The sequence below is a fragment of the Mesorhizobium oxytropidicola genome, assembly GCF_056174625.1.
The window spans coordinates 173,015-230,685 of the sequence record NZ_JBWBWK010000003.1; the positions used below are offsets into that span (position 1 = coordinate 173,015).

43 protein-coding genes and 15 pseudogenes are annotated in these 57,671 nt (G+C 59.8%); 33 read left to right on the plus strand and 25 right to left on the minus strand.

The window, feature by feature from the left end; all coding sequences use genetic code 11:
* Positions 1-36: 36 nt before the first annotated feature.
* From AC0V8S_RS40230 to AC0V8S_RS40260, 7 genes and pseudogenes are all read left to right on the plus strand, one after another.
* A pseudogene (locus AC0V8S_RS40230) lies at positions 37-564 on the plus strand (type 1 periplasmic-binding domain-containing protein); the annotation flags it as partial.
* A gap of 83 nt (positions 565-647) precedes the next feature.
* Positions 648-1,386, plus strand: a pseudogene (locus AC0V8S_RS40235) (ABC transporter ATP-binding protein).
* Between the two features lie 23 nt (positions 1,387-1,409).
* Positions 1,410-2,117: pseudogene (locus tag AC0V8S_RS40240) on the plus strand (acyl-CoA dehydrogenase family protein); the annotation flags it as partial.
* A gap of 166 nt (positions 2,118-2,283) precedes the next feature.
* Positions 2,284-3,891, plus strand: a complete 1,608-nt coding sequence (locus tag AC0V8S_RS40245) for a transposase (RefSeq protein WP_475439474.1) — start codon at positions 2,284-2,286, stop codon at positions 3,889-3,891.
* Between the two features lie 6 nt (positions 3,892-3,897).
* Positions 3,898-4,515: a TniB family NTP-binding protein gene (locus tag AC0V8S_RS40250; RefSeq protein WP_475439475.1), complete on the plus strand. Its 618-nt coding sequence runs from the start codon at positions 3,898-3,900 to the stop codon at positions 4,513-4,515.
* A 2-nt stretch (positions 4,516-4,517) separates the two neighbouring features.
* Positions 4,518-4,775: a hypothetical protein gene (locus AC0V8S_RS40255; protein ID WP_475439476.1), complete on the plus strand. Its 258-nt coding sequence runs from the start codon at positions 4,518-4,520 to the stop codon at positions 4,773-4,775.
* The gene (locus AC0V8S_RS40260) at positions 4,772-5,653 is read left to right on the plus strand and encodes a TniQ family protein (protein ID WP_475439477.1); all 882 of its coding nucleotides are present in this window, start codon (positions 4,772-4,774) and stop codon (positions 5,651-5,653) included. Before AC0V8S_RS40255 ends, AC0V8S_RS40260 begins: the two co-directional genes overlap by 4 nt.
* A 112-nt stretch (positions 5,654-5,765) precedes the next feature.
* Here AC0V8S_RS40260 and alr read toward each other — a convergent pair whose 3' ends face one another.
* Entirely contained in the window at positions 5,766-6,905 is a 1,140-nt protein-coding gene (gene alr / locus AC0V8S_RS40265) for an alanine racemase (protein WP_475439478.1), read from the minus strand.
* Between the two features lie 927 nt (positions 6,906-7,832).
* Between alr and AC0V8S_RS40270 the strand changes: the two genes are divergently transcribed.
* From AC0V8S_RS40270 to AC0V8S_RS40305, 8 genes and pseudogenes are all read left to right on the plus strand, one after another.
* The gene (locus tag AC0V8S_RS40270) at positions 7,833-7,976 is read left to right on the plus strand and encodes a hypothetical protein (RefSeq protein WP_192384581.1); all 144 of its coding nucleotides are present in this window, start codon (positions 7,833-7,835) and stop codon (positions 7,974-7,976) included.
* A 796-nt stretch (positions 7,977-8,772) separates the two neighbouring features.
* Entirely contained in the window at positions 8,773-9,975 is a 1,203-nt protein-coding gene (locus tag AC0V8S_RS40275) for an ATP-grasp domain-containing protein (RefSeq protein ID WP_475439479.1), read from the plus strand.
* A 31-nt stretch (positions 9,976-10,006) separates the two neighbouring features.
* Positions 10,007-10,573: pseudogene (locus AC0V8S_RS40280) on the plus strand (SDR family NAD(P)-dependent oxidoreductase); the annotation flags it as partial.
* Positions 10,574-10,692: 119 nt separating this feature from the next.
* Positions 10,693-10,812 carry an SDR family oxidoreductase gene (locus AC0V8S_RS40285; protein ID WP_475439480.1) on the plus strand — a complete coding sequence of 40 codons (120 nt, stop codon included), beginning with the start codon at positions 10,693-10,695 and terminating at the stop codon, positions 10,810-10,812.
* A 46-nt stretch (positions 10,813-10,858) separates the two neighbouring features.
* Positions 10,859-11,881, plus strand: a complete 1,023-nt coding sequence (locus AC0V8S_RS40290; protein WP_475439481.1) for a beta/alpha barrel domain-containing protein — start codon at positions 10,859-10,861, stop codon at positions 11,879-11,881.
* Positions 11,882-12,182: 301 nt separating this feature from the next.
* Positions 12,183-14,159, plus strand: coding sequence for an HAD-IA family hydrolase (locus tag AC0V8S_RS40295; RefSeq protein ID WP_475439482.1), 1,977 nt, complete (start codon positions 12,183-12,185; stop codon positions 14,157-14,159).
* 284 nt (positions 14,160-14,443) lie between these two features.
* Positions 14,444-15,096: pseudogene (locus AC0V8S_RS40300) on the plus strand (FCD domain-containing protein).
* A 3-nt stretch (positions 15,097-15,099) separates the two neighbouring features.
* On the plus strand, positions 15,100-15,906 hold the full coding sequence (locus AC0V8S_RS40305) for a pyrroline-5-carboxylate reductase (protein ID WP_192384585.1): 807 nt from the start codon (positions 15,100-15,102) through the stop codon (positions 15,904-15,906).
* A 165-nt stretch (positions 15,907-16,071) separates the two neighbouring features.
* On the opposite strand, the pseudogene AC0V8S_RS40310 reads toward AC0V8S_RS40305, so the two are convergent.
* Positions 16,072-16,288 (minus strand): annotated as a pseudogene (locus AC0V8S_RS40310) (IS110 family transposase); the annotation flags it as partial.
* Between the two features lie 935 nt (positions 16,289-17,223).
* On the opposite strand from AC0V8S_RS40310, the pseudogene AC0V8S_RS40315 reads away from it, so the two are divergent.
* Positions 17,224-18,282: pseudogene (locus AC0V8S_RS40315) on the plus strand (IS110 family RNA-guided transposase).
* A 731-nt stretch (positions 18,283-19,013) separates the two neighbouring features.
* Positions 19,014-19,751 (plus strand): class I SAM-dependent DNA methyltransferase, encoded by a 738-nt coding sequence (locus AC0V8S_RS40320; RefSeq protein ID WP_475439483.1) that lies wholly within the window; start codon positions 19,014-19,016, stop codon positions 19,749-19,751.
* 240 nt (positions 19,752-19,991) lie between these two features.
* Here AC0V8S_RS40320 and AC0V8S_RS40325 read toward each other — a convergent pair.
* Positions 19,992-20,205 (minus strand): annotated as a pseudogene (locus AC0V8S_RS40325) (IS3 family transposase); the annotation flags it as partial.
* 52 nt (positions 20,206-20,257) lie between these two features.
* Between AC0V8S_RS40325 and AC0V8S_RS40330 the strand changes: the two are divergent.
* The 3 genes and pseudogenes from AC0V8S_RS40330 to AC0V8S_RS40340 form a co-directional block, all read left to right on the plus strand.
* A pseudogene (locus tag AC0V8S_RS40330) lies at positions 20,258-20,395 on the plus strand (IS3 family transposase); the annotation flags it as partial.
* Between the two features lie 63 nt (positions 20,396-20,458).
* The gene (locus AC0V8S_RS40335; protein ID WP_475439484.1) at positions 20,459-20,689 is read left to right on the plus strand and encodes a tyrosine-type recombinase/integrase; all 231 of its coding nucleotides are present in this window, start codon (positions 20,459-20,461) and stop codon (positions 20,687-20,689) included.
* A gap of 306 nt (positions 20,690-20,995) precedes the next feature.
* Entirely contained in the window at positions 20,996-21,409 is a 414-nt protein-coding gene (locus AC0V8S_RS40340) for a tyrosine-type recombinase/integrase (RefSeq protein WP_475439485.1), read from the plus strand.
* Between the two features lie 930 nt (positions 21,410-22,339).
* Here AC0V8S_RS40340 and AC0V8S_RS40345 read toward each other — a convergent pair.
* Positions 22,340-23,095 (minus strand): class I SAM-dependent methyltransferase, encoded by a 756-nt coding sequence (locus AC0V8S_RS40345; RefSeq protein WP_475439486.1) that lies wholly within the window; start codon positions 23,093-23,095, stop codon positions 22,340-22,342.
* 902 nt (positions 23,096-23,997) lie between these two features.
* Between AC0V8S_RS40345 and AC0V8S_RS40350 the strand changes: the two genes are divergently transcribed.
* The 3 genes and pseudogenes from AC0V8S_RS40350 to AC0V8S_RS40360 all read left to right on the plus strand — a co-directional run.
* Positions 23,998-24,999: a 4-hydroxyproline epimerase gene (locus AC0V8S_RS40350; RefSeq protein WP_192384292.1), complete on the plus strand. Its 1,002-nt coding sequence runs from the start codon at positions 23,998-24,000 to the stop codon at positions 24,997-24,999.
* Between the two features lie 797 nt (positions 25,000-25,796).
* Positions 25,797-25,955 carry a hypothetical protein gene (locus AC0V8S_RS40355; RefSeq protein ID WP_475439487.1) on the plus strand — a complete coding sequence of 53 codons (159 nt, stop codon included), beginning with the start codon at positions 25,797-25,799 and terminating at the stop codon, positions 25,953-25,955.
* Positions 25,909-26,553: pseudogene (locus AC0V8S_RS40360) on the plus strand (DEAD/DEAH box helicase); the annotation flags it as partial. The gene AC0V8S_RS40355 and the pseudogene AC0V8S_RS40360, both read left to right, overlap by 47 nt.
* A 902-nt stretch (positions 26,554-27,455) precedes the next feature.
* Here the strand turns inward: AC0V8S_RS40360 and AC0V8S_RS40365 are convergent.
* Genes AC0V8S_RS40365 through AC0V8S_RS40380 form a run of 4 tightly spaced genes read right to left on the minus strand, consistent with a single transcriptional unit; the run spans position 27,456 to position 30,523 of the window.
* Positions 27,456-28,307 carry an alanine racemase gene (locus AC0V8S_RS40365; RefSeq protein ID WP_475439505.1) on the minus strand — a complete coding sequence of 284 codons (852 nt, stop codon included), beginning with the start codon at positions 28,305-28,307 and terminating at the stop codon, positions 27,456-27,458.
* Positions 28,304-29,032: an ABC transporter permease gene (locus AC0V8S_RS40370; RefSeq protein ID WP_475439488.1), complete on the minus strand. Its 729-nt coding sequence runs from the start codon at positions 29,030-29,032 to the stop codon at positions 28,304-28,306. The genes AC0V8S_RS40365 and AC0V8S_RS40370 overlap by 4 nt, the downstream gene beginning before the upstream one ends.
* Before the next feature lie 11 nt (positions 29,033-29,043).
* Positions 29,044-29,709, minus strand: a complete 666-nt coding sequence (locus tag AC0V8S_RS40375; protein ID WP_475439489.1) for an ABC transporter permease — start codon at positions 29,707-29,709, stop codon at positions 29,044-29,046.
* Positions 29,710-29,725: 16 nt separating this feature from the next.
* Positions 29,726-30,523, minus strand: a complete 798-nt coding sequence (locus tag AC0V8S_RS40380; protein ID WP_475439506.1) for an ABC transporter ATP-binding protein — start codon at positions 30,521-30,523, stop codon at positions 29,726-29,728.
* Positions 30,524-30,933: 410 nt separating this feature from the next.
* Between AC0V8S_RS40380 and AC0V8S_RS40385 the strand changes: the two genes are divergently transcribed.
* Complete coding sequence (locus AC0V8S_RS40385) at positions 30,934-31,845, plus strand: LysR family transcriptional regulator (RefSeq protein WP_475439490.1); 912 nt, start codon at positions 30,934-30,936, stop codon at positions 31,843-31,845.
* Between the two features lie 332 nt (positions 31,846-32,177).
* Here AC0V8S_RS40385 and AC0V8S_RS40390 read toward each other — a convergent pair whose 3' ends face one another.
* A complete protein-coding gene (locus AC0V8S_RS40390) occupies positions 32,178-32,618 on the minus strand; it encodes a pseudoazurin (protein WP_183465481.1) in 441 nt (146 codons plus the stop codon).
* Between the two features lie 335 nt (positions 32,619-32,953).
* Between AC0V8S_RS40390 and AC0V8S_RS40395 the strand changes: the two genes are divergently transcribed.
* On the plus strand, positions 32,954-33,163 hold the full coding sequence (locus AC0V8S_RS40395; protein ID WP_475439491.1) for a hypothetical protein: 210 nt from the start codon (positions 32,954-32,956) through the stop codon (positions 33,161-33,163).
* 353 nt (positions 33,164-33,516) lie between these two features.
* Here AC0V8S_RS40395 and AC0V8S_RS40400 read toward each other — a convergent pair whose 3' ends face one another.
* The 5 genes and pseudogenes from AC0V8S_RS40400 to AC0V8S_RS40420 all read right to left on the minus strand — a co-directional run bounded on the left by AC0V8S_RS40400 (position 33,517) and on the right by AC0V8S_RS40420 (position 39,249).
* Positions 33,517-33,780: a LysR substrate-binding domain-containing protein gene (locus AC0V8S_RS40400; RefSeq protein WP_475439492.1), complete on the minus strand. Its 264-nt coding sequence runs from the start codon at positions 33,778-33,780 to the stop codon at positions 33,517-33,519.
* Between the two features lie 203 nt (positions 33,781-33,983).
* A complete protein-coding gene (locus AC0V8S_RS40405) occupies positions 33,984-35,840 on the minus strand; it encodes an efflux RND transporter permease subunit (RefSeq protein ID WP_475439493.1) in 1,857 nt (618 codons plus the stop codon).
* Positions 35,841-35,952: 112 nt separating this feature from the next.
* Positions 35,953-37,089, minus strand: a pseudogene (locus AC0V8S_RS40410) (efflux RND transporter permease subunit); the annotation flags it as partial.
* On the minus strand, positions 37,086-38,327 hold the full coding sequence (locus AC0V8S_RS40415; protein ID WP_258597734.1) for an efflux RND transporter periplasmic adaptor subunit: 1,242 nt from the start codon (positions 38,325-38,327) through the stop codon (positions 37,086-37,088). The pseudogene AC0V8S_RS40410 and the gene AC0V8S_RS40415, both read right to left, overlap by 4 nt.
* Positions 38,328-38,568: 241 nt before the next feature.
* Positions 38,569-39,249 carry a response regulator transcription factor gene (locus tag AC0V8S_RS40420; protein WP_258597725.1) on the minus strand — a complete coding sequence of 227 codons (681 nt, stop codon included), beginning with the start codon at positions 39,247-39,249 and terminating at the stop codon, positions 38,569-38,571.
* A gap of 350 nt (positions 39,250-39,599) precedes the next feature.
* On the opposite strand from AC0V8S_RS40420, the gene AC0V8S_RS40425 reads away from it, so the two are divergent.
* The 4 genes from AC0V8S_RS40425 (at position 39,600) to AC0V8S_RS40440 (ending at position 43,704) form a co-directional block, all read left to right on the plus strand.
* Positions 39,600-40,283 (plus strand): response regulator transcription factor, encoded by a 684-nt coding sequence (locus tag AC0V8S_RS40425; protein WP_475439494.1) that lies wholly within the window; start codon positions 39,600-39,602, stop codon positions 40,281-40,283.
* Entirely contained in the window at positions 40,270-41,646 is a 1,377-nt protein-coding gene (locus AC0V8S_RS40430) for a sensor histidine kinase (RefSeq protein WP_475439495.1), read from the plus strand. Before AC0V8S_RS40425 ends, AC0V8S_RS40430 begins: the two co-directional genes overlap by 14 nt.
* A 230-nt stretch (positions 41,647-41,876) precedes the next feature.
* Complete coding sequence (locus AC0V8S_RS40435) at positions 41,877-42,413, plus strand: recombinase family protein (protein ID WP_475439496.1); 537 nt, start codon at positions 41,877-41,879, stop codon at positions 42,411-42,413.
* The gene (locus AC0V8S_RS40440; protein ID WP_475439497.1) at positions 42,361-43,704 is read left to right on the plus strand and encodes a DUF7986 domain-containing protein; all 1,344 of its coding nucleotides are present in this window, start codon (positions 42,361-42,363) and stop codon (positions 43,702-43,704) included. The genes AC0V8S_RS40435 and AC0V8S_RS40440 overlap by 53 nt, the downstream gene beginning before the upstream one ends.
* Before the next feature lie 8 nt (positions 43,705-43,712).
* Here AC0V8S_RS40440 and AC0V8S_RS40445 read toward each other — a convergent pair whose 3' ends face one another.
* The 10 genes and pseudogenes from AC0V8S_RS40445 to msuE form a co-directional block, all read right to left on the minus strand.
* Positions 43,713-43,949, minus strand: coding sequence for a hypothetical protein (locus tag AC0V8S_RS40445; protein ID WP_475439498.1), 237 nt, complete (start codon positions 43,947-43,949; stop codon positions 43,713-43,715).
* A gap of 182 nt (positions 43,950-44,131) precedes the next feature.
* Positions 44,132-44,583, minus strand: a pseudogene (locus AC0V8S_RS40450) (phasin family protein).
* A 549-nt stretch (positions 44,584-45,132) separates the two neighbouring features.
* Complete coding sequence (locus AC0V8S_RS40455; protein WP_475439197.1) at positions 45,133-46,581, minus strand: CYTH and CHAD domain-containing protein; 1,449 nt, start codon at positions 46,579-46,581, stop codon at positions 45,133-45,135.
* Positions 46,582-46,854: 273 nt separating this feature from the next.
* The gene (locus AC0V8S_RS40460) at positions 46,855-47,685 is read right to left on the minus strand and encodes an ABC transporter ATP-binding protein (RefSeq protein ID WP_475439198.1); all 831 of its coding nucleotides are present in this window, start codon (positions 47,683-47,685) and stop codon (positions 46,855-46,857) included.
* The gene (locus tag AC0V8S_RS40465) at positions 47,682-48,506 is read right to left on the minus strand and encodes an ABC transporter permease (protein WP_475439199.1); all 825 of its coding nucleotides are present in this window, start codon (positions 48,504-48,506) and stop codon (positions 47,682-47,684) included. The genes AC0V8S_RS40460 and AC0V8S_RS40465 overlap by 4 nt, the downstream gene beginning before the upstream one ends.
* Entirely contained in the window at positions 48,503-49,345 is an 843-nt protein-coding gene (locus AC0V8S_RS40470) for an ABC transporter permease (RefSeq protein ID WP_475439200.1), read from the minus strand. The genes AC0V8S_RS40465 and AC0V8S_RS40470 overlap by 4 nt, the downstream gene beginning before the upstream one ends.
* A gap of 1 nt (position 49,346) precedes the next feature.
* Positions 49,347-50,438, minus strand: a complete 1,092-nt coding sequence (locus AC0V8S_RS40475; RefSeq protein WP_475439201.1) for an ABC transporter substrate-binding protein — start codon at positions 50,436-50,438, stop codon at positions 49,347-49,349.
* 28 nt (positions 50,439-50,466) lie between these two features.
* Positions 50,467-51,396: a TauD/TfdA dioxygenase family protein gene (locus tag AC0V8S_RS40480; RefSeq protein WP_475439202.1), complete on the minus strand. Its 930-nt coding sequence runs from the start codon at positions 51,394-51,396 to the stop codon at positions 50,467-50,469.
* Positions 51,397-51,466: 70 nt separating this feature from the next.
* Positions 51,467-52,792: an LLM class flavin-dependent oxidoreductase gene (locus AC0V8S_RS40485; protein WP_475439507.1), complete on the minus strand. Its 1,326-nt coding sequence runs from the start codon at positions 52,790-52,792 to the stop codon at positions 51,467-51,469.
* Positions 52,793-52,967: 175 nt separating this feature from the next.
* Positions 52,968-53,525 (minus strand): FMN reductase, encoded by a 558-nt coding sequence (gene msuE / locus AC0V8S_RS40490; RefSeq protein WP_475439508.1) that lies wholly within the window; start codon positions 53,523-53,525, stop codon positions 52,968-52,970.
* A 132-nt stretch (positions 53,526-53,657) separates the two neighbouring features.
* Here msuE and AC0V8S_RS40495 point away from each other — a divergent pair, with 132 nt between their 5' ends.
* The 4 genes and pseudogenes from AC0V8S_RS40495 to AC0V8S_RS40510 form a co-directional block, all read left to right on the plus strand.
* A complete protein-coding gene (locus AC0V8S_RS40495; protein WP_475439203.1) occupies positions 53,658-53,972 on the plus strand; it encodes a hypothetical protein in 315 nt (104 codons plus the stop codon).
* Positions 53,973-54,707: 735 nt separating this feature from the next.
* Positions 54,708-55,079, plus strand: coding sequence for a helix-turn-helix domain-containing protein (locus tag AC0V8S_RS40500; protein ID WP_475439204.1), 372 nt, complete (start codon positions 54,708-54,710; stop codon positions 55,077-55,079).
* A 201-nt stretch (positions 55,080-55,280) separates the two neighbouring features.
* Positions 55,281-55,376: pseudogene (locus AC0V8S_RS40505) on the plus strand (IS6 family transposase); the annotation flags it as partial.
* A gap of 15 nt (positions 55,377-55,391) precedes the next feature.
* Positions 55,392-55,549 (plus strand): annotated as a pseudogene (locus AC0V8S_RS40510) (integrase core domain-containing protein); the annotation flags it as partial.
* 97 nt (positions 55,550-55,646) lie between these two features.
* On the opposite strand, the pseudogene AC0V8S_RS40515 reads toward AC0V8S_RS40510, so the two are convergent.
* Positions 55,647-57,307: pseudogene (locus tag AC0V8S_RS40515) on the minus strand (MFS transporter).
* Positions 57,308-57,671: the final 364 nt, after the last annotated feature.

The following is a 57,671-nucleotide window of genomic DNA, read 5'->3' on the forward strand; positions in this document are numbered from 1 at the left end:
ATCGGTCGTTGCGGCATCCGTCTGTCGCGCTGCACCTCGGAAGAGGACGTGATCCCGGCCGGCGATGCCGCCAAGGGCTACACCGCCATCACCACGCAGGCCTCCGGCAACAGCTACCCGGTGGTGCAGGAGATCGTGAAGACGGTCTACGGCGACGGCAAGGGCAATCTGGAAGACAAGTCGCGCATCGGCTCGGTCTACCACAACCTCGGCATCGTCAACGGCATCTTGAATGTCGAGGCCATCCGCATCGCGCAGGAGAAGTTCGGTCACCGCACGCTGACGGGTGACGAAGTGCGCTGGGGCTTCGACGCCAAGGTCGAAGCGCTCGGCGCCAAGGACCTGTTCCACTCCATCAATGTCAGCTGGGATAATCACGAAGGCGAAGGCTACGTGACCTTCCAGCAGTGGGACGGCAAGAAGTGGAACGTCGTTTCCGACTGGATCGCGCCGGACTGGGCGCTGCTGCGGCCAATCATCGAGAAGTCGGCCGAGGCTTATGCCGCCGAAAAGGGCATCAAGCTGCGCACAGCCGATGACGCCGATGCCGTGACCACCAACTGACCAATCCAAGCAGGGCGTCACGGCCAGTTTCCCCGCGACGCCCGGCCTTTTTTCGGTTTTCGAACCACGGGAAGTAAGAGCTCATGCCGAACGATGACGTCATTCTTGCCGTGGACGCAGTTCATGCGACCTACAACCACGCCATCACCGCGCTGCACGGCGTCAGCTTCGAGATCAGGCGCGGCCAGATCCTGGCGCTGCTCGGCGCCAACGGCGCCGGCAAGAGCACGACGCTGAAAGCGGTCTCCAACCTGCTTCCCGCCGAGCGCGGCCAGATCACTGGCGGTGCGGGCCGGGCTTGTCCAGGTGCTGGAGGGCCGCCACTGCTTCAAGAGCCTGACCGTCGAGGAGAACCTGGTTTCGGGCGGCATCGGCCGCAGCGGCCGGCGCGCCGAGATCAACCAGGACCTGGAACGGATCTACGGCTTCTTCCCCCGCCTCAAGGAGAAGCGTCGGACGCTTTCCGGCCTGACCTCGGGCGGAGAGCAGCAGATGACCGCGATCGGCCGTGCGCTGATGTCGCGGCCCCGCCTGCTGGTCCTCGACGAACCGTCGATGGGGCTCGCGCCGCTGGTCGTCCAGGACATTTTCCTGGCGCTGAAGAAGCTCAACCAGGAGTCGGGCCTGTCGATCCTGGTCGCCGAGCAGAACTCGGCTGTCGCCCTCGGATATGCCGACCACGCCACCGTGCTCGAGAACGGGGTTTCCGTCCTGTCGGGACCGGCGGCGGAACTGCGCCGGCGCGAGGATGTGCGTGCCTTCTATCTCGGCCAGCAGCCTTCGCCCGCTGCGCCATCTGTCCATCTTTATGCCGTCGCCTGAACCTAAATACGAAGGAGAATGAAATGACTGTGTCCAACGTCAAGACCGACAGGGCCGCGGCCGCCCTGCCACCCGTTGCGCGGCCTGCCGAGCCCGCGCACATCATCAAGGACGACGCCGAGGCGATCGCAGTTGCCCAGAGGCTCGCCGCCGAATTCGTCAAGGACTCAGCCCGGCGCGACCGCGACCGGGTCTGGCCCGTGGCCGAACTCGATCAATTCTCCCAGAGCGGCCTGTGGTCGATCAACGTGCCGAAGGCCTTCGGTGGCCCGGAAGTATCCTACGCGACGCTCGCCAAGGTGATCGAGATCATCTCGGCGGCCGATTCCTCGATCGGCCAGATCGCGCAGAACCATCTCGGCGTCGTCGCGGCCATCCGCACCGTCTCAGACAAGGGCCAGCAGGCGCTGCTCTTCGCCGAGGTGCTGAAAGGCATCCGCTTCGGCAACGCCTTTTCCGAATTCGGCTCCAGGCGCGCGGCTGATTTCGAGACCCGCTTCACCGACGCCGGCGACCATGTCATCGTCAAGGGCCAGAAATTCTATTCGTCAGGCGCGCTGCTGGCGCATCTGGTGCCGATCGTGGCGCTCGATGACGAGGGCCGCGCCTGGTATGCGATCGCCGATCGTGGGGCGCCTGGCCTGACTGTCATCGACGACTGGTCGAGCTTCGGGCAGCGGACGACGCTGTCCGGCACGGTGATCATCGACAACGTCAAGGTGCCGAAGACGCTGTCGCGCTGCATTTAAAGGTGAGACTTCTCGCCTAATGATATCAAGCCCTTAGCCTTGTATTTAAATTGAGAATTTGCATTTAATTTGAGATTCGCGCTTGGCGCGCTGCAGTTAATGTGAGATTTAGACGGTCTAACGTTAGCTTGAATTGTTCGCAGGCGGCATGGGCGACGACACCAATGATGATTACGGAGAGCGAGCGCGTTGGAACGAGGCGTGCCGGCGCGAAGAGGCAATCCGCAAGCTGGTGGAGCGCTATCCAAAAGGCCTGAGCGGGCAGGCTGTAGCGGATCTGGCGTGGGAACTGGACCTCAGCCGGGCCACTCTCTACAGGATGATAAAGCTGTTTCGAGCAGGTGGCACTGTAAGTTCATTGATGGACCGCAAGCGCGGTCGGCGCGAAGGACATCGCGCCCTCGACAAAGATCGAGAAGCCCTCGTGCGACGAACGATTGAAGGCTTTTATCTCAAGCCGACGCGCCCGTCCTTCGCGCAGCTGGTTCGCCAGGTCCAAATCGCCTGCGCAGCGGCCGGCCTTGCTCCACCAAACTGGCGCACTATCAAATCCCGGGTTGAAGAGGTCGATCTACGGGTGAGGGGGCGTAAGCGCGGCGAGAGCGAGGTCGTCAAAGCTACAACGGCCACGCCAGGTGCCCTTTCGGCGTCGCGGCCGCTTGAGCTTGTTCAAATCGATCATACCAAAGTTGACGTATTCGTTGTCGACGAAGACACGCGTCAGCCGCTCGGACGGCCTTGGCTGACACTAGCGTTGGACATCTTTTCTCGGATGGTGACGGGCCTCTATCTGACCATGGAGGCGCCCTCGCGACTATCAACAAGCCTCTGCATACTGCACTCAGTATTCGACAAGACGCCATGGTTGCAGGAGAGGGGTATCCATGAAGCGTGGCCAGTGGCCGGTTTGCCGGGAACGATACATGTCGACAACGGCGCGGATTTTCGTAGTCATGCATTCGAGCGTGCTTGCCGGGACAACGGCATACAGATCGATTGGCGTCCGCCGGGGACGCCCCATTTCGGCGGCCACATCGAACGGTTGATTGGCACGCAGATGGGCGCGGTTCACCTGCTGCCGGGATCGACCTCGAGCAACATCGAGGAACGGCGCGAGTACGATGCCAAACGCCATGCGACACTGACGCTTCGAGAGCTTGAGCGCTACATCGCACTCGAGATCGTTGGGCAATACCATCATGCTATCCATGGCGCACTCCGTCGGCCACCGATTGCGGTCTGGCGGCAGCAGGAGAGCGAGTTGGTATTGCGCCTGCCGAACGATCGTATGCAATTCTGGATCTCCTTCCTACCGGAGGCAGAGAGAACGTTGCGTCCGACCGGCATCCATCTTTTCAACATTCGCTACTGGTCTCCCGCCCTGGCCGCCGATATCGGACGGGCCAAGACCCGCCTGATTGTGAAATACGACCCCCGCGATTTGTCGCGCGTTTTTGTTAGGCGTCACTCCGGCAGCTTTGTTGAGGCTCGCTATGCCGATGTGACGCTCGCGCCCATTACGCTGTGGGAGGCGCAGGCTGCCCGGCGCAAACTCAACGCCCAGGGCAAACGCGAAATTGACATGCACGTCCTTGTTCGTACTGCGCTTTCGCAGCGCGAACTGATCGAGGAGGCGAAACACAAGACACAAGGGCGTCTGCGGCTTGCGAAAACGAATGTGGATGACGATGAAGTGGGCTCGCTTCGGGGCGTCGATTCAAGCAAACCTGTTCCCTCCGTTGAAGATCTGGATTGAGCCCCTTTGAGCACGGATACCGTCCATCTGACGCAGGCGGCCAAAGACCTCCTGGGCGAGCCTGATATCGTGCGAGTTCGCGCAATTCAGGCTCGCCGCTGGATTTTTTATCCGCGCGCCAAGCAGGCGCTCGATCGTCTCAACCTGCTGGTCGACCATCCTCGCGGCACGCGCATGCCCTCGGTGGCCATCTACGGCGACAGTGGTATGGGCAAGACGATGATCCTGGAAAAATTCTGCGACAACAACCCTTCCCGTTTTGATCCGACCACCGGCGTACAGGCTATACCGGTCCTGGCAATCGAGATGACCGGGAAGCCAGGTGAGCGCCGTTTATATGCCGGCATCCTGGCTGCACTTGGCGCGCCACAGGCACCCCGCGCCGACATCGTGCAGATGGAGCAAGCGGCGTTGCGGCTTCTGAAAACGGTCGGCGTCCACGTTCTTGTGATCGATGAAGTACATAACATTCTCGCTGGCTCGTACCGCGAACAGCGGGTCGTGCTGAACACGCTGCGATTTCTCAGCAATCGGCTTCAGATCTCCCTCGTTTGCTTCGGTGTTATCGAAGCGCGCGAAGCGATAAGTGGCGACGTACAGCTCGCCCGCCGATCGGCGAGCTGACCTTGAATAGGTGGGCGGCCAACGAACAGTTCGAAGCACTAGTTTCGTCCATTTTGCGGAATATGCCGCTTCGCCGAGCGACGGTGCTAACGCCGAAATCTTTACGCCGAATTCTGCAGATCAGCGGCGGCATCACTGCAAATATTTTCCAGGCGATCACGAGCCTGGCAGCCGAGTCGATCGAGAGCGGCTTAGAGCATATCACCGATGAAGCTGTGGAAAGTTGGCGGCCGCCAGTTACCGAAACCGCGTACGCATGATCCGAGAGCTCAACGGCACACGGCCGCTTTCAGTCATTCTCAAACCCGTCCCAGATGAGCTCCTGTCGTCATGGATCACGCGCCATGCCGATTTCTATGGCGTCCCGCCGCTCACGATGCTTCGCCATGCCATTCCGGAGGCAACATCTTTGCGGCAAACCGATACAAACCTGGGGCCAACCGCCGCCGTTCAAATTGCAAGGCTGTTTCGATCCCAATCTTCGACAATCTTGGCAATGACCACGTCTGGGTTCCCACAATCGGCAGCGCGGCTCGTCGCGCCACGCGTCATTCAATGCTGCGTCGCCTGCTCCGAGCAAAACAGATTGCGAGGAGCTGCAACTGCGGTACAGCGAAGCTGGATCGAGGGTTGGCGGATAACCTGTCCCGTTTGCAGACAACGGCAGCAAGAGACGAGGGAGGGGGCATTTGCCGTCGCAAGCACGTCATCGCCGTTCGAGGATCTTTGGGTAAATGCCGTCCATGGCGAGGAGCTCATCGATCAGTCGCTGCGGGCAGCATCTGTCGGTGGGGTATCGCCAATCGATATCGCCCGATTACTGCTCATCAGACGATGCCCAAAGCCCTCCCGTCATCAGGCATCGATACGTCACTCCACCATCCTTGGCGCCGTCGTTCATGGTTTCGATGAGCTTGTAGCCGAACAGGGTCTCCCAAGACCTACGATTGCAAGACCAATCTTGCCTATCGGACTTCGCACGGCGCTGCTCGCTGGTATCTCAATCGTCTATCAGGCAGGGCCCACGTTAGTCTCCGAACTCAAGCGCCAAACGCTTGGTCCCCATTACACGCGATTCGTTGCAATCGGCGCCGGCATGTCAGCTTCGAGAAACTCTCAGCCACTGCAGGTGAATTGAGACTCAGGGGCATTGAATCTCATGATTAGGTACAGTGGTCGCGAGAGGTCGGCGCAATCTTACATTTAAGTGCAGTGCGACAACTGATTCCAACGCGCGTTGCTCTCGGCTGCTAGTCTTCGCCTGCGTCGGGCGGGTTTGCTGTGAACGCCGCAGTCGGAGAGGATAAATTAAGATATTTCCGCGTGCAACCGGCACCAAGCCGCGTCAGTGCCTCCTGTGGATTGATGCCAGCGGCCGCTGCAAGGTCATTAACGGTGAAGTCGTCGCATAGCAATTCCACAAAGGTACCCGGGTTGCACCATCCGGGAACGTCCGTTACATCAATAGTCATATATTCCATGGATATTCTTCCTATTAACGGCGCTGAATGTTCGCCCAACTTAACGACTATCTTATTCGCGCAGGACCATGGAAGGCCATGCTTATATCCGATCCCGACGATTGCTATGCGGCTGGTCCGGATCGTACGAAACGTTGCACCATAGCCAACAGCCTCCCCCGCCTGGACGGTCCGCACATCAAGTATTCGTGCTCTGAGCTTGGCCACAGTTTGCAGGGGATTTACCTGGACGGTAGCGGTATTGATTCCGTACAGTGCCGATCCCACACGCACCATGTCAAAGTGGTAGGACTTGCCGAGCCATACCCCGGCGGAGGCAGCGAGACTGCCGCATGTGGGTTTAAGAAGATCATAGACTATCTGAAAACGATCCCTTTGCAATACGTTCGTCTCGTCCCAAATGCGTTCGCCACATGCGAGGTGGCTGAGCACTATCGAAGGAGGACACCTTTCGAAGGTGCGCAGCAGATACTCGCGCCGGACATCGCCGATGCTTAGCCCAAACCTAGAAAATCCAGTTTCCACATTGAGAAAGTACGTTTGCGCCTCTCCGGCTTTGCTTACAGCACTCAATTCGTTGCAGTTATTCACCACAGGTATCAGTCCATGCGAACGATAGAATGTTCCAAACCTGTCGAACTCGTCGCGAAAAACCGCAATCGCAATCGTGCTAAAAGCAGATCTTAGAAGAATGGCTTCGTCCAAATTAGCGACAAACAGTAGATTGCACCCACTATCTATCAGCGCCCTTGCAATGTTTACAAGACCAAGTCCGTACGCGTCACTTTTGACGACTGCGGCAACCCTTACCTGATTCCCAACATACGTCGAGATGTTTTGGAAGTTAGTTCGAACGGCTGCCAGATCTATTTCCAATACAACGTCGGGAGGTCGCACCAGAGACAACATCGTCTACTCTCGCATAGTGTGTATAATTCGACATTGATTGGAGCCGCGGCGATTATAATCGTTATTTATGCAAGTCTCCAAATATTGCAGTTTTTTGTTCGCTTCGGGTTTGACGAGCAGGTTTGGGGAGATAGCATTGAAATCACCGGATGAATGTGATTTATTGTTAGAACAATATTGCAGCATCGCGACATTAAGGTGCCAAGGTTGAAGTCGGAACACTGGAACTTGGACTGTCTGCCCGGCGCGGAACTAGGCTCGCCGCGACGGCCGGAAAATGGACGACACCAAGGGGCAAAACTTTCGTAGTTGTCAGAGCGCGGGGAAGCCGTGCACGGGGGGAAAGCAGGAAGACGGTCGACTTGGGTAGAGGAGTGATCCGTGGACATGGATCACCGGGCCGACCAGGCTTGGGTACTTGGCGTTCAGCGCAAACTCTACCAGTGGAGCAAGGCAAATCCCGAAGACGCTTGTCGGGATATGTGGGGTTGGGTAATCGACCTGCGCATGCTGCGTCACGCCCTGCGACGTAGCCTCGAACCAAAGGCCGACGCACAGCCCGGATCGACGGGGTGACCGTGGGCCGCATCCGGAACAGGATCGGTGAGCAAGGCTTCCTCGAAGGGCTTCAGGCCGAGTTGCGCTCCGACACATAATGACCAGGTCCCGCGCCGCGCAAGCTCATCTCCAAGGCCGGCAAACCAGGGCTATTCCGACCCCTGTGCATTCCCTCAAGGATCGCGTCGTCCAAGGCGCGGCGACGATACTTCTGAGGCCAATCTTCAAGGCGCAGTTCTGGCATGTCTCCTATGAGTGCAGGCCCGGACGGAGCACGCATCGTGCCTTGGAATATATCCGACGGGACGCCTTTCGGCGACGTAACAGTAATTTCGGACGGTGCTGAAATTCTCAAGCGGCTGCCCCGCCATGCCGAAGCCGACGGCCCACATCATCGACTGGTTCGACATCGCCATGAAGATCAAGCCCATGCAACTCGCCGATTACATGGTTCGATCCCAGGCTGAAGGCGTCGGCGCGGCCCTGAAGATTGACCATGACACAGAGCGGTGAAGTGGCGACTGCGGCACGGATGCTTGGATCGAGCTATCCGAGACCTCCAGGTTTCCAGGTTTTTGTTAAGCGATTGCTTCCGTTGCAAGTTCGATCGCGCGTCTTCGCGTGCTGACATCGCAACTGGTCACCTTGTCCGTTCGAACCGCGGTGCGACCGACTGCGGCAAACGCTGCCGAGCCGTCCTTCGGGTCGCTACCACCCTTGCCGAGTCGGCGGTCAACTCGCTGGTCGCCAAACGTATGGTGAAAAGCAACAAATGCGGTGGTTTCAGCATGGAGCCCACATTGCTAATGGGGTGCGAACCGCCGGAAAGAATGGGAACTTCGCGACCGACTTCGCGCGAGTTTTCGACAGTCAGAGACGCAGATGCATTCATTGTTCAAGCCCAAACCGCCTCTACTTCGCGCCGCGTGACCCCGGAGAAATGACCGGTCTCGTCCTGATGCATTCACTTGACTTAATCCCGCCTTATATGAGGTTCTGGCAAGGCTTCAATCACCCGCCTCGATGCCCCGCTCTCCTCAATCCGTCACGACCGAGTTCCCGTCACAACTCTGTCCGGTTTTTGGAAAGACGCACTCAAAAGTTTGAACGGCAGCCGTTGCAACAAAACTCGAACTAAAGGTTCGCAGACTCTTAACGCCGCAAAATCGTTGACGATGGTAGCCTCGGGGCAAGGTCTAAGGTCCAGCGAGGCTAGAAAGATGCCGACAATCTTCAGACCGCCGCACGGCACGAACAGAAGAGGTCCCTAGCAATGGCAAGAGCGTTGATCTTAGTTGGAGGCACAAGAATGGGCTCGGGTCTGCTCTACGTCCAGGCCGCTAAGCGTCTTGGCCTCCAGCCAATTACCCTTTCGGATGATCCAACTCGGTATGACCATTTTGGGGTGAAAGAGGCTGAGACAATCCGTGTTGATACAGACGATCTCGATGCGCTGATCCGCGAATGTTCCCGGCTCCGAGCGACCTATGAAATCGCTGGCATTACGGGCCTTCTGGACTCAGTGTATGCGACAGTTGGCAAGCTCTGCCGTCATTTCGATCTTCCGGGGCCGAACCCGGGAGCTATTGAACAATGCTGCGATAAGTACACCCAGCGCCAACTTCTCGCGGCCGCAGGCGTTCCGATGCCTGCTTATCGCTTGGCGGCCAATGCAGCGGAGGTAGAGTGTTCTGCCGCGGAAATCGGACTGCCGGTGATAGTTAAGCCTGCGGTGGGCAGCAGCAGCGTCGGTGTCCGATTGTGCCGCACTGCCGATGAGGTGACCGAACATACGAAACATCTGTTGGGCGGGCAGCACACATGGCGGTCTGCGCCGAGGATACTGGTCGAAGAATTCGCACAAGGCCCTTATTATTGGGCCGACATAATGGGGAATGAGGTCTTTGGGATTGGCACCGGTGACTTCGGCCCTCCACCGCATTTCGTTTATCATTGGCAAACCTACCCGGCACCGCTGAGTGATGACGAGCATGAACGTATCGCAGATGTTTCGCTGAGCTGTTTGCGAGCTCTCGGTCTTGGCTGGGGGCCAACGGGCATTGAATTCCGGTGGACGAAGCGTGGTCCGGTCGTCATTGAAGTCAATCCGCGGCTTCATGGCTCGCCCACTCCGCAAATGGTTCATCTGGCTTACGGTGTCGATCTCATCACCGAGCACATCAAGCTTGTTATAGGCGACAAATGCGATTTGCGCAGAAGGCATTCGCACTTTGCGGCCGCGCGGTTCCTAATTGCTGATTGCGATGGCACCCTTGATTGGATCGCCGGGAACGATCAAGCGGCCGCAGTATCAGGTGTTGCTGAGGTCAAGTTTTATGTTGAACCCAAGATGCCCATTGTCAGAAAAGGCGACTATCGAGATTGCTTGGGGCATGTCATCGCCGCTTCATCCACTCTTCCGCGCACAGAGGCGATACTTCGGCGTGCCGTCGACTTGATCGATTGGTCGATCACACCATTTCCGACTATCGACGACGTCACCTTGACCTGAACTAAATCAAAATAATAGCGGGTAATCTATAATGTCTGATACAAATCGCAACGCTGCAATTGGTGCAGAAGGATACCAGGAGCTCTTCGGAGTTGATGGCAAGGTGGTCTGCATTTCGGGCTCGAGCCGCGGGCTAGGGAAGGCGCTCGCTACCTGTTTTGGACGGTTGGGCGCCAAGATAGTCCTTTCGTCGCACAATGTTGAAGAGCTGACCGAAGCAGAGGCCGAACTTGCGGGCCAAGGAATCGACGTGACGGCTATCAGCGCTGATGTGCGGTCGCACGAGCATTGCAAGGCACTGATCAGTGGCACGGTCGACCGGTTTGGGCAGATCGATGTGATGGTCTGCAATGCAGGTACCGACATCATTAAGCCAGCGCAGTCATATGAAGAGCGGGAATGGGACGAAATCGTCGATACCAATCTGCGTGGCTACTACTATTGCGCCAAGTTTGCCGGCCAAGCAATGCTGGATCAAGGCGGCGGCAGCATCATCATGACTTCTTCGGTCGCCAGTTCGCTCGGCATACCGGGCTTGGCTGTCTATGCTGCGAGCAAGGGGGGCGTCAATCAACTGACGCGCACCATGGCGGTAGAATGGGCCGATAAGGGTATTCGTGTAAACGCCGTCGCACCTGGATTCATCAACAACTTCATGCATGGGTGCATCCTGATCTCGATACCCCTTATCAGCGCCGCGCAATGGAATTCACTCCAATGCGACGCCGCGCCAATTTATCCGAGTATTTCGGGCCGTACATTTTCCTCGCGAGCCCAGCTGCATCGTTCGTAACAGGCGAGATTCTCTATGTCGATGGGGGCTATGCCGCGAGCTGATGGAAGATGCTTCGATGTTGCGGCGGTATTTCGAGGAAGCTGGGCAATGTTAAAAACAATACCAGATGACGTGAACTTTCTTGACTGCACCTTGCGCGACGGTGGCTACTACACAAATTGGGATTTCGCGCCGGAACTGGTGTCGAACTATGTCGCTACTATCAACACTCTCCCGGTGCGCATGATCGAGCTGGGGCTCGTCGGAAAGCCTGAGAGCCACGGATATTTCGCCAGTGTGACGAGTTCTAAGGCCGAACAGGTGGCTGCCGGTCTCCTGGTCAAGGCTTGCGTGATGATCGATGCCAAGGATGTGCTTGCGAGCGAACTGCCTATAGCCCCTGCCGTGACCCGTCTGACAGAAGGACTAGAGCCAGGGCATATCACCACCGTCCGAGTGGCGGCGCACTACAGCAACTTGGCTGCCTGCCGGAACATTTTCGCTGAGTTGTCTCGCAGGGGCTTCCGTGTGTTTTTGAATCTTATGCAGCTCGATGCGGCAAATGCTGCAGAAGTTGAAATGTGCCTGAAGGAGGTAACGCAGATCGACACCATCGATGTGCTTTATATTGCCGATTCCTTTGGCTCTATGAAGCCGACCCGCGTTCAGGAATTAATCAGCCGGTTTGCGGACCGAATTGAGCCTGACATTGGATTCCATGGCCATGACAACCGCGGATATGCTCTGGTCAATTCAGTGGCCGCCGCGACGGCGGGAGCGACCTGGATAGACTGCACCATGGGCGGCATGGGCCGGGGCGCTGGAAATACGGCTAGTGAGCAGCTCCTACCGCTTCTCACTCACCTCGAAACATCCACGGAACGGGCACTCATCGAGCACGTCTTGCGTCACTTCGATCCGCTTCGCAAACGGTATGGCTGGGGCAGCAGCGCGGCATATCAATTCGCGGGCTCAAACTTCATCCATCCGTCCTATGTTCAAAAGCTTTGTGAAGGCGGGGCTTTGTCTGAGGCCGCGATCATCAGCCGCCTCTCGGAACTTCGCGCCGATGAACGGATGAGTTTTGCCGATGAAAAGCTGTCGGCTCTAATGGCGCAGGACATCGCCTGATCGCAGATATCTCTGTCGAGGTGCCTCATTTCCCAACTTGGAGGAAGCCATGACCCTGCCAAACGCGGTAGTGAAACCATCGGTCCTCCCGTCCGATCCACGGTTTTCATCAGGCCCTTGCCGTAAACATCCCGGTTGGAACGTGCACCCAACTATGCTGCGCTATATTGGACGGAGTCACCGGAGCCCCGAGGGAGCAGAAAGGCTTGGAGAAGTAATCAGGCGCATGGCCTCTTTGCTAGAACTGCCTGATAGCTGGCTCTGCGGAATCGTGCCCGGTTCAGGCACTGGAGCCTGCAGCATGGCCTTACAAAATCTGCTTGGCCCGTCTCCAGTCGAGACATTCTTGTCAGACAACTTCTCGCAGTATTGGGCAAATGAGATCGATACGTTAGCGCTTGCCCCGCAAAGCCGGCACATTTGTGCTTTCGGAGATTTTCCGAGCACGAGCGGGATCGACGCCACTCACGACATCGTTCTAGTGCTAAACGGCACCAACAGCGGCGTCTGTCCACCGGATCTTGACTGGATCCTTCCTGACCGTGCCGGGCTTGTGATCGCAGATGCCGTCTCGGCAGCTTTTACGAGTCCCATCGACTACGATCGGATCGATGTTCTGTGCTGGTCATGGCAGAAGGCGCTTGGGGGCGAAGGCGGCCATGGCATGATCGCACTCTCGCCTCGGGCCCAGGCACGGTTGAAAGCCAGCGGACGTAAGCCCGTAGCCAGGCTCATGAGACTGCACAACGCCGACGGATCTGTAAACAAGGCGTTCTTTGGCGGCCGCACGATCTCAACCCCCAGCATGTTCGCCGTCGAGGATATCCATTCCGCGCTCGACTGGGCCGAAGCGTGCGGTGGACTACCAGCACTTCTGAAAAGGGTTGCCAATAATTATGCTGTGATGGACGACTGGGTGAACTCTACTCCCTGGATCGATTGGACTTGCACCAATCCGGCAGCACGCTCCACCTGTTCAATTACTCTTCGGCTTGTGCGAGAGCACCACGCTGCCGGCGAGAAAGAGGACGACGGCAAAATCGTTGCGGAGATGATCCGTCTACTCGAAGCCGAAGGCGCGGCTTTTGACATCTGGAGCTACGGTGACGCGCCCCCGGGATTCCGGATATGGGCGGGGCCCACGGTCGAGGCAGAAGACTTGGCGATCTTATGCGAGTGGCTGGCTTGGGCGTATAGCGAGACGTGCGAGGCCAGCATACCACCCGAAGTGGTCGTGCGTCACGGCTATTTTCCGCCCTCTAAGGCGCGCGCGGTTCAGCCAAGGGCGGAATCAGCTTGTCCTCAAACCGCGGCCCTCGAAAGCCCACCTCCCCAGACACTGGCAGATTGCTATGACGCGATACTTTTCGACGCGACCGGGGTCCTGATCAGCGAAAATGAAGCCCTGCCTGGCGCTGCTGATATCTTGGCCCGACTTAATACGTCCGGTCAGCCATACTACATCGTGACGAATATCAGCAGTGGATCGGGTGAAACGATATTAGCGCGTCTCCGCGGCGCGGGACTTCCGATTCCGGCGGTCGACCGTATCGTGTCAGCGGGAGGTGTTGCGCGGCATCGCGTACTCGAAGAGCTGGCGGCCGGGCGGTTAGTTTCGTATGTGGGCAGTGCACAGGCCGCGCATGACATCTTCGGCAAGCATCCAAATCTTCATTGCGCTGACACGGTCGAGACATTCGACACGCTCGTAGTGCTCGATGACGAAGGTTTCGATTTTAAACGAGGGGCCGATCACATCCTGTCCACTTTTCGACGCAGACTGATCGAGACGGGCGAAATGCCCCGTATTATAGCGGCAAACGCGGACATCATTTATCCTGGCAAAAACGGTACGCTCGTCTTTGGACCAGGCATAATTGGGCCAATGCTTCAAGCTGGACTAGCGCCCTTCGGAGCTCCTCCAATCTCAGTAGAGATTATGGGCAAGCCAGGAAGAGCGATTTTCGAAGAGTGCATCGCTCGGGCCGGTACCGACCGTCTTTTGATGGTCGGCGATCAGGTTGATACTGATATCAAGGGCGCAAAAGCTGCCGGGCTCGACGCACTTCTCGTAACCACTGGCCTCAACAACAGCGACGAGTTGCGTCAAGACGAGAACGGCGCTCCCGATTTTGTCGCAAAGAACCTCGGTCAGATTTTCGACGGCAGTTTGCTTCCACATCTTCAATCGGCGAAGCATTGCGGCATAAAGAATCAGGTTCGGGCAAGGCGCGACAATTGCGGAGTGGACAAGGCGCATCTTGTCGGTAGCGGTTGAACGCGGAAGTATGGGTTATGAGGGAGATGGCGACAATCGTTCGATCCACGGAAGGATCTGATGATGCGCCCCACCTTGCGGGTTCTTTGCGCCCCGTCGACAGGTGTCAGCTGATCTGCAAAGAGCACAGGCGGCTATAGGGACAACAGTGATGCCCAGGCATCAAGACAGAGATGAAGATGATCATTGTCGCCGCGTGGAAGTTATTCGAGGCGGGGGGCCTGGACGTCCGCGGAGACGGGCCAGATCGTTGCGGAAAGCGCGCCGTCTATCCGAGGGTCACGTTGGGGGTGGATGGCTTCTCGCCGCTCGCCCTGACGCTGCCCCCTGGTCAGCTTCTCGAAGCCGATCGTTTCGACATGTCGCGCTTACCGTTGGGGGAATCCTCGATCAAGCTGGCCCGGGGGGGGCACGTCGTGACGCTCTCCAATCGCAGCACGATTGTGGGGCATCGAGAGTCGACACCTTCCCAAATATTGTTGAGGCGCTCGACATCGCACGGCGCATGAATACGTGGCTAGCCACCACGTTGCGTACAGAAACAGATCTGAAGACGATCGCCAAGCCCCAGAAGGCTTTTGAGGCGGCGGTAAGCACTGGAAACCATCTCGAGATGTCGCAAGGCAACAAGAAATTCCACCAGGCAATCGTGCATGGAGGGAAGAATCCGTATCTGGCCTCATTTTATGAGGCAATGCGACCGGAAAACCAATGGATGCTCTACCTGCATTTCGAATATTTGCAACGGACCTATGATGGGCGCCGTCTGACCGAGGAGCTCGACTTTATGCTTGAGGCGATCAGAGAGATGAACGTCGACCTGGCTGACGATCTGGTGCAAGCCGACACGCGCCAGTTTCAGGCCAACTTCATCAACTTCATGCGCGCGAACTACACGAGCGACGTCACCCTTGGGCCTCTTGTCGCGGCGAAGTAGGAGATGAGTGGTCAGAAAGTCGGGTTCATCGGTACCGGCACCATCACCGATGCCATTGTGCGAGGATTGCTCCGGGAGCCGGCGGCCCTGTCGCGCTTCATGGTATCCCCGCGTAACGCCGAGATTGCCGCCAAACTCGCCAGGGATTTCGCGGCGGTGACGGTTGCGACCGACAATCAGTCAATCGTCAAAAGCTGCGACACTATCGTTCTCGCGGTTCGCCCTCAGATCGCAAGAGACGTCGTCCGTTCCCTCTCCTTCCGAACTGGCCAAGCTGTGATCAGCGTGATGGCCGCGACCAACCGGACGACACTTCTTGGATGGATCGGCTCGGACGTGCGGCTGACGCAGACTATTCCGCTGCCCTTCGTCGCAGAGCGCAGGGGCATCACCGCAATCTATCCACGGGATCGTGAGACAGCGGCAATTTTCAAGGTGCTGGGCAGCATCGTGCAATGTGACTCAGGCAGGGAGTACGAATTGCTTGCCGCGGCCAGTTCCTTAATGGCGACCTATTTCGGCATCATGAATGGGGCGTTGGAATGGGTCACCGGCAAGGGGCTGTCCAGAGACAAGTCGAGGGCCTATCTCCTACCTTTGTTCTCCGAACTCTCGAGAACCGCCCTGGAGGCACCCTCCGGAGTTGCCTTCGCCGAACTCAGTCGTGCATTCGCAACTAGGGGCGGACTGAACGAACAAGTCCTTTCCGACTTTGAAAAGCATGGAGGAGCCGATGCACTGAAGACGGCGCTCAATCACGTACTCGCCAGGATCGAAAAGGGCTTCTCATCGGAGCACGTCAAACCCTAAAAAAGGTCGGCCGCATGCACGCGCTGATCTACCTCCTATGGGACCGCGGCGATGACATCGGAATCGGTGTAGGCGGCGGGTTCAAGTGATAGGCGTCACCGAGACCGAGGACGGGCCGCGCATGAGTGCGAAGGCGATACGGCCGAGTTTATTCGCGGTCGTCATGAGGGCCGCCTGGTTCCCGACCGATCGCACCGGCACAAAACGCATCAAATGGCGCGTCACCGCCTCGCAGATGGCTGCTGCATCAGCGGCATCATTCTTCTGGCGCTTCGTAAGCTTTCACATAGGCTGGCGACATTAGCCGCACGTCATGACCGAACTTCATGAGTTCGCGAGCCTAGTGGTGGGCCGAGCCACACGCTTCCAAGCCAATGAGGCAGCCAGATCGAGGCCCACAGTAGCAACAGCGCTGAGATCTGTGGTAATATTGCCCATGGACGGTCGATAGGGGCGGATCGAAGTTGAAGGCATGTACCAACCAGCCAAGCCTACGATGAAACAATCGTGGATCGAAGAAAAGATCGAAATTGGCGTGACGGGGTGCGATTACACGACCCAAATAACGTCGTTGTCCCATGATGTCATTGCCCTAGCAAGTAAGGCATCATGAGCAGAACCTTCCCTCGACCGGGTTATGCTGGCTACGGTTCCCCGCTTTCCACGGTACTATGAGGGCGCTCCGACTTCCCGCACCGCATGCCCTTCGGCTCTTGTTTTCGCCAGTCCAGGGTCCGCGGGGTCCTGCCTGTTCGTGTTTGCTGTAGCGCTCCCCGGGCTTTGGGCCTGGCCCCTTTGGATCAGCCGGCACTCCATATTCCGGCTATACCCCTTCGGCAATTGCGAGACCTCCCAGGTTCCGTGGCAATTCGTCCCGTGATTGTGCGGCGGTCCCAGACCCCGGATGACTCTATTTCCTCACCAGTACCGGCATTTCGGGTGCTGCCCCCGGTGTGCACACCGAGGCGTCATCACGTTCGCATTTCGCGGCTTACATCACCGCATTCGCTGTCTACGCTTCAATGAGCGCCGTTGCCGATGTCCACATAAGACTCGTTTCGGGCTGGCGGGCTGCGACTTTACAGGGCAGAAGTTTAACCTGCTGGATCGCTGAGAGAGGTTTTCAGGTCATATCATTCTCCTCGGGCATGGCACGTTGCGATGCCATCCGAGAAGGCTGACATCCACAAGGGGTAATCGCGGGAGCGAGTCGCCCAGAGAACCAATCATATCCTTGGAAGGTGGCTGTTCCCCGATAAGATGGAAATACGGGCTCACGACCTGACGCCGGGCCCAAGCATCAGATGGAGAACAGCCATGGAAGAATATATCGGTCTCGACGTGTCGATGAAAGAGACAGCGGTGTCGATCCGACGTGAAGGCAAGCGCGTCTGCCGCGGGGAAGTGCGCCTCTGATCCAAAGATCATTGCCGAGCTTATCCGTAAGCGGGCGCCAGCCGCCAAACGCGTGGTGTTCGAGACTGGGCCCCTTTCCGTCTGGTTCTATCACGCGCTACGCTCGGAAAGGGTGCCAGCGATCTGCATCGATGCTCGCCATGCCAAAGCAGCGCTGGACATGGCCGCGAATAAGACTAACGCGAACGATGCCGACGGTTTGGCCAATCTTGCAGAAGTAGGGTTCTTTCGTGAGGTGCGGGTGAAAGGGTTCGACAGCATGCTGACCCGCACCCTGGTGGCGGCACGCACCCGGCTGGTCAGGATCACCACCGAGCTTTCAAACCAGATCCGGGGGCTCATGAAGACATTTGGATTGCTCGTTCCCGCGGGCAAGGGAAGCACATTCGAAAAGAATGTCCGGAGTCTTCTTGTCGATCAGGACGGGCTCGCCCCTATCGTGCTGCCGATGCTGGAAGCCTGGCGCAGCATGCGCATCCGTGCCACCGAGCTCGGACGCCAGCTTGTCGCTGCTGCGCGCCAAAGCCAAGCGTGTCAGCTCCTCATGTCGATCCCTGGCGTCGGCACGATCACCGCGACCTCTTTCGTCACCGCCATTGAAGATCCCAACAATTTCAAGAAGTCCCGCTCTGTCGCCTGGCTTGGTCTGACGACCCGCCGCTCCAATCAGGAGAGGTCGATTATGATGGCCACATATCCCGGCGCGGCGATCGTCATTTGCGAGGGCTTCTCTACGAAGCCGCCACGGTGATCCTGACCCGCAGCTCGGCCGACAGCGCCCTGCGGACATGGGGCCTCAAACTCCGCGAGCGGATCGGCTTCAAACGAGCTGCTGTTGCCGTAGCCCGCAAACTGGCCGTGACGATGCACGCGATGCTGAAGGCCGGTGAGTTCTTCGATCGGACCGCCGGGCCACAGCGTGATAGCCTAGGCATAGCGTTCGGTCCCCGAGCGCGCTGAGACGTCCCTGCCGGGACGTGGGCAGAGCCATTCCGCTTTGATGGGGTGCACCGCTGGCTCAGCAGAGTGCGTCGTCCACATTTGAAGGCTCCTCCCGCGAAGCTCCATCATGCGGCGACCGATGTCGACCGCGAAGACGACCCTGCACCCGGCATACGCGTCTCAGAAACTATAAAGGACTTGACTCTACGATCGCGATTAGACGACCCCATCTTGAGACCATCAGCCAGATGAGTGATGATCCGCTCATGAGCCCGCCGGCAGTGGCACGCTGATCATCCCGCCCTACCGCAGAGCAGCTCGACCGATGCCGTCAGTTACACCATCTCAGCGGGCACGATCTATTGTCGGGGAGCAGTTCGCTTGTTCATTGTCGGAACCCTGACGAAATTGCGTCGCAGCGAACAGGTTGGATCGGGAAACGAAAAGCCGACTCGTTGAATTAACATGCTTTCTGGTTTGGTATGGCTCTTGCTTCTTGAACGTTGACTATTCGCTCAAACACGGAGCCATTGGGGTAATGATTTCGCTTGGAGATCACGGGGGCACCAGACCTGCGCTCAGTTCAACGGCTACACTTTTCCGTGAAACCTTTCAGATTGGTCGATGGCTCAGGCCAGCGGCGAACCATGCAGCTTGGCTGAAAACTACCGAACTTCCGTGGCGTGGAGTGCAACCGGATTCGACTAGTGCGCATAAAAGCAGAGCAAAACCAAACTGGAGAATTTAGCATGTCTGATGATGTCGCCTATAACGAGAATTGGGCTTCAATCTGGGAAAAATTCAACAGCATCCGCGGCAGAGCCGCTGAAGCAGACGAGACGGCCGCGTTTCTAGAGCGATATTGCAGGGGAGGGAGTGCGCTTGAACTCGGTATTGGCGACGGACGCGTGGCAGTGCCATTGAGCGAGCGGGGCGTCAGGGTCGAAGGTATCGACAATTCAGATAGCATGTTGAACCTTCACGCGAAGCGTACCGATCTGATCAAGGCTTGGAAGGCGGACATGGCCAATTTCACATCGGAGCAACGCTACAATCTAGTGTACTGTGCTTATCATACGTTGATGATGCTTGTTACCCGCGAAGCGCAAATAAGCTGCCTCCGATCTGCCGCGAAGGCGTTACATGATGAGGGGAATCTAGTGATAGAATTGCCTGTTCCGGCCATCGGTGATTTCGTCGGCGGCCAGAAAACTACTACTACGCTCGTCGATCATGAGAATACATTTGTCACCGCGGATATCCACGATCCGTTAAGCCAGAACGTGGTCTCAACCCTCCTCTGGTTTTCCGGTACATCGGTCAGAAGTTTGCCTGGTCGCGCTCGCTACGTCTATCATCAGGAACTCGACACCATGGCCGAATGTGTAGGATTGAAGCTAGCGGAACGGTGGGGAGATTGGGCCAGAGGTGAATTTACGGAGGGGTCCAAACGTCATATCTCGGTCTACCGCCGTGCCGATCTTTAGGGCCGCAAGCCGCTACAACCAGCGCGCAAGGCGACCCGGCCGAAACCAAGCCGTCATGCCCGATGCCCGCGCTGGGCTTGAACAGTGACAGCTCCTGCGGCTCTGACTGGCGAAATCTCCCGCGAAGTCGGTCGCGAAGTTCACCATTCTTTCCGGCGGTGCGCCCCCGTGGGTCGGTCAAAATCCCCCGGGTATGGTCAACTCACCACCTTGGAGTGCGCCCCTGAGGGCGGACATCTATCAGGCGGCGTTTTGACCGATCTGCCGGATATGTTGATTCTCGAACTGCTGCGGGCTGAGATATCCCAGCGCCGAATGTAACCTTTGCTTGTTGTAGACCTCGTCAATGAAGTGAGAAGATGCTCGGTGGCGTCCTCGAAGGTTTCGAACGCCATCGGTAGACGGCCTCGACCTTGAGCGTCTTCATGAAGCTTTCGGCTCCCCTTGCGTCCCATCGATCCGAGCAGATGGCGTCTGCCAGGACTTGTCGATAGACCGCCGCCGCATATACGAGCGAGCAGTTCCAGCGACTGATAATGATGGCCGACCACGGCATCACCTTTTCAATGAGCCGGTCGGGCAACGTATGGGACAACGCTGCGATGGAGAGCTTCTTCTCCTCGCTCAAGACCGAGCGAAAAGCCTTTATGCCGCCCCGGACGAATGCTTGCTCCGCACGTAGGCTTTGCCTCAGCTGCGCCATTGCAATGATCGCGAAGGAGGCCTTCGAGCGGGCGGGTATTCACGGCTATGCGCACCACGGCGCGCATCTCTTCCGCCACAGCCTTGCGACCGACCTGCTGCGGTCGGGGGCCAGCTTTGCTGAGATCGGCCAGTTGCTTCGTCACCGGAGCATCGACAGCACAAGGATCTATGCCAAGCTCGACATCGAGAAGTTGCGCGAACTGAGCCTGCCCTGGCCGGGAGGTGTCCAATGAACCGTCTTCGAACAGCGCTCGGGCGCTATGTGGGCATGCGCCAGGGATTGGGATACAAGTATCATGGCCCCGCTCGACGGTTGTCGGATTTCGTCACCTTTATGGAGGCTCACGGCGCCGAGACCGTCACCACGGCGCTGGTGATGAAGTGGGTGACGTTGATCGGCCGACAACCGAGTTGGTCCATCCGCCTGACCGATGTGCGCTGCTTCGCTCAGCACCTCGCTCATTTCGACCCCATGACGGAAGTGCCACCTCAAGACGCCGTGCCGCTGGCGCGGCGTGCAAAGCCCTACATCTATACCGATGCTGAGATCATATCTTCTGGCGGCGGCACTGTCGCTGCCGCCGGCCAACGCCTTGCGTCGCTGGAAATATCATTGCCTGTTCGGATTGATAGCGGTCGCCGGGCTACGCCATTCCGAAGCGCTCGACCTGCGCCGAGACGACGTCGATCTCGACCAAGGTATCCTCACCAGTCGGGAGACGAAGTTCGGCAAGTCGCGGCTGGTCCCGCTCCATGCCACGACGGTCGCCGTGCTGTCGGACTATGCCGCGCGACGCGACGCGCATCTCGTCGCGCCTCGTAGATCTTGCCGAGCAGGGCGGCAGATTGCTGCACCAATACGTGCACCGGGTGTTCTGGAAGCTGTCGCGACAGATCGATCCGCGGCAGCGGGGGCAGCGCAATGGTCCGCGGATTCACGATCTTCGTCATAACTCCGAGTGCCGGATTATTCCGAATGGGTCGGCATAATCAGAGGCTCTTCAGGAATGCACGGAGATGGTCGTCGGGCTTGTAGCGGCCCAACCGGATGTCGGCCTTGTCGGTCTTCGCCAGAGCTTGCTCCTTGACAGATATTTTTGATCGGATCGCTTGCTTCCATATGTGCGGCCTTTGTGTGGTCGCACATGACCACTGGCCAAGATGGTTTCCCCAACGCGTGTTCCTAACAGGGTAACAGCCTTGGGCCACCGGAAACGACGGAGTGTCAGGCGTCTTGGATCGATCGATCGCACCATCTGCTTTTCTCTTGCAAGTTCACAGCATCAGCTCAACACGCATTTTTATCGTGCTCGCCGTGGTGGCCAATTCCTAAATTGCCTCCGGTCGCCGGTAGGTTTCGCCGCTCACCATAAGCTTCCAGGCAATTCGGGCGATCTTATTAGCGAGCGCCACCCCAACAGGGTGTGCCTCCTATGTCTTGGTCGACATAGGCGCCACAGCGCTGCCATCGAGCTGCTGTAAGGCGGGCGTCGATTGTTCTGTCATCGCCCTATGGCTGGGCCATGCGGCGATGGAAACGACGCTGACCTATCTTCACGCACATCTTCAGCTGAAGGAAGTCGCACCTGTCAAGCTGAAGCCATACGAACGCGCAAAGGCCGAACAATTTCGACCAAACGACCGGCTCCTTTAGTTCCTGAACGCCCTTTGAGCATGAGAACTATGCCGAGTGTCAAAGACCGGTTTCGGTCGAAATGGCGGACAAAGCGCTTCATACTTCATACCGCTATGGTGAAAGAGGCGCTCGGCATAGTTCGGCAGTCGGCATAAACATGCAAGCTGGCCAGATCGACGATCTGCTGCCTTGGACCTACAGACCTGTGCCGCTCAAGGCCGTGGCATGAGAACGGCGGTTACGCTAATTAGAACGGGCGGCGGCCCCTGAGATGGCAAGGGATGAGGTCGCCAGAATCGAGCGCTGCCTGACGGCCCTTGGCATTGAAGAGACATCCTTCGGCTATCTCCGTTCCGACGATCGCCGCAAGCTTTTGGAGTGTCGGACCCTCAAGTAGCGCTACCTCCTTGCGATTGGCCTCCTGTAGTTTATAGCGGAGATCGGTGACCATCAGTTCGGCGAAACCTGCGTTAATGAGTGCCTGGAGGGCGGCAGCTGGCGTCGTGAAGGCGAATTTCGATAGCGATTGCGATTCCGAGAGCCATTCGTGAACTATGCCGCTCTCGGCGGCGCCTTCAGACCAGAGCCAATCCGCGGCAATGAACCAGCCGCCGGGCTTCAGCACGCGCAGGACCTCTACATAGAGAGCCGGCTTGTCGGCGATGTGCAGCATCGCGTCCTTGGAGAAGACTAGGTCGAAGCTGGCATCCGCAAACGGGAGCCTGCCCGGTGCGACAAGCTTGAAGATGACGCGACCAGCGAGCCCCTTCCTCGCCGCGAGGTCACGAGCCGATTTGATCAGATGCGGCTCCACATCGATGCCGATGACTGCGGCCGCGCAGTGCTTGGTCGCCAGCAGCACGTCGACGCCGCCTAGGCCAGAACCGATGTCCAACACGCGGCCGCCAGAAAGGTCGATGTCCTCCAGCATCTCCGCGACCTTCTCCGGCCCGCCCGGAGAAAGCATGCCTTCGCCCCAGATGAGTTCCACGGCATCGGTCACTTCGGTGGGATAGTTCATCAATGGCTCTCCAGTGAGTGGTAAGAAGTGAGTGATTTGTCGCCCCGGCTGCTTTGCCCTCAGTCCGCGAGAGGTATCCAGTCGCCCGGTGCGTTGTGCAACCTAGGGACCTCTTCTGTGCGTGCCGTGCGGCGGTCTGAAGATCGTCGGCGTCTTTCTAGCCTCGCTGGACCTCAGACCTTGTCCCGAGGCTACATCGTCAACGAGTTTTCGGCGTTAAGAGTCTGCGAATTTTAGTTCGAGTTTTGTTGCAGGTTTTGTTGCAACCGCTACCGTTCAAAGTTTTGAGTGCGTCTTTGCAAAGTCGGACAAGGCGCCTTCCGCCGCGCCAGTGCGGGTTTTTCACTGACGGGGAGGGTGGCTACCTGGTATGACAAGTTGGTGATTGCGGCTGGTGCATGGGCCGGCGCGCCTAGCCAAGACCATCGGCGACCGCGTGTTGCTTGAAAGCGAACGCGGCTACAACATCAAGATACCAAATTCTGGAGTGACGCTTTCCCGGGAGGTCAATTTGGCAGAGCGCAAGGTCGTTGCTACGCCAGGGAATACAGGATCACAACCGGCGGCGGCGCTGAATTCGCGGGACTGGAGGCGTCGCCCCTAATTATCATCGAGTGACGCGTTAGCAAAACTTGCGAAGGTTTACCTCCCGGATCTCATATCAGCAGAGGGCACCATGGATCAGGCATCGTCCAAGACTCCCGTCACACTTCCGGTGATCGGTTTCCCGCGGCGCCCCAATGACGTCATCCATGCCCTATGGTCCTAGGCATTGTGGTCTGGCGCTTGGGCCGACGACCGGGCGGCTAGTCGCGGACATGGTTGCCGAAAGACAATCTTACACCCTTTTCCGTCAGCCGTTTTTCCTAATCTGGAGGACAATCATGAATCCCCATACCTTCATATGCATCGATGCCCATACATGTGGCAGTCCCGTTCGCGTTGTTGCCGGGGGAGCTCCTATACTGCCCAACGTCAGTATGGCCGAAAAGCGTCAGATATTCCTGCGGGACTATGACTGGGTGCGCCAGGCGTTGATGTTCGAGCCTCGCGGCCATGATGTCATGTCGGGCTCCATTCTCTACCCGCCGTCACGTGAGGATTGTGATATCGGTGTGCTGTTCATCGAGGTTTCCGGCTGCCTTCCCATGTGCGGCCATGGCACCATCGGTACCGTAACCGCCGCACTGGAACAGGGTTTCGTGGTGCCAAAGAACGAAGGACGGCTGGCGCTTGAGGTGCCTGCCGGGCGCGTCGAGGCGGAGTACACACGAAACGGTCGTTTCATTGATGAGGTCCGCATCTACAATGTGCCGGCCTATCTTCACGCAAGTGACGCAAAAATCGACGTTCCAGGCATTGGAGAGCTTATTGTGGACGTCTCCTACGGTGGCAACTTCTATGCCATTGTGGAACCTCAGAAGAACTGGACCGGTCTCGACAGCATGACCGCCGACGATATCCTCAAGGCTAGCCCGGTTGTGCGCAAATTGGTACAGGATGCCGTGGGGCCTGTGCATCCAGACGACGATCGGATTTCTGGGGTGAGCCATGTTATGTGGGCTGACAAGGCCAAGCACCCGGAAGCAAATGCACGCAACGCCGTGTTTTTCGGTGAACGCGGTATCGACCGCTCGCCTTGTGGCACCGGCACCTCGTCTCGCATGGCACAGCGTGTTGCAAAGGGGTTGCTGAACGTCGGGGAAACGTTTGTCCACGAGTCTTTCATCGGCACGCTATTCCATGGTCGTGTGGAGAATGTGTCGGAAGTTGCAGGACTTCCTGCCATTCTTCCGAGCATCGGCGGATGGGCGCGTGTCACCGGTTATAACACCATTCTCGTCGATGAGCGCGACCCACTCGCCTTCGGGTTTCAGGTAAAGTGAGGAAGCCATGATCGTCGAAGAACGCGACTACCGTATCCGCCCAGGTCGCACTGCCGAGTTCCATCGAGACATACAAACGACCTTGTTATCCCAGAAAGAGATTCTCGGAGGTTCATAGGACATTTCGTGTGCCCCGCCGAGGCTCTAACCGCAGCCGAATGAAAATTCCCTGGAAGGTTAGGGCGAGGTGCCGCTAAGCATGGCAATTTGAAGCAGGTAAGCGGCGAGCGTGGGCCGTTGGAGGCGCAGTCGCGTTCGGGACGCGTCGATCCGGTCGAGCGCAGTAACCTCCGCGAAGCTTGGCGTGGGCGCTGTTGCCGGCTCGCTTGCCGCGGAGCCTTAGTCGCGGCGAGATAGTCCTGCACCAGCGCCACCCAGTGCCGTAAGATGAGATACTTTGGACTAACCCGCTCCGCGATTGTGGAGCGGCAAAGAGGGAGTGTGCCGCCGGCGTAGTGATGGTGTTGATCGCGTCGTCTGTCGTGCCTGATCATGTGTCCACAACAACCTTCGACTGCGTCAGCATGGAGTGGGGCCACAAAAACAAGCGTAATCCTTCATTGAAGTTACTCTTTTGCAGCATAAGATCGCCGGACTGGCGGCAGCACCGTTGTCATGCTTGTGGGGATGAGGACTATGGGCTGGTACGAAAAGCACTCCGCATGGGGAGCTGGTCAGAAACGAATTCGCTTTAGGACGGCTCTGTCTATCCAGAGCATGTTTGCAAATTTTCAATGAAGTCACGCAAAAAGAGTTTTTGCAGACAATAAGAATCAAAAGTGATGGCGAGATAAGCAATGAAGGCATTTGAGTTCGACCATCGCCTTATCGATTCCTACGCCCGCTTCTCGCGGTCGTTCAGCACCATCCGGTCCGACGACCTGAAGTCCGAACTCGATCGTCAGTACGATGCGGGGACGCTTCTGGCCGGACGCGCTGCTGTCGCTCAATCCTAGATATCTTCAGGGCCCGACTGTCGATGATCTGGTCGCTTCGGGTGATCTCGACGACGCAACCGGCAAAATATTCCGTTTGGGGCAGTCGCCCTTGCGGTTTCATCGCCACCAAGCGCAGTCCATCGCAAAGGCCCGGGCCGGTCAGAGCTATGTTGTCACAACTGGAACCGGCTCGGGCAAATCGCTCTGCTTCTTTGTGCCGGTGGTCGACGCGATCGTCCGCGCGAGAAAGGCCGCGAAGCAACGCAGGACCAGCGCGATCATCGTTTATCCGATGAACGCGCTGGCCAATAGCCAGCTGAAAGAGATCGAGAGGTTTATCGCCCAGTCCGGTCTTCCAAGCGAACTGAAGCCAGTCGTGCGGCGCTACACCGGCCAGGAAAATCAGGAACAGCGGCAACAGATTGCAGACAGTCCGCCCGACATTCTACTGACCAATTTTATGATGGCGGAGCTTCTCCTGACGCGGCAGGATGCACTCGACACCAAGGTCATAGAGAACGCAAACGGTCTGAATTTCATCGTTCTCGACGAGCTGCACACATATCGTGGCCGCCAAGGCGCCGATGTGGCGATTCTCGTCCGCCGCCTTCGCAACCGCTGCGCACCGGATAATGCGCCAATCTGCATCGGCACATCAGCCACCATGGCAAGCGAGGGATCCGATATCAACCGCGCGCAGGCCGTGGCACATGTCGCATCGCGCCTTTTCGGAACCCCCATTGGGCCGGAATCCGTCATTGATGAATCCCTTCAGCGCGCGACGGACGATCTGCTGAAACTCGACGACGTGCGGCCGAAGCTTGCACAGGTCCTAACATCTGCGCTTCCCGATGTGTTGACGGATGAGGTCCTGCAAAGACACCCGCTGGCGGTATGGACCGAACTCGCGATCGGACTGGAAGACGCGCATGAACTCAAGCGCAAAAGGCCCATCCCGTTTGAAGAGGCCGTTTCACTCCTGTCAAAGGACAGCGGCATAGCTTTAGAAGCCTGTCGAAGTGGCCTCGAGACATTTCTGACCCGCATCAGCCTCCCGGAGACGGATCGGGGCGGCTCATCCACCGGCGCATTTCTCGCGTTCAAGCTGCATCAGTTTTTTGCCGGCGCGGGAGAGGTTTTCACCACGCTGACTGAGCGACCCAGGAACGTCTTGTTCGAAGGCCAGCTTGAAGACCCTAGTGCCCCTGGCCACCGACTCTATCCCACTCGGTTCTGCCGGGACTGCGGCCACGAGTTCCACGTTGTCGCAAAGTCAGAGGACATCGACGGCATTCGCTTCCTGCCGAGGAACATCGACGACACGCCGCTCGACGAGGAGGAAGGGGACACCGCCGGCTACCTGGCGCCTACGGGCGATGGCGATCCCGAATATGCCTTCACAGGTGAGATCGAAACATATCCCGAAGAGTGGCGTGAGGAGCGCAACGGCATCGAACGGCTCCGGGCCAATAGGAAGCGCCGATCACCGCAGATGGTCACGATCGCCTCGGATGGGCGCTACAATTCATCGGGGGAGAGCTTCTGGTTCATACCGGGAAAATTCGGTTTCTGTCCTTGCTGTCTCGACCAGCCGCATCCCAGCATGCGGGAGCGCAGTAAGCTCGCAGGCCTATCCGGCGAAGGCCGAAGTTCAGCCACCACGCTTCTCGTCTCCACCGCAATGCCGAACAGCAGTGCCCCGGGGTCGACCGCGTCCAGATCCATCTCGGGGTGGCGCAACACACCATCGCTGCTGGACAACATGACAATTGCTGGTCGTCGGCTGATGGTTGCCAAGAGGTTCTTCAGGCGGCCCCATTGCTCATTGGCTGTCGGCCCGGTGCCTGGAAGTTCGTTCAAATGCGCGTACAAGCCCTTGATGTCGATATTGGGTGTAGCGGCGGCCCTATCGAGCAATCCTTCTATCTCGGTCGGAAGTGCGCCCGCCCGCCAGAAACCGAGGTCGGCCTTGACGAATGCGGACAAAATTTCAGATGTCGCCGCCCAGGCCTCCAGCTCGGATATGCCCGAAAGGGTGATTGTGAGGTCCTGCTCCGAGACGTCGCTGGCCCATTGGGGACTTATGCCCGGATAGAGCAGAATTGGCGTTCGGGGAGCCCGCGAGCGGACGCGATGGGCGTCTCGCGCGGAGGCAACGCCGAATCCGTCCACCCCCTCGGCCGCCAGTACAGCCGCGACCTCGGCCGCGCCACACCCATACGCATCGTTTTTGAGACAAGCAAAGATCTTGACGGCGGGTCCCACGGCCGACCTGACGGCACGATAGTTGTGGACGATCGCCGACAGGCTGATCTCCCGCCAACACGACGCTGCGGCTGCGGACGCCAGCGGGGACGTCGCATTCGTCATGGCGAAACCCGCCGCAATGAGAGCGTCCCCGTGTTTCGCGCTGCTTTCGGCTCAGCGCTTGCGAGGTGCCGCTCCAACTGCCGGAAGATCGAGGTTACCAGGTATGTGAGAGCGAGATAGATAACGCCCGCGCCGAGGAAAATTTCATAGGGCGCGAAAGTTTCGGAAACGAGCCGGCGCGCTACACCGGTGATTTCGAGAAGCGTCACCGTGCTGGCCAGGGAACTGGCTTTCAGCAAACCGATGACCTCGTTCGTATAGGACGGCAATGCGGCGCGGAACGCGATTGGAAACACGATGAGTCGGGCCCGCTGCAAACGCGACATGCCGATGGCTTCCGCAGCTTCGACCAACCCGCACGGCACCGCCTGGATTGCACCCCGGAAGAGTTCCGTCGTGTAGGCGGCGCTGTTCAGCGAGAACGCGAGCAGCGCGCACCAGAAGGGGTCGCGCAACAACACCCAGAGGGGGCTGTGACGGATCACGTCGATCTGGCCGAGGCCGTAGTAGATAAGAAAGAGCTGCACCAGCAACGGCGTACCGCGGAACACGTAGGTGTAGGTCAGTATGGCCGACGAGAGATATCGGTTGTCAGATGCCCGCATGAAGGCCAAGGGCACGGAGATGAAGAACCCGATCATCAGCGACGGAACCGTCAGCGCAATCGTCAGGAACGCTGCGTTCGCCAGTGTCGCGATACTTTGGAGGAAGATGTCGAGCTGCATCTGGATTCCCCTCAGCGCAACTGGCCTGGTACAGCGAAGTGTTGCTCGAGCATTCTGAACGCCAACAGCGAGAGGCTCGTGAGCAGCAGGTAGAGCGCGGAGGCGGCGAGATAGAACGTGAGCGGCGCCCGCATGGAGCCCGCACCGACGAAGGCGACACGCATAATGTCTGTCAGGCCGACCACAGAAATCAGCGCTGTGTCTTTGAGGAGTGAGATCCAGAGGTTGCAGAAGGCCGGCAATGCCACGCGCACCATCTGCGGCAAGATCACGAGTAACCAAATCTGCCAAGATTTCAGGCCGATCGATGATGCGGCCTCCCATTGTCCATGCGGGATACTCAAGATCGCGCCACGGAATATTTCGGTGGAGTAGGCGCCAAAAATGACGGTCAGCGCGATGACACCTGCCGAGAGGGCGCTGATTTCGACATATCGGCCGATCACGAGGGTGATCGCCGCCGTTCCCCCGAAATAAATGAGGAGGATCACAAGCAGCTCGGGCACGCCCCTGATAACGGTCGTATAGACTTCGGCCAGCCACATCGGGATCCGATACGCTGACAGCTTTGACGCGGCGCCGACGAGGCCCACGGCGGTACCTAGGACACCGCTGATGGCTGCAACCAGCACGGTCATGCTCAGTCCGTGCAGGAATTGTATGGCAAAGCCGTTCATGACGCAGGTCGCCCCATCAATAATGCGATTGAAGGAATTGGCGGAGCCGTTCGGAAGCGGGCTCAAGGAACAGCTCCCGCGATGGCCCCTCTTCTTCGATTTTGCCGTCGTGCATGAACGCCGTGCGCGTAGAGACGGCGAAGGCGAGCTCATGGGTTACCAGGAGCATGGTGCGTCCTTCCTCGGCCAGCGACCGGATGACCTTGAGCACCTCGCCGGTCAACTCTGGATCAAGCGCCGACGTCGGCTCGTCGAACAACAGGACGGCGGGCTCCATGGCGAGAGCCCGCGCGATGCCCACACGTTGCTGCTGCCCGCCCGAAAGGTGGCGTGGATAGTGATGGCGCCTGTCCGCAAGGCCGACCTTTGCCAGATAGTGCTCCGCGACCCCGATCGCTTCCCGCCGTGGCTGTCGCAGGACGTGCGTTGGGCCTTCCGCGACATTCTCAAGGATCGTTCTGTGCGGCCACAGGTTGAAGCTCTGAAAGACCATCCCCAGGGAGGCCCTCACACGTTGAACTTGGCGCCGGTCAAGAATGGCGCCGCCACGGCCGTTTACCGCCTCGCGAAGCTTCAACCGCTCACCCAAGGCCCACATGCGCCCGCGGTTCGGCACCTCAAGCAGGTTGAGGCAGCGCAACAGCGTGCTCTTGCCGGAGCCGCTGCTTCCCAAAATGCAGATCACCTCGTGCCGGTGGGCGGTGAGCGTAACGCCCCGTAGAACGGGGTAATTGCCGAACGATTTTTCTAGTCCTTCTACCCTGAGGGCCGCCTCGTCATCGCAGCTTGACTTATCGAGATCGGGGTGTGCCAACGAAACGTCTTCCGCCGTACATGTGATGCGCGCCAATCGCTGTGGCAATCGAGCCTTCCCGGAACTGGGCGAAAAGCTCCGCACTGCTGCCGACCATGGTCGCATCATCCGTCATTCCTATTCTGCGTTGAAACCCGGCAGCGGCGAGGCGACGCCCGAGAGCTCGTCTCAGCCGGCGACCAGGCTTGACCGTGATCTGCCACAACAATCGGCCAAGGGAGGCGCACCGGTCAATTTATAAGCCAGATTCTTTTCTTATAAGCTGAGCTAATATAGCTGATGATGGCGTTATGCCGAAAATGCGCGTTTTCGGCTGATTTCTGCTTTTCGTTCGATCCGTCGCGTCACCGTATGATAAGTTATTTCGCTTAGCGTAGGAGCGCGGACAAGACGACCAACGGAGGCCAGACTTGGTCGAGATTGCGAACACGGGTGTAACGCTCCGCCAGCTACAGATTTTCCGGGAGGTCGTGCGACTGGGGTCTGAACGTCAGGCCGCCAAGGTCCTTCGCGTCACCCAATCGGCAGTGAGCCAACAGGTCGCGCAATTGGAGACGGCGCTTAGCGTGCCGCTGTTTCGGCGCGAGGGAAACCGGCTGGTCGCCACGGCGCAGGCCTGGGATCTGCTTCGCGAGATCGACGGGACGTTTTTAAGCCTCGACAGGGTTGGAAAGTCGATCGCGGCGCTCAAGGGGATTGAGGGTCATGCAATCGGCATCGCGGCGCCAGACATCTTTTGCTTCACCCTTGTCCCGCGGGCTGTCAGGCAGATCCGTGTCGATGACCACTCATGTGTCTTCCACGTCAAGTCAGGCAGCTACCAGGACGTCGCAGACCATGTTCTCAACGGGCGCGCTGACCTCGGCCTGTCGCGTCTTCCACTCGACGAAAGACTCTTTGATTGGATGCCGGTCGCGACTGCGACCAATGTCTGTCTCTTCCCGGCGGGGCATCGCTTAGCCGACAAGGACCTGATCACGCCAGAAGATTTGCGGGGCGAGCCACTGATCGATATCGAACCCCGGCAGAACACTCACCAGATGGATTTGAACGCTCTGCGCTACATGGGCGTCGAGCCAAACATCGCTGTAGAAGTGGACGCCAACGGGCATGAGGCTGCATTCATTGCGGCCGGTGTCGGGATTTCGGTGACAAACAGTGTCGTGGCGAAGGAATGCGCGTTCTTCGGCCTCAGGTTCCGGCCTTTTGAACCCAGCGCAATTTATCACTACGTCGTGTTCTGGCAGCGGGGGCGCCAGTTAAGCGGCCGACTGCGGCTGGCAAGGGAACGGCTCGCCGATGCGCTGCGGGATTCCGCATGACGGAATCGGCGGAGACCTGCCGTCGCGGTCATGCCCTGGCAAACCGAAGCGAGGACGCCTCGGAGAGGTTGACGTGGCCGGTCTGGGAAGTATCCCGTGCCTGGAGGCGACACCCTGCTACGCATTTTCCGAAGTCGAAGCTGGCTGTCGTCGCGGTTTTTCCGGCCTATCGGCAGTAGGCGGACCTTCCTTTCTGGCCCTGACAAACTCTCGGTCGCCCGGATGGCAAGGGTGGAAAGGATGCGGTGCTGAAAAGACCGATGGATCCCCGGAGCCTTCCGGCTTTGGCGAAGGCCGGACGGACCTCTCGGTCGTCCGGCCTTCGCCTAGGATCAGTTCGCCTTCATCACCTGGCTGAACAGGTCAGGGAATACGGTCCTGGCCTTGCCGACCTGCTTGACGGTCTGCGCCGCGTCGAGGTTCACGGGCTTGCCGAAGACGATCAGCGCCACCATGCCCATGCCGTAATGCGGATTGCATTTCACGCCGTAGACGCCCTCTTGCGTCAGGGTCACGGTGATCGTTTCACCAACCTTGCCCTTGAACTCCTGCGCGCCGTCGGGGATCATTCCCTGGATGGTTTCGACATTGTGGGTCTTGTCGCCAGGCACAAACTTGACCGTGTCGCCCGGTGCCGCCTTGATGAAATTGGGCTGGAAGACCATGGAACCCTTGTCTCCCTTTGTCAGCAACTGGACAATGTGTTCCTCGGCATTTGCGGCGCCGGCAAGAGCGAGTAGGGCGGCGGCGGCGGTAATCAGGCGAAGTTTCATGGAAAAGTCCTTTCTTGAGTGCGTCACGGCTTCAACCGTTGCAACTTTCTAGCCACGGCGCGGGCTAGCGATTTGCGCTGGCGCAACTGGTGCGCGAAATATAGCTGGTCCGCCTGGCGCTGCTGTGGAGTCATGAGGCAGCGAGGAGCTAAGTTTGCCGCTTGACCGCTCGGTTATCGCGCGACTATCGCTGTTCGGGGGCCCGAACTCCGCGGAACTCGACAGCGTTCTCAAGGACCCCCGGTCCGTATGGTTTGCGAACGAGTCGCCGATCTTCGAGCGGGAAGTCCGAGGCGCGCTCATTCTATGTGGTGCTTGCAGGGCATGTTCGCGTCGTGCGGATCGCACCCGACGGCCGTCAGGTCATCGCCCGCTACATTAGCGACGACGCCGTCGCCGCGGCGCCCAGCAGACCGACTTATCCAGCGAGCGCAATTGCCGCGGTCGACTGCGTGGTCTCGGTTTGGCCGAACGCCGTTTGGCCGGATTTGTCGCCACGTTTCCCTGGCCTTGCCGCGGGAACAATCAAATCCGAGCAGGGCTGAGGAAGTTGCCCCATCGCATCGTGACGAATGTCAGGGAAGCTTCCCCTGCTGGATGGCGAGGCTAGTGATGCGAGCCGGCCAGCGCGCTGCCCGAGCGCGATGCGAGAGTCGGGAACATCGGTACGGTGAGCACAACGGCCCGGGAAGGTAGAGCACCGCAGGTCTATGGCGCATGGTGATGACACCGCCGCCAACAGCGCCGATCTGCGATGCCGGCGTGCCGGCCTCGATCCGTCAGTAAGCATTGGTCGCCGCGCCCATTTTTTTCAGATCAGGTTCCAACCGGTCTGCACTACCCCCCACTTTTACGGTGATCGTGCAGCTCTGATTTCTCTTCGCCTTGGCGGCCGCCTTCAAACACTCAAACGTCTCTGCGTCTCGCTTGCCTCACTCAAAATCCAGTCGCGAAAGCTCTTAACCTTCGCAATACGCGCTTTTTCGGTGGGGGCGATGGCGTAATACCCATCTTGGGTAGGCACGGAATTGTCGATCGCGATGACTATTTTTCCCGACGCCAAGGCGTGGTTTGCGGAAACGTCGCGTACTACTGCGAGACCTTGACCCGTGCCGGCAGCTTGAATCAGCAATGTGTTGTCGGGATAGCTTGGCCCTTTCATGGTGCCTTTGGGCAGCCTCAGCAGGCGGCGCGCCGGCTGTCACAATTCCGAAACCGTCGGCTGGCGAGGTTTTTTGTCGGCGCGGGAAAGGCCCACACCGATCGCAGTTTGCCGGCTTCAAGCTGGCCATCGCAAAGCAACCCAACCCCAATTGGGGCTCTTTCGCTTCAACCGTGCAACATGCAGCCACATCGTGCCCGGCGTCATTCGAGGGCGATTTGAATTGGCGCAGCCTTAACCGCCGGCTTTCTTCGCTGACCGGTGAACCGGTCGAAGATCAGGTAGATGACCGGTGTCGTGAACAGGGTCAGTATCTGCGAGATCACCAACCCGCCGACGATCGCTATTCCCAGAGGCACGCGAAGTTCGGCGCCGGGTCCATGGCCTAGCGCCAGCGGCAAGGCGCCAAGCAGCGCGGCCAGTGTCGTCATCATGATCGGCCGGAAGCGCATCAGACATGCCTGCCGGATCGATTCGGTCGGACTGAGTCCCTCCTCGCGCTCCGCCTCCAGCGCGAAGTCGATCATCATGATCGCATTCTTCTTGACGATGCCGATCAACAGGATGATGCCGATCATGCCCATGATCGACAGGTCCTGCCCGAACAGCAGCAGCGCCAGCAAGGCGCCAAGCCCCGCCGACGGCAGCGTCGAAATGATGGTCAACGGGTGGATCGCGCTCTCGTAGAGGACACCGAGCACGATATAGACGGCGATCACCGCCGCCAGGATCAACCAGGGCTGGCTGGCCAGCGAATCCTGGAAGGCCTGCGCGGTGCCCTGGAAGGAACCGGTGACGCTGACCGGCATTCCAGCATTGATCTCGGCGGCGTGGATCGCCGTCACCGCATCGCTGAGCGACACGCCGGGCGCCAGGTTGAACGACAGCGTCGTCGCCGGTAGCGAGCCCTGGTGGTTCACCGTCACCGGCAGGACGCCGTTCTTCGCACTCGCCAGCATGCTCAACGGGATCAGCTTCTGCGTTGTTGAGGAGCGGACATACAGGCGGCTCAGCGCATCCGTGTTGAGCTGGAAGCTCGGATCGAGCTCCAGCACCACATGGTACTGGCTGACCTGCGTGAACAGCGTGGCGACCTGCCGCTGGCCGAAGGCGTCATAGAGGACGTCGTCGATCGCCTGCACGCTGACGCCGAGCCGCGCCGCCGTCGGGCGGTCGATATCGAGCGTCGCGCTGGTCGCCGCCGGCCGCGCGTCCGACGACACGTCGAGCAGGCCAGGCAGCGCCGCAATCGCCTTTTTCATGGTCGCCGCCCATTTGTCGAGCTCGGCGGTGTCGCCGCTTTGCAGCGTGTATTGGTATTGCGCCGCGCCCTGGCGCCCACCGATCTGGATGTCCTGGCGGATCAGCATGTTCAGCGTCAGGCCCTCGATGTTGGCCGCGGCCGACTTGAGTCGTGCCATCACCTGCCTGGCGCTGGCTTTGCGCTGTGCAAAAGGCTTGAGGTTGACCTGGATCTGTCCGACACTGACCGATGGACTGGGGTTGATCCAGAAGCCGACGTTGTCGACATCGGGATCCTTCTGCACGATGGCGCCGAGCTGTTGCATCTTCGTCGACATCGCCTCGAAGGAAATGTCGGTGGCCGCTTGTGCCTGCCCCTGGATGTATCCGGTATCCTGCTCGGGCAGGAACCCCTTCGGTGTGATCGTGTAGAGCCACAGCGTCAGCGCCAGCGTGCCGACTGTGACCAGCAGCATCAGTGCGCGATGCGCCAGCACGACGTCCAGGCAACGCGCATAGCCGTTGGTCACGGCCTGGAATCCCCGCTCCGACCATCGATAGAACGGTCCATGCTGCCGGTCGCGGTCAGGTTTGATCAGCCAGGCGCACAGCATCGGCGTCACGGTCAGCGAAACCAGGCCCGATATCAGGATGGCAATGCTCACCGTCACCGCGAATTCGCGGAACAGGCGGCCGACCACACCGCCCATCAACAGGATGGGGATAAAGACGGCGATCAGCGAAATAGTCATCGAGATGATGGTGAAGGTCACCTCGCGCGCGCCGTCTATCGCCGCCATGATCTTCGACTTGCCCATTTCGATATGGCGGGTGATGTTCTCGATGACGACGATGGCGTCGTCGACGACGAAAACCCACCGCGATGACCAAGCCCATCAGCGAGAGGTTGTCCAGACTGTAGCCGAGCAGATACATCACGCAGAACGTGCCAAACAGCGACAGCGGGATCGTGATGCTCGGGATCACCGTCGCCCAGAAATTGCGCAGGAACACGAAGATCACGCCGACCACCAGCGCGATCGTGATCAGCATCGTGTATTGCACATCGGCGAGGGATGCCTGGATGATCTGGGTGCGGTCGCCCACCACCGTCAGCTTGACCGATGCCGGCAGGCTTTGTGACAGCGCCGGCAGTCGGTCCTTGATCGACTGGATGGTGCTGAGCACGTTGAAGCCGGCCTGCTTGTGGATATCGATCATTACCGAGCGCGTGCCCTGCAACCAGGCCGCCTGGTGCGTATCCTGGGGCGCGGTGAGTACCGTGCCGAGGTCGCCAAGCAGGATCGGCGCGCCGTTGCGATAGGCCACAACCATTCCCTGATAGGCCGCCACATCGACAAGCTGATCGGTGGCGCCGAGCACGACGGTGCGCCCATCGCCGCTGAGCGAGCCTTTGGGCGCATTGACCGTCTGCTGGCCGATGACGGTGCGCACGTCCTCCAGCGTCAGGCCGCGCGCGGCGACTTTGTCGGGATCGAGTCGGATGCGCACCGACGGGCGTTGCGGCCCGTGAAAGTCGACGAGGCCGACGCCCATCATCTGCGACAGCTGCTGGGCGATCACGTCCTCGGCATAGTGGTCGAGCTCGGTCGTCGCCATGATGTCGGAGCTCAGCGAAAGGGTCAGCAGCGTCGCCTCCGCCGGATTGACCTTGTGGTACGTCGGCGGGCTGGTCATGCTTTTGGGCAGCAAGCCGCTGGTCGCCGAGATCGCCGCCTGCACATCCTGCGCGGCGGCATTGATGTCGCGCGTCAGGTCGAACTGCATGACGATCGTGGTGCGGCCCGACGCACTGGACGACGTCATCTGCGTCACGCCGGAAACGCTCGACAGCGAATTTTCCAGCGGTGTCGCAACCGTGTTCGCCATCGTGTCGGCGCTGGCGCCCGGAACTTGCGCCTCAACCTCGATCGTCGGGAAGTCGATCTGCGGCAACGGCGCCACCGGCAGGCTAAAATAAGCCACCGCGCCCAGCATCAGGACGCCGAGCGCCAGCAGGCAGGTCCCGACACGGCGCCGGATGAAGAGTTCCGAGATGCTCATCATTTCGTCTCCAGCGCCACCTTCTGGGACGGGTCGTCGGCCTGCGTCACCTTCACGCTCGTCCCCTCGGTCAGGCGGGACTGGCCCGACACCACAATGTTGTCGCCGGCCACCGCGCCGGAGGTCAGCATGGTGACGTCGCCGACCACATCGCCTGTGGTCACCTTGGCGATGGTAACGGTGTTGTCCGGCTTGACGACGAAGACATAGGGGCCGCTCTGGCCGCTCTGCACCGCGGCGGAAGGCAGCACGACGGCGTTATGCTCGGTACGCACACCGACCTGAACCGTCACCAGTGCCCCCGGCCAGAGCGCCTTGTCGTTGTTGTCGAATTCAGCTTTCAGCTTGATCATGCCGGTCGTCGCGTCGATCTGGCTGTCGATGGCCGTCAGCCTGCCGTCAGCGATCTTCGTGGAACCGTCCCTAGTGTCGGCGGCAACCGGAATCAAGCCAGCGGACTGACCGGACTGAAGGTCGGGCAACTGGTCCTGGGGCAGCGAGAACTGCACGGAGATCGGTTGCATCTGGGTGATGGTGACGATACCCACGGCATCATTGGCATGCACCAGCGACCCTTCATTGGCCTGCTTCAGGCCTACACGCCCGGAGATCGGCGCGGTGATCGTAGCATAGTCGAGATTGAGCTTGGCGGTATCGACCGCGGCCTGATCGCCATCAACCGTCGCCTGCATGACCGCAACCTGGGCGCGGGCCGTATCGGCCGCCTGCGTGGTGCCGGCCCCGGACTGGGTGAGCTTCGTCGCCCGCGCTTCATCGGCGCGCGCATTGGCGAGCTGCGCGACATCCTTCTGCAAAGTGGCCTGCGCCTGCGCGAGCAGCGCGGCATAGGCCCGCGGATCGATCTGGGCAAGGATATCGCCCGCCTTCACCTCCTGTCCCTCGCTGAAGAAGATGCGCTGTATCTGTCCGTCGACCCTGGCCTTGACGTCGACCTGGTTCAGCGGAAGCACGGTGCCGAGCCCGGTGCGCGCGATCGGCAGGTCGCGTACAGAGGCAATGGCGGCGGTGACCGGAATCGGCGCGGCGGCGATCTTGGCAAGCGGCGCGGTGTCCCCCTGGCGAAGCGTCAGGGCTCCGGCACCCGCCGCCACGATGAGGATGGCGCCGATCGCCAGCCACCGTACAGTACCGGAAGTGGAAGCCAGACTGCCCGTCGTCCGACTGTCTGTCGGCAGGCCGGCATCCGTCTGGTTGTCTTGGTTTTCAGGGTCGTCGCGCACAGGGGTCTCCATGGGTTCGGCTGCCGTTGCGGCGAAGAGGCGGATGGCATTCTCTGTTTCGAGGACGTGCCCGTATCAAATGCGGGGAGCAACACTTCGAACTGGAGAGAATTTTCGGGCCGGTGTTCCGCTTGTCGACAGGCAGCGCAGCGCAAATGCTGCATTGCACAATCACCATGGGGTCGCGTTCATGTCGGGCCGTTCGCCCGAACATGAAATATCGTTCAGGTAGGAAAATACGCTAGGGCCGCTGCGGACTGAGAACGTAGCCCGAGCCCTGCACCGTGTGGATCAGCGGGGCGGCGAACCCCTCATCCACCTTGCCGCGCAAGCGGTGGATATGCATGTCGACGACGTTGCCGCGCGGTTCGAAATCATAGGGCCATGCCGTTTCGAGCAGCATCGAACGCGTCACGATCTGGCCGGCGTGGCGCATCAGCAGCTCCAGCAACAGGAATTCCCGGTACTGGAGATCGATGTGGCGTGCGCCGCGCACCGCGCGCCGGCCAAGCAGATCAAGCTCCAGCTCGCCGACCTTCAGCACCGCCTGCCGCCGTGTCGGCTGGACGCGCCTTGCCAGCGCGTCGAGCCGCGCCAGGATCTCCGCGAAGGCATAGGGCTTGGCGATGTAGTCGTCGCATCCCGCCTGCAAGCCTTCGATCCTGTCTTGCGTGCTGGCGCGGGCGCTCAACATCAACGCCGGCACCTGGTTGCCGTGGGCCCGGATGCCTTTGACCAATTCGATGCCGTCCATCTGCGGAAGCATCCTGTCGAGGACCAGAACGTCGTAGATGTCTTCCAGCGCCATGGCCAGGCCCGTGGCGCCGTCGCGGGCGCGGTCGACGACATGGCCGGCTTCCGAAAGACCGCGCTTCAGGTAACTCGCCGTCTTTTCATCGTCTTCGACAATCAGGATACGCATCGGACCGCCATTCTCGCCGCCGGAAGATTAACCCGCTCTCATGATATGGCGAAATTGCCGGATCACAGGATCTGTATGGAGAAACCGAGTTTCGCAGGATCAGGCTGACGCCAAACGCACCCATCTCCCGCAAAACATAGGAGCGAGAGGCCACCATGACCAGATTTGTTCAGTTTCGCCAAGGCTCGCCAGTTCGCCGCCGCTGTGGAGCTTCCGCTGGGCTTTCCGGAAGCAAACATGAATCCGATTTAATGTTGGCGCGAAACCGATCTAGGTCGGATGCGTCTAAAGGAATACAGGAATACCAAATGCAAGCAGCGGCATGATCTTGCCCGCCGTCGGAGTGCAGTGTGACAACCGTACTGGTGATAGAGGACGATGTGCAGACCTCGCGCGAGATCGAGGCGGCGCTTGTCGACTATGGATATGAGACACGGACAGCTTTCACCGGTCGTGATGGTCTGGTGAAAGCGATCAGCGATCCCTACGATGCCATCGTTCTCGATCGCATGCTGCCAGGCGACCTCGACGGACTGGGCGTCCTGGCGGCGCTGCGTGCAGCCGGCATCCATGCGCCGGTGCTGATCCTCAGCGCCTTGACGGCCGTCGACGAACGCGTTCGCGGACTGAAGGCCGGCGGCGATGACTATTTGACCAAGCCTTTCGATTTCCTTGAGCTGACGGCAAGGCTGGATGTCCTGCTTCGCCGGCGCAATGCACCGATAACCGAATCCGTGCTGCGGGCCGGCCCGCTGGAGGTGGACCTTCTGACGCACACCGTTCGCCGTCACGGCCAGCTCGTCGACCTGTTGCCGAGGGAATACCGGCTCCTGGAATATCTTGTCCGCAATGCCGGACAGGTGGTGACGCGCACCATGTTGTTCGAGGAGATATGGCACTACCGCTACGACGAGCCAACCAATCTCATCGATGTGCATGTCAGCAAGCTGCGGCGCAAGATCGACACGGCCGGCGAGCCGTCGGTCATCCAGACGGTGCGCGGCTCGGGTTACGTCCTCAATGCGGCTGGTTGAGCTCTCCAGGACAACCAGCTTCAGGCTGGCGATCGCGTTCCTGGCTTTGTTCGGCCTGGCGTCGCTGACACTTTTCGCCTTCATCTCATGGGAGGTGAAAGGCTTTCTCTCGAACAGGGTCGACGAATGGGTGCAGCGCGAGGGCAAGGTGCTATCGCGTCTGGATGCGACCGCGCTGGCACAGAGGCTGGATAACCGCCAGCGCGACGACGCCACCGCCGAGCGGCCGATTACCCTTTACGATGCGACCGGCAACGTCCTCGCCGGCAACCCGCTACCCTTCCCCGCCGGACATGACAATGCCACCGCCCCGTTCGAGTTCGGCCACGGAAGCCATCTTCCCATGGCGCCCTTTCGCGGGCTGACCTGGCGATTGCCGACAGGCCAAACCCTACTAGTTGCGCAAAGCGTCGACGAATTGAACGAATTCGGCGACGTCCTGCTCGGCGCAATGTTGCTCGCCGGCGGCGTGACGACGGTTCTGGGATTGGTTGGAGCAATCCTGATCGGTGCCGGTGCGGTCCGGCAACTGGACGACATCACCAAGGCGACCCGCAGCATCGTCAAGGGCGACCTCTCCGGCCGCCTGCCGACGCGAGGCAGCGGAGACGTGGGGCGGCTTGTCGCCGTGGTCAACGAGATGTTGGACGAATTGCAGCGGCTGATGAACGAGGTGAAAGGCGTTTGCGACAACATCGCCCATGAAATGCGCACGCCGCTGACCCGCCTGCTTGCCGGTCTCGACCGTTCGCGAAGACGGTCGTCATCCACTGCCGACTATGCCGAAAGCGTCGACGAGGCGATTGCCGAAACGCAAGGCATCTTGAAGACCTTCGGCGCGCTGTTGCGCATTTCCGAAATCGAGGACGGCGCGCGGCGGGCCGGTTTCATCGACGTCGACCTTGGTGCCATCGTCACCGATGCCGTCGAGTTCTACGAGCCGCTGGCGGACGACAGGAACATCAGGCTCAGGTGTCATTTGGAGGGCGAGCCCGCCAGACTCTCGCGCGGTGACCCGAGCCTGCTCTTCGAGGCCTTCGCCAACCTGATCGACAACGCAATCAAGTTCACGCCGGCGGGCGGCTCCGTCGATGTACGACTTGTCCGCAGCGGCGCAGCCGACATCGTCTCTGTCAGCGACACCGGCCCCGGTATTTCCGAGGCCGACCGAACCATGGTTCTGAAGCGGTTCTACCGCGCGGAGCCGAGCCGTCACGAACCCGGCAACGGCCTCGGCCTCAGTCTGGTGGCGGCGATCGCGCGCTTACATGACATGGATATGGTGATCGAAGGACCACCCGGTTGCCGGATAGCCTTGACCCGCGACCGATCCGAGACGCTGTCGCACATAGTCGAGAATTGAGAGCCTGCTTCGCTGAGCGCTGTAGCGCATCCAAAAACAGCCGGTTGTTCGGTTGCCGAACCAGGACGTAGTGACGCGATTTCGGCCCCCGTTTCAGCGATCTTTTCGTGCAGATGGTCGGCGTGGCGTCGCGGTACCGTGACCGGGCTGATCGATACCAAGCCAATTGCGCATCAGGATCCATTAGGTCCTTTCGTTGTCCCAATGGCATACCCCAGGTCCTGTCGCAGATGACGGGGCTCGAACAGAAGGCATCGGGCGGGCGCTGGGGACCGGCTCGAGCTGCAGCGTGTGCTCGATCACTTGCGCGATGGCATACGGTCGTCGTCTGGAAACTGGATCGTCTGTCGCGTTCGCTAAAAGACCCCGTTCATCTGATGGACAAGATCACAAGTCAAGGTGCCGGGTTCTGGTCACTCAGCGGGGCGATCGACACGACCGCAGGTCGCATGATGACGCAGATTGTCGGCTCCTTCACGGAATTCGAACGTGCCATGATCCGGGAAAGGACCACGACCGCTCTCGCCAAGGCACGAGCCGAAGGCAGGATCGGGGGACGGCGCAGAAAACTCGATCCGAAAAAACGCCGGGAAATCGCCGAAAGTGTCTTGTCGGGCCGCAAAAGCTGCGCCGAAATGGCTAGACTTTACGACGTGAGCGGACCGACTGTCTCACGTATCGTCGCCGAACACCGCCATAAACTGGAGATCCTCCATGCCGACCAGTCATGCCCTCAAGGGTCTGATGAACTTCCTCGCCCGCGATGAATGGCGCAAGTATTTCGAGGAGGTGTTTGAGGATCATTTCGGGCCGGCCCTCGATGCAGGAGACATGGAATTCGAGGACGTCGCCGAAATCCTCGGCGACGATTGGGCCATGACGCTGTGGGGCTGCGCCTTCGAGGATTTCCTGACCCAGGACTTCGAGGTCCAGGGCGGAAACATTGTCGATGTATATCTCAAGCGTCGCGGCTGGAAGGAAAACGCCCAATCGAAGGCCTATATCAAAGCGCTGCGAACCTCCATCATGAGCTTGTACGAAGTCAGCGAGGTGGTCCCGGGGAAGTCGCTCATGGCGCGCGACCTTATTCGCGGCGGCGAGCCGATCGCCGTTAGCGAGGGGACGGCCACGAAAACGCTGAAGCAGTGGGACAGGATCGCCGCTCGCATCGTGCCCGTGGTGGGTAAGAATGTCTTTGCAGGGGGATTGTTACCGTTCACACCGCAGGCCGCCGACGCGCTGTTCGATGGCCTGCGCCGGCTGTTCGGCAAAAAGAATGCGAAGAAGCTGCCGGCCATCAGGGATGAAGACCTGCAGGCAGCGGCCTCTATGTTCACTCTTTCATGGCTGTTCGACACGTTTGAGCGGACGATGGGGATGCCGTCAGTCCAGAATGCGGACGGTGACGATCTCGTATTCCACGATGTCAGGTTTCCGCTGGCAGCAGGGGTAGCGCAGAAGGACATTGCCTTGCAGATGAACGCCATTCCCGGCATGTCGCAGGAAAACGCAAAATCCTGGAACTGGCTAGAAGAGAAACCCAAGGGGAGACTCGGCGGCACGCTTTCTCTCGACACCACGATGGATAACGGTTCTCGCGTGCTGGGAAATGTCGAGATGAAGGGACGCTTCCTGCACCTGGCGACAAATTCAGCAGAGCGCGCGGAGAAGGGAGCAGCCCTGATCCGGCAAGCTCTGGGTGATCTCGTCCGAACGCCCCTCACCGAAATCCGCACCGTTGAGCAAATGATGGCTGATCCTCCTTCCCGCATTCAGGCAGGCGCCACATCCGATATACCGCCCGAAATCGCCGAGCAGGTCGTCCATCAGTTCCTGGACCGCCAATATCGTGATACCCTTGATCAGCCGGTCGGCATGCTTGGCAACAAGACGCCACGTCAGGCTGCAAAATCAGCAGCCGGCCGCCAAAAAGTCGCCGAGTGGCTCAAATATCTCGAAAACCAGTCCTCAAGGCAACCCGATCCGGTGGACCCGATGGCCACATATAGTTTCGAATGGATGTGGCACGAACTTGGCGTCTTCGATCTTCGCCAGTAACCGCTACTCTATATCTGTGTCCCGTAATGTACTGAGGCCCGTGCGTAGTCAAAGACAAGCGGATAAGCAGTTCGGCCGACCCAAATGAGCTTCGGCCGTTCCCGCGTAGCCGTCTCGCGCTCGCGGTCATAGTCATTGCTGCGTCTTTTCGTGCATCCCATAGGAGACGCACTGATGATCGGTCCCGGAAAAGTTGATGCCCAACCGTGAGTCAGATGGCCCCCTTCCGGAATGGGCAAGCCCATGACCTCGTCACCGGGGCTCAAAAGCGCGCGATAGACAGCCTGAGGCGGGCGAGCCTGAAATCTGTGAGGGCTCTCACTTCTATGCGGTCGGGCAGATAAAGCCGCCCGACCAATTGAACAGCACCGGCATCAGGTCCCTAATAGACGAGGTACTGAGCTTCGGTCTCGGTTGCCTTAAGCAATCAGGCAGCCTTGCGTTCCTTCAACGCTTTCTCAAAGGCATCCCTGATCGGCTTGGACATGTCCTCGCTAGCCCTCATCATCACGACCTGGAGGCCCTTGGCCTGCTCTGCGGACTTTTCGACAGGAAAGCGGTCTGCAGTTCGATGAACTCGGACGGCGACTTCACGGCAACTAGTGCTTCAAGGTGCGTGAAGCCGGCTTCGGCATTCGCTCGCAGAGCGTCAAGCATCTTCAGGGACACCTCGTTGCCGGTGGTCTTGGCCGTTTCAAAGGTCGACTGAAAAGCCCTTTGTGTCGTTTCGGCGTCCGAACTCAATTTGGAAAATGCCTGCTTCGACTGCTCAAGGCCCCGGTCGACAACAGCGTGAACTTGCTCGGTAGCCTTGGATGGGTCGAAGGCAGGGAATTCGACGTTTTCGATCGTTTCGGTCTTGCCGGGGAGCTTGGACATTTTTTCCATCCTGTTCCAGGGCGGCCTCAAAACAAAGCCGTCCCCTTCACGTACGGAGTCGTCGCAACGGATTTATGAAGCCCACATGAATTTTGCGAGCGGGCTGCGCCGGCGTTGCGCCAATAGGGGTCGCCAATGAAGGCTGCCGGCAGGCTCAGGGCTTTTAATCAGCCGACCTATTACAGCACGCGAAGCTCGGAGCTTTTTTATATTATTCGCGCTTCCTTCCACATCGCTCGGTGTTACGGTGTTTCGGACGCTCGACCGATACAGCTGGCCTTCTCTTTAAGTCACTAGAAGGCGCCACGGGCACCTTCCGGCGCGCTTGCGGTGGCGCCATGTCGCGTTCGTCAATTCAACGTCGTGACGCCGGCTGCCCGGAACGTTGGCAGCGCCTGCGGAAAGACCAACACCGCCGCGCCGTCAACCAGCAAAGCCAATGCATGAAGGTATCCCGACACCATATGGGATCAGGCATTGTTTGTTAGTTGACGTCGAATCTGCCGATCACCAAGGTGCTTATCGCTCCCTGTGGTCCTGCATGCTGCCTCAACGCCAGAAGCGCCTTGTGTTGACAAAGGCGTCGTGCGCTTCCGCGGCGCCCACAAGAAACTTGGCCTTGTCTTCGGCGCTGAAGAGATCCTTCGCACCAGCCACGTCCGAAAGCTCCAGGCCTGCCAGCATATCGGGGGCGGTGGCGAGATCGTTGAGGCCACCGAGCTGATCCTGCAGGTCCTCCATCACCATGATGAACCGTCGATGGCGTTTGGCTTCCGCCTTGCTCTGGTAAAGCGGCTCGAAGAACTCCGCCGCGTAGCGCAGTTTCTTTGCGGCGATGCGCACTTTATGGCGGGTTTCGTCATCGGCATCGATGAGATTGTTGCCGCCCTTCGCCACCTTTTTCCAAAGTTTATCAAATACACCGGAGGCGAAATCCCTTGACGACTGCTCGTGTAACATTTCGTCCGATTGGGTTCGCCAGTCCCTGACGGAAATCCACTCGGCGGCATCGATCAGCAAGGAGCGGGCGCGCACCGAGGAGAGCGATGCTTCGACCGCCGCATAGGCGTCGTCGCGCGCGTCTTGAAGACGGCTTGAAAGAGCCTCGCTCGAAGCGCGGTCGATCATCACGTCGATATTGCGTGCATCGCCAAATTCCGAGGCGAGCCATGTCAATTCTTCTCGCAGGTGGTCGAAACGGCTGTCGTCGAACAGCGACTTGCAGATCGAGCAAAGGGAGCGCAGCCGTCGCAGCGACACGCGAGCCTGGTGCAGGGCCTCGGCATCGCGGGGCCAGGCCAGCGCCGTTTCATTGAGGCGAAACTGTCTGAGACAGGCCGCGGCGATGTGCGCGAAAGCCGTTGCCGCGCTCGTCTTGGACGTGAGCGGGGTCGAAGCCGCTTTCACAGCACCGGGCGCCGAGCCAAGCAGACGATAGCCCCGTTCCGCTTTGCTCAGCACCCCGAGATGCGCCGGCGTGATCAGGGCGACTTTCCGGGCGAGGGCATACAGCGCTGTCGGTGGGCCCGCCTTGTTTTCCAACTCGATCTCGCAGAGCGGGGCCTCGCGATCGGCTGCAACGACCTTGCCAAGATCCAAAGCGACTTCGATCGTGGCGTCGCCATCCATCACATTCCAACGATGCCGTTTGACGTGAATCTCGAACAGGGGCGCGACTTTTGGGCCAGCCCCTGCAAGCAGGTCTCGGATCTGCGGATCGTCAAGTATCGGTGTATCGCCTGCGACCGGTCGCTCCCATTGCTCGCGTGTGAACGATCCGGCCTCGGCGCCATCGCCGGCTCTGACGGTTTGTATCCGTTCATTTCCCGATTGCCGAATGCGAAGCGACAGGCCGCGCTTGGACAGATCCCATCCGGGGGTGTCGAAATAGATGGATCTCTGCTGAAGAATGGTGGGCGAGGATCCGAACGGATTTTTCTTCAGGAGCGACCCCGCACCCGACCGCGAAAGCTCGAGCTTCAGTTCCGTTTCCTGCATGATGATGTCCTCGGCGCAGCGTCGCTTCACGGCAATCGAAGGAACGCCAACCCGCATGGTGCGTCACGAGACTGTCACAATCAACCGCCCGCCTCGACCAAAAGCGGCCGGACCTCAAGCCGGCAGACAATCCGCGAGCCGGAACCACACTTCTCAGTCCTCGTTCATCCGATGAAGCAGGAAAGGACACAGAGATGGCTACCAAAGAAAAGAAGGAGGCGAGCCGCGTGGTGGATCATCGAGCGCGGACATGACTTTAAGCCATGTCGGCGGTCAGGCGCTGCGGCGAGCTTCGGCGTCAGCATCGTTTCCAATCCGCGACACGCCAAGCCAGGATAACACCTCGTCGCGAAGCCGAATGAAATTCGGATCGGAGCGGTCGCGAGACACGGCGTCGGTCACGGGCAAAATCTTGGCGATCCGCCCAGGTTGGGGATGCATGATGACGATCCGATCCCCGAGATAGACTGCTTCATCGACGTCGTGCGTGACGAGCACGGCGGTCGTGCCCTCGTGCCGGACGATCCGCTGAAGCTCGTCCTGCAAGCGCAGCCGGGTTAGCGCGTCGAGGGCCCCCAGCGGCTCGTCGAGCAGCAGAAAGCGCGGCTTCGTAACGAGCGCGCGGGCGATCGCAACACGCTGCGCCATGCCGCCCGACAGTTGGGCGGGATAGGCTTTGGCGAATTGATCGAGGCCGACGAGATGCAGATGGTCGCGAACGAGCTCGGCCCGCTCGGCAGCGCCCAATCGGCTTTGGCGCAGCGCCGCCGCGACATTGGCCTCGACATTGAGCCAGGGCAAAAGCCTGTGCTCCTGGAAAACGATCGAACGGTCGAGACTCGGCCGTTCCACCCTCTGTCCATCGACCCGGATGTCGCCGTCATAATCAGTGTCGAGGCCAAGCACGAGCCGCAGCAAGGTGGACTTGCCGCAACCGGAGGATCCCACGATGCTGACGAACTCGCCCTCGTCGACCGCAAGATGGATATGGGACAGCGCCTGGACCTGACGGCCGGCGACACTGAACCTCTTGCTGACGTCAATAATCTCCAAAGCGTGGCTTTGCCCACGTCCCCGCTCAGAAATGGCGACAGGGCCGCTCATGGGTTCCTCCAGTGCAGAAAGCGGTGCTCCAGGGAGCCGGCGATGACATTGAAGACCACGCCGACGCCACCGAGGAGGAGTACGCACAGCAGCAATAGATCCATGTGGAACAGCTGCTGGCCCTCATTCATGCGTCCACCGATGCCTGGTGCGATGTTGAGCAGAAGCTCGGCCCCCACCGTCGCGGTCCAGGCGTAGATCAAAGCGGCATGAAGGCCCGTGAAGATTTGCGGCAGCGCACCCGGAATGGCGATGATCCGGGCGAAGTCGAACCAGCCGAAGGTCAGCACGTCGGCAAGCTCGCGATAGCTGCGCGGGATGCCGGACACGCCCTGCCACGTGTTGATCAAGGTCGGCTGGAAGGCCGCGAGCGCGATGAAGACGACCTTTCCGGTCTCGCCTCCGCCGAACCACATCGAGATGAGGGGCACCCAAGCGAAGAGGGCGATCTGGCGGTGTGCCAGCAGCACCGGCCCGAGCAGGCGTTCGACGAGGCGGGAAAATCCGATCGCCAGACCAAGCGCGATCCCGGCCACACTGCCACACGCGAAACCGATCAGGTCGCGCTCCAGGCTCGCCATTAGATTGAAGCCGAGACCACCGTGGCTGAACTCTGCAACTGCGCGGGCCACCACCTCCTCAAGTGACGGTAGAAAACGCGGCTCAGCAGCACCGGCATGGGCGAGCAACTCCCAAATCGCGAGCAGCGCAATCGGCACCGCAAGCGGCCGCAAATGTCGGCCGGTGAGGCGGAAGGGCGGCGGTGCGATCGGTGCGCTGTGCGACAGCCGCTCCCGACCCGCCATCGTGATCAGGCTCATCGTGGGATCTCCGGACGCCAGCGTTGCAGATGGTTTTCGGCAAGCGTGAGCAGGCCATGGATCACCAATCCGATCAGGCCGACCACGACCATGGCCGAAAGAACGAGTTCCAATTGAAAAAGCTGACGGCCATAGGCCATCAGGTATCCGAGCCCTTCGAATGATGCGATGAGTTCTACCGCAACCAGGGTCTGCCAGCCGTTGGCAAGGCCTTCTCGCAGCCCTGTGAAGATCGACGGGACGGCGGAGGGTAGCACGATCATCGTGAGTTTCGACCAGCGGCTGAACGAAAGGACACGGCCAAGCTCCACATAAGCTTCCGGAACGTCGCGCACGCCTTGGGACGTGTTCAGGACGACGGGAATGAAGGCTGACCAGCCGATGACGATGATCTTCAGGCCTTCATCGATGCCGACGACGAGAATGACAATCGGCATCCAGCCGAGGGTCGGGACCTGGCTGAGGGCCAGGAACAGTGGATCGACGAATTCGCGAAGGGTCTTCGACAAGCCAACTGCCGTGCCGAAGACGAGGCCCACCAGCGCACCGGCAGCAAATCCCTCCGCAACGCGCTCAAGGCTCGTCACCGCGCCGGAGAGCAGCGAGCCGTCCTGGATGCCGTCCAACAAAGTGTCGAACACGATCCACGGCGGCGGCAGGATCTGCTCCGGCAATTGGCCCAGCAGAGCGGCGACGGTCCAGACCGTCAGAAGCCCTAGCGGCACCACGAGGCCGAGAACCAGGATGCCGGCGGCCGGGAGAATGCGCCGGCGAGTGGGGGCAGCACCGGCGGTGCTGTCCCCATGGCCGGTCTGGGCCGCGGCTTGGCCGCTGCTCATCTTAGTTGCTCGCCGCTTTGGTGTGTTCGACCTCGCCCGCGGTCACTTTCTGGCCCTTCGCGTCAAAGGTGGACCAGTAGTTCTCGAGCTTGAGGTCCAGCAGGGCCTGCTTGAGGTACTTGGTCTCGAACCAGCTGTCGATATCGACGTCCTTCTTGATCAGGCCATAGGCTTTGGCGCGCTCGGCCTGGTCCTTGTAGCGCGCGACGATGAAGTCATCGACGACAGGCGACAGGCGATGGGCCAGGGGTTCGTCCTTGAAATCGGCCTCGAAGCTTTCGACCGGCAGGCCGGCCTTCGACCAGAGCTCGAAGACTGCCTGGCGATTGGCCTCGTCTGAGCCGAAGCGGGCGGCCTTGACGAAGGCGCGCACGACCTTGGCCGTGAATTCCGGGTGGGCCTTCTCGAACTCCGCGGTGACGAGGAGCCCGGAATTGCGCCCAAGCGTCGGGTCGTCGTTCTTGGTCGAGTAGATGATCTTGACCGCGCCGCGCTTGGCGAGGTCGAGATATTCCGAGCCGCCGAAGGAAGCCTCGACATTGCCCGAGACGAGCGCCGCCGTGGCGGCATTCGAGTCGAGGCTGACGAAGCGGATGTCCTTTTCGGTGAGGCCGTGCTTTTCGAGAACGCGGTCGGTGGCGATCTGCAAATTGGTGCCGCGGAACTGCGCCACCTTATGGCCCTTCAGGTCCTCCACTGTCTTGAGCTGCGAATCCGGGGGTACCGCGAGATAGAGCGCATCATGGCTGCCGGCCGAGGCCAGATATTTCGTCTGCAGGCCGCGCGAGCGGCCGACGATCGAAGGCAGATCGCCGAGGCCGGCGGCGAAATCGAGCTGTCCAGCGGCGAGCGACTCGTTGAGGGCCGGGCCGGCGCCGCGGAAGAAAGTCCAGGAAACCTTGACGTCTGGAACGTCCTTGAACTCGGCCTCGACAAGCTGCTGCACGTTGGCCACGGCGATGTAGTCGCCATAGGCATAGGGCCGGTCGTCGATGCCGGTTCCGGGATAGCCGATGCGGATGAGGGTCTCGGCCGACGCGGGAGCGGTGGCGAGAAGGCCGCCAATCAGGGCAGCAATATGCGCGAATTTCATGAGTGGGAATCCTGGCTTGAGGGAAGGGTCAGGCGGCGCGGGTGATGGCGTCGCGGACTAGCTTCTTGCGGGTGACGCTGTGGCGGCCGTCGACGCTCACCGGTACGTCGCCGTCGAGAGTGGTGCGGCGCACGACACGGGCGCGGTCGCCATAGTCGTTGACGGCGTAATGCTGGGTGGCACGGTTGTCCCAAATGGCGACGTCGTTCGCTCGCCAGCGCCAGCGCACCGTGTTTTCAATCCGCAGGACATGGGACTGGAGGAGGGCGTAGAGCTGCTCGGAATCGCTTTTCGAATAGCCGACGAAGCGCTGCACGAAGGAGCCGAGTATGAGCGAGCGCTCCCCGGTCTCCGGATGGACCCGCACCACGGGATGGTCGGTCTCGTAGACGGTGGAAGCAAAAACCTCTTCATAGTGGCGGCGATCGGCCTCGCTCGCATGCGGGCGCTGGGCGGCATAGTCATAGGCGTTGCTATGGGTTGCCCACAACTGTTCCGCCGTCGCCTTGAGCGCCGGTGGCAGGCTCTCGTAGGCGGCCACTGTGTTGGACCAAACCGTATCGCCGCCGACCTCGGGAATGGTCACGCCGCGCAGGATCGAGATCTTGGGATAGGCGTCGACAAAGGTGACGTCCGTGTGCCAGGCATCGGCGCGGCCACCTCGCGACGAGTCAAGTTCAAGGATCGACGTCGTGCCGTTGCGTACATGCTCAGTCGGATGTGGAACGAGATTGCCGAGGCGCCTGGAAAAACGCTCCTGCTCGGCATCGGTCAGCTGATCCTGGTCGCGGAAGAAGATCACCTTGTGCTGTAGTAGAGCGGCATTGACGGCTGCTATCGTCTCGTCGGAAAGGTCGCCCGAAAGCTTGATGCCGGCGATCTCGGCGCCGATCCGGCCGGCGACCGGTTTGATTGTCAGTGAGGATTCGGTGATGCTGGCTTGGGTTGACGTGGTCATGACGGACTGCTCCTTGGTTGGGCCGCCGGCGTGGCTCGGCCCTTTGCCGGGTTGGTTGATTGGGCGTGGGTTACTCGGCCGCCTGACTGTCGGGCTCGCGGTGAGGGGCACGATGAGCGGGATGCTTCAACCCGAGGTTCTCGCGCAGGGTACGGCCCTCATATTCGGTGCGGAACAGGCCGCGGCGGCGCAGCTCGGGGATGACCAGCTCGATGAAATCGTCGAGCCCGCCGGGCACGGTCGGCGGCATGATATTGAAGCCGTCGGCGCCGCCTTTCTTGAAGCGCTCTTCGAGTTCGTTTGCGATGGCCTCAGCCGTTCCGACAAGCTGCCAATGGCCGCGCGCCCCGGCGATGGTCTCGTAGAGCTGACGGATGGTGAGATTTTCCCGCCGGGCGAGATCGATGATCAATTGCTGGCGGCTCTTGCCGCGCTCGGTCTCGCTCAGGTCCGGTAGCGGCCCGTCGAGGGGATAGGCGGAAAGGTCGACACCGCCGGAGAGGTTCGACAGCAGCTCCAGCCCAACGTCGGGATGGATCAGCGACTGGATCTCCTCGAACTTTTCGCGCGCCTCGGCTTCGGTTCGCCCCACCACCGGAAAGACACCCGGCATGATCTTCAAATCATCGGGATGGCGGCCATACTTCTCGAGGCGGCCCTTGAGGTCGGCATAGAAGCTCTGAGCCTCCTGGAGCGTCCGCTGGGCGGTAAAGACTATCTCGGCTGTACGGGCAGCCAACTCCTTGCCCGCCTCCGAGGAGCCCGCTTGGACGACGATCGGGTGACCCTGCGGTGAGCGCGAGACCGTCAGCGGTCCGCGCACCCGGAAGTGCCGTCCGCGGTGCCCGAGGATATGCAGTTTCTCCGGGTCGAAAAAGAGCCCGCTATCCTTGTCGCGCAGGAAGGCATCATCCTCCCAGCTGTTCCATAGGCCGAGCACGACATCAGCGAACTCTTCCGCCCTTGAATAGCGGTCCTGGTGGGCGAACTGGCTGATGTTGCCGAAATTCTCCAATTCGAGCGGATTGGACGAGGTCACGAGGTTCCAGCCGGCCCTGCCGGCGCTGATCTGATCGAGCGAGGCGAATTTGCGTGCCAGATTGAACGGCTCATTGAACGTGGTGGAGGCTGTTGCCACCAGGCCGATGCGCTCCGTCACAACCGCAAGCGCCGACAGGAGCGTCAATGGCTCGAAGCCGACGGCCCATTCGTCAGTCCGGGAGAGGGATTTGAGATCATCCGTATGAGCCGCGACCCCATCAGCCAGGAAGACCAGGTCAAATTTCGCACGCTCAGCCGCCTGGGCGAATGCGATGCGCTGCCTGAGGCTCGTCGTTGCATCCGCGGCGGTGTCCGGGTGGCGCCATGCCGCCACATGGTGGCCAGCCGGATACATAAAGGCGCCAAGCCGCAGCTTTCCAACTTTGCTCACCTTCAGTCTCCTTTTCAGTCAACAATAGAAATTCACGATGAGGACGGCGCCTTACCGGAGGGTGCGATCTGTCAGGATTTCGGCAGCTTTGCTGTCGGCCAACAAGTTGCCAGCGTCGTCATTTCCGCCCGCACAATGCTTAGGCGGCCAGGCTAATGCTGCCCGTCTCTCCAACCAGCCGACACGCTTCGATTACGGCTTGTTCCGTGCGGTTGCGGATGGCTTCGGATATGATAGCGCCATCGGCGAAGTCCCGGTCGGAGGCATAGATACCTGTCGGGATGGTCAACGCCTCGAAGAAGCCGAAGAGCGGCCGAAGCTGATGTTCCACGACGAGGGAATGACGTTCGCCGCCCCCAGTCGCCGCGAGGATGATTGGCTTTCCCTTAAGCGAGGTGGGCTCCAGCAGATCGAAGAAATGCTTGAATAGCCCAGTGTAGCTGCCTTTGAACGTCGGCGAGCCGACCACCAGGACGGCGGCGCTCGACAATTGCTCGACGATGTTTCGGGCCGATGGGTCAAGGTCGCTAAGCCGTCTGGCCTGTGCGAAGGAGGGGCCGAAATCCTCGATATCGAAGGTTGCCGAATATGCGCCAATCTTCTTCGCTACCTGCCCGACTATGTGGTCGACGAACGCCCTGGTCTTCGAAGGACGAGTAAGATTGCCCGACACCCCTATCGCGAACTTTTTCGACATTACTTGGCTCCTCAAAGCGATCACCGCCGCTTAACTCTATCGATTCGATAGAATTAAAAGAGAGAGCGTATTTCAAAAAACAATCCCCAATCGGATGGAGTTTGCGGAACATCGACTGCAATTGGTTATTCGATGCAACTGAGACGGGTCAGGCCAATTGCGATCGCGTATCTGATAGCCAGCTTCCATCACGCGGTGACGGACCTTGTCGAGATTACTTTTGTCAATGATCACGGGGCCGGTGACGATGTCTGCGTCGGGCATCATGTGACTTTGTATCCGCGGGCGGTGGCGATCATGAGCCGCATTCTGCAAAAAGCCCTGTTTGCCGGACTTTCTGACGAAGTCGTCTTCTGGCTCTGGTGCATGCCCACTAGCGCGGCGGCGACCTCGCGCACCGGTGGAAGAGCAGCTTGCAGCGTTCTCGAAATTCATCCTGCGCGATGAATCCGAGGCGAACTGACGAAATTACGTCGACTCATTGGTCAGACATCGGTCGGCGCGACGACGATCGACGCGCTGGCGGGGGGTCGGCGCATTGGCCGCGATCCCCGTCGAGGTCGGGAAGTCGCCAGGACCGATCTGCGGTTGAGCGCACACCTTCGATTGTTGACCGGTAAAACAGGACACATCGTAACCCGAGCCTCGGACCAGGTGGTAGGAACAGACGCTGACGCCGCGCGGTCCGGCTGCGGGCTTGCTCCAAAGAAGAGCTCGCTATGCGAAGCCTGGAGAGGAGCACGAAGGTCCATCTTTATTGCCAGCAGGCTTATCGGTTTTCCGTCGTGTCGAAAGGCAGCGTTGGTCCATGCATAGGCTACAGGCGTGCCTGCATTGCATCGTTCGGGCCTTCCTTTTTTCGTCGGCATGCGGTGTCGCGCGGGAACTAATGCATCAGTACCAGACAGAACTCGCACCTGAGCCGAAACTGAGTCCGCTCACTATCTTGTATGTTGTCGCTGCCCCGACAGGTGAGGCTGTGTCAGTCTACAGCACCCCCTAAACACGGCGGTAACCGTCTCGAGGCGGTGCAAATTGAAAAAGTTTGCGCATGACGAAGCTTAGGAGGTTTGACCCCAACGCGCCGTGCCGCATTCTGAGAACATTCACTATACAATATAATCGCATTGCGGCATTGATTGTCTCCGCAGGCGCAGGTGCCTTTCCGGAGTTCGTCCATTCATGTCGCCCGTCCGCAAGCCCCAGCCGCTCGATCATTCGATCCTCAATGAAATGCTGGCGCTGCACCTCCAGCAGCTTGAGATCGATAATGGTGGGATGGAGGCCTTCCTCTCCAAGACGGGGTTGGCGCGAGGGACCTACTACACGATGCTGCGCGGTATCGGAAATCCGACCCTCAAGACAATCGAGCGCATCGCTTCCAAGCTCAATATGACCGTATTCGAGTTGCTGGGCTTCGAGATCGACGATGCGCGCAGGGCGCTGAAGAAGCGCGGCGTCGACTATGACGAGCTGACCTCAGCCATCCGGAAAAAAGATGAAGCTACCCGGCGTGTAGCGCGGCAGACCCGGTCGCAGAAGCTGTCGGGCTGAGAGAAACAGAAGGGCGCGCAACCGCAGGACACCGTCATCCACGCCGGCGAGCGCCTGGAAGGCCATCCAGAAGAGCGTGGCACGGTCGGCGGGCTGGTCCGAGGTCGACCGGGAAATCGCAATCCCCCGCCGCATGAATGCGACCACGGCGGCGTCGGGCGCGACGCCAGCGGCTGACGGTGGCCGAGTGATCCTCCTATGGCGGCAAGGCGGCAGGTGATGCCGCAAGTTGAGCATCGCTCGCACAAAGGACTGAACGATCGCGCCGAGAAATCGCATGTGCCGCTGCGAAAACGGTAACGGGCCACGCAGGGCAGCGAATTCACCTCGAACGCCATCCAGGCATGGCCCGGGTCCGTGTCGAATGGCACTACATCGTGCCTGGCAAGCCGATGCAGAATGCCTCCATCGAGGGCTTCGACGGCCGCCGCGACGAACTGTCGAACGAGACGCTGTTCAACTCACTTTCACTGGTCCCTGGCCCCGATGGCGCGGCGACTACAACAGCGCGCGGCTCAAGTCTTGGAATGTCGAAGCCCCCAGCCTCCTTATCCAGATATTGAAAGGTCAGGCTCGATGACGGGGAAGGTGAAGGATTGACTGGTCTGGTTTGCGGGCCGAGCTTGTCGGCCGCTCAATCGAAAGCGTCATTTGAGGCACTTGCTCCCCCGCGTGCAACTGGAAGACACGCTCGTCCAGTTCCTTGTCTACTTCCGTGAGACGATGATTGAGGCGAAGGTAGTCCGTCCAGGTCGGCGTGCGGAATGTTTCTGTCCATTGCATGGGCTTCTGAAGGTTGCGCTGGAGCGTCCAATTCCGAGCCCCGACGCGGCTGTGGACATGACGCCGCTGCCGCATGAGGTCGAGGAAGGCCTCGAGATTTCTCTCGGCTATCAGATATTCGACCTTGACCACGATCGGCCCGCTTCTTGGCTTCAAATTGAGAGCGACAGCTGGGGCGTCGAATTCCTCCAAAGGATCGGGCTCGGACTCGCGGCGCTCGCGAAGAGGAAACAGGACGCCGGCTGCGGCGACGAGCAACAGGGCTCCAGCGGAACCCTCCAGCGCCCAGGTCAGGGAATAGTTCTGGGAAACCGTGCCCCATACCCAGCTGCCGGCGGCGATGCCGCCATCTATCAAGGCATAGTAGATCGAGATGGTGCGCCCCACGACCCAGCGCGGGCTGGCCAGTTGCACACTCACGCCAACCCCGGACCAGGCGGTGACCCAGCCCGCGCCGCCCAGGGCAAGCGCCATTGCCGCCACCGCAATGGAAGAGGTCAGTGCAAGGGAGAGGGAGCATGCCGCACAGGCGACGCAGGAGAGCCTCATCAGCCTTTCCTGCGATAAGCTCCGTCTGAATGTGCTGTTGGAGAGGCCAGCGAAGACGGCGCCTGTGCCGAAGCCGGCCATGAGCGTGCCATAGGCGAGCGGTCCTCCCCCCAAATGATCGCGGACAACCAGCGGCAGCAGCGCGAGGATGGCGATGCTCGCCAGGCCAAGAGGGCTCCGCGGGCGATCGCCGCATTGATCTCCGATGACATCGCCGTGAAGCGCAGCCCGTCATAGATCGCCGTTTTCATCGACTCACGCGGGAGAGGTGAGGAGCGAACCTTCCACTTGCAGTGCCATATGGTGACCAGAGGTACTAGATAGGTGAGTGTGGTCACGGCGAAAGCCGTCAGAAGCCCGAACGAGGCAACCACGATGCCGCCGAGAGCCGGGCCCACGGTCCGCACAGTGTTGAAGCCGACGGAGAGCAAGGTGACGGCAGCGGGAACATCGCGTCGGTGCACCATATCGCCAACCGAGGCCTGCCAGGCAGGATCGTTGAGAGCGCCGCCGCTTGCGATCAAGAAGCTGAAGCCGAGGATCATCCACGGACTGACAAAGCCCAGCGCCACGGACGCAGTGAGCATCGCAGAGGCTATCACCATAAGGCAGCGGCCGGCGAACATGACCCGGCGACGACTGTAATTGTCGGCGAGAACCCCAGCGAAGACGGACAAGATGAAAGCGGGCAGGTTCGATGAAGCCTGCACCAGCGCAACCATCAGATCGGAAGTCGAGATCGTCGCCATCAGCCAGCTGATGGCAACAGTCTGCATCAGCCAGCCGAGAGAAGAGACCTGGGTCGCGAGCCAGATCGACCGAAAGGTCGGATTCCCGAGCGGCGCAAATGTCGTTGGTGCAGCCAAATCTTCATTTGATCCAGCCACCCTACTCATTTTGCGAGCCTTTGCTTTCCGAATATTGGCAGGTGTCTCGCATGCAATCTCGACTGGATCGTGGCGGCTGGTAACTGAGAGATCATGCCAATCGCGAATTTCTTACGCGTCGACGCTCCCTGGAGTGGGACATCGAGCTCATGCCGCCGACCAATGCCTGCACGGCGCCAGCAGGAGAGCCGGCCGATCGCAGCGGCATTGAGGAACGGAGCGGGATCCAGCGGACCAGATTGTCCCGGAGTTCTCGGGCGCAATGTTTCTTCGACGACCTCATTTGTTTCTATGCCTTTGGCCAAAAAGGAAGTAGGACCCTTTACATCGGCGATAAGGAGCCAAAGGGCATCGTCGGTTGAGCGATCGTCGC

What these genes read in the sequence shown, in the direction of transcription:
- AC0V8S_RS40245 (WP_475439474.1), top strand. Translation starts at nt 2,284, where the DNA reads ATGGGCGACGACACCAATGATGATTACGGAGAGCGAGCGCGTTGGAAC.
- AC0V8S_RS40260 (WP_475439477.1), top strand. Translation starts at nt 4,772, where the DNA reads ATGATCCGAGAGCTCAACGGCACACGGCCGCTTTCAGTCATTCTCAAA.
- alr (WP_475439478.1), bottom strand. Translation starts at nt 6,905, where the DNA reads ATGTTGTCTCTGGTGCGACCTCCCGACGTTGTATTGGAAATAGATCTG.
- AC0V8S_RS40270 (WP_192384581.1), top strand. Translation starts at nt 7,833, where the DNA reads ATGCCGAAGCCGACGGCCCACATCATCGACTGGTTCGACATCGCCATG.
- AC0V8S_RS40275 (WP_475439479.1), top strand. Translation starts at nt 8,773, where the DNA reads ATGGGCTCGGGTCTGCTCTACGTCCAGGCCGCTAAGCGTCTTGGCCTC.
- AC0V8S_RS40285 (WP_475439480.1), top strand. Translation starts at nt 10,693, where the DNA reads ATGCGACGCCGCGCCAATTTATCCGAGTATTTCGGGCCGTACATTTTC.
- AC0V8S_RS40290 (WP_475439481.1), top strand. Translation starts at nt 10,859, where the DNA reads ATGTTAAAAACAATACCAGATGACGTGAACTTTCTTGACTGCACCTTG.
- AC0V8S_RS40295 (WP_475439482.1), top strand. Translation starts at nt 12,183, where the DNA reads ATGGCCTTACAAAATCTGCTTGGCCCGTCTCCAGTCGAGACATTCTTG.
- AC0V8S_RS40305 (WP_192384585.1), top strand. Translation starts at nt 15,100, where the DNA reads ATGAGTGGTCAGAAAGTCGGGTTCATCGGTACCGGCACCATCACCGAT.
- AC0V8S_RS40320 (WP_475439483.1), top strand. Translation starts at nt 19,014, where the DNA reads ATGTCTGATGATGTCGCCTATAACGAGAATTGGGCTTCAATCTGGGAA.
- AC0V8S_RS40335 (WP_475439484.1), top strand. Translation starts at nt 20,459, where the DNA reads ATGATCGCGAAGGAGGCCTTCGAGCGGGCGGGTATTCACGGCTATGCG.
- AC0V8S_RS40340 (WP_475439485.1), top strand. Translation starts at nt 20,996, where the DNA reads ATGCTGAGATCATATCTTCTGGCGGCGGCACTGTCGCTGCCGCCGGCC.
- AC0V8S_RS40350 (WP_192384292.1), top strand. Translation starts at nt 23,998, where the DNA reads ATGAATCCCCATACCTTCATATGCATCGATGCCCATACATGTGGCAGT.
- AC0V8S_RS40355 (WP_475439487.1), top strand. Translation starts at nt 25,797, where the DNA reads ATGAAGGCATTTGAGTTCGACCATCGCCTTATCGATTCCTACGCCCGC.
- AC0V8S_RS40365 (WP_475439505.1), bottom strand. Translation starts at nt 28,307, where the DNA reads ATGACGAATGCGACGTCCCCGCTGGCGTCCGCAGCCGCAGCGTCGTGT.
- AC0V8S_RS40370 (WP_475439488.1), bottom strand. Translation starts at nt 29,032, where the DNA reads ATGCAGCTCGACATCTTCCTCCAAAGTATCGCGACACTGGCGAACGCA.
- AC0V8S_RS40375 (WP_475439489.1), bottom strand. Translation starts at nt 29,709, where the DNA reads ATGAACGGCTTTGCCATACAATTCCTGCACGGACTGAGCATGACCGTG.
- AC0V8S_RS40390 (WP_183465481.1), bottom strand. Translation starts at nt 32,618, where the DNA reads ATGAAACTTCGCCTGATTACCGCCGCCGCCGCCCTACTCGCTCTTGCC.
- AC0V8S_RS40400 (WP_475439492.1), bottom strand. Translation starts at nt 33,780, where the DNA reads ATGAAAGGGCCAAGCTATCCCGACAACACATTGCTGATTCAAGCTGCC.
- AC0V8S_RS40405 (WP_475439493.1), bottom strand. Translation starts at nt 35,840, where the DNA reads ATGGGCAAGTCGAAGATCATGGCGGCGATAGACGGCGCGCGCGAGGTG.
- AC0V8S_RS40420 (WP_258597725.1), bottom strand. Translation starts at nt 39,249, where the DNA reads ATGCGTATCCTGATTGTCGAAGACGATGAAAAGACGGCGAGTTACCTG.
- AC0V8S_RS40430 (WP_475439495.1), top strand. Translation starts at nt 40,270, where the DNA reads ATGCGGCTGGTTGAGCTCTCCAGGACAACCAGCTTCAGGCTGGCGATC.
- AC0V8S_RS40435 (WP_475439496.1), top strand. Translation starts at nt 41,877, where the DNA reads ATGACGGGGCTCGAACAGAAGGCATCGGGCGGGCGCTGGGGACCGGCT.
- AC0V8S_RS40440 (WP_475439497.1), top strand. Translation starts at nt 42,361, where the DNA reads ATGCCGACCAGTCATGCCCTCAAGGGTCTGATGAACTTCCTCGCCCGC.
- AC0V8S_RS40445 (WP_475439498.1), bottom strand. Translation starts at nt 43,949, where the DNA reads ATGGGCTTGCCCATTCCGGAAGGGGGCCATCTGACTCACGGTTGGGCA.
- AC0V8S_RS40455 (WP_475439197.1), bottom strand. Translation starts at nt 46,581, where the DNA reads ATGCAGGAAACGGAACTGAAGCTCGAGCTTTCGCGGTCGGGTGCGGGG.
- AC0V8S_RS40460 (WP_475439198.1), bottom strand. Translation starts at nt 47,685, where the DNA reads ATGAGCGGCCCTGTCGCCATTTCTGAGCGGGGACGTGGGCAAAGCCAC.
- AC0V8S_RS40465 (WP_475439199.1), bottom strand. Translation starts at nt 48,506, where the DNA reads ATGAGCCTGATCACGATGGCGGGTCGGGAGCGGCTGTCGCACAGCGCA.
- AC0V8S_RS40470 (WP_475439200.1), bottom strand. Translation starts at nt 49,345, where the DNA reads ATGAGCAGCGGCCAAGCCGCGGCCCAGACCGGCCATGGGGACAGCACC.
- AC0V8S_RS40475 (WP_475439201.1), bottom strand. Translation starts at nt 50,438, where the DNA reads ATGAAATTCGCGCATATTGCTGCCCTGATTGGCGGCCTTCTCGCCACC.
- AC0V8S_RS40480 (WP_475439202.1), bottom strand. Translation starts at nt 51,396, where the DNA reads ATGACCACGTCAACCCAAGCCAGCATCACCGAATCCTCACTGACAATC.
- AC0V8S_RS40485 (WP_475439507.1), bottom strand. Translation starts at nt 52,792, where the DNA reads ATGTATCCGGCTGGCCACCATGTGGCGGCATGGCGCCACCCGGACACC.
- msuE (WP_475439508.1), bottom strand. Translation starts at nt 53,525, where the DNA reads ATGTCGAAAAAGTTCGCGATAGGGGTGTCGGGCAATCTTACTCGTCCT.
- AC0V8S_RS40495 (WP_475439203.1), top strand. Translation starts at nt 53,658, where the DNA reads ATGCAACTGAGACGGGTCAGGCCAATTGCGATCGCGTATCTGATAGCC.
- AC0V8S_RS40500 (WP_475439204.1), top strand. Translation starts at nt 54,708, where the DNA reads ATGTCGCCCGTCCGCAAGCCCCAGCCGCTCGATCATTCGATCCTCAAT.